Raw genomic sequence first — 57671 nt, 5'->3', positions numbered from 1 at the left:
TGGATGTCGCCCAGCACCGGATGGGCCAGGCCGTGCGCCACCTGCTGGTGGCGCACCTGCGGATCGGCAAACACCTCGTCCATGCGATAGATCGGTCCGCACGGCACTCCGGCCTCGTTCAGCCGCTCGATCCAGTGAGCCGAGGTGTTCGCCGAGAGCGCTCCGTTCAGCAGCTCGCTCAGCCTGGCGCGGTTGCGCGTGCGTTGCGCATCGCCGGCGAAATCGGGATCGTCGACGACCGCATCCAGCCCGACGACGGCGCAGAGCTTGCGCCACATGGCATCCCCGGCCGAGGCGATGTTGATATGGCCGTCGCCGGTGCGGAACGTGCCCATCGGCGCGATCGACGGATGATCGTTGCCGGCCTGGCCGGGCACCACGCCGTCGATCAGCCAGCGGGCGGCCTGGAAATCCATCATGGCGATCTGCGCCTCCAGCAGGGAGGCGCACACCCATTGCCCCTCGCCGGAGGTCTCCCGCTCGATCAGCGCGAGCAGGATGCCGAAAGCGCAGAACAGCCCCGCGCTCAGGTCGGCGACGGGAATCCCCGCCCGGACCGGTCCCTGGCCCTTGAGGCCGGTCACCGACATGATGCCGCCCATGCCTTGCGCCACCTGGTCGAAGCCGGGGCGCAGCGCGTAGGGGCCAGTCTGGCCGAAGCCGGAGATGCTGGCGTAGACGAGGCGCGGGTTGACCGCCCTCAGCGTCTCGTAGCCGATGCCGAGCCGTTCCTTGACGTCCGGCCGGTAGTTCTCGACCAGCACGTCCGCTCGCGCCACCAACTGCTTCAGGATCGCGATGCCGCGCGGGGCCTTGAGGTTCAAGGACAGGCTGCGCTTGCCGCGGTGCAGGTTCTGAAAGTCGGAGCCATGGCGGGGGCCGCCGTAGCCGTCGCCGGGCTCGGGCGTCTCGATCTGGATGACGTCGGCGCCCCAGTCGGCCAGCTGCCGCACCGCGGTGGGGCCGGCGCGCACGCGGGTCAGGTCCAGCACGGTGAAGCGGCCGAGCGGGCCCGCACGCTGCGGCTTGCCGACGCTCAAGGCCGCCAGCCTTTCCACGACTCCCGGACCGACATGCGCATGCGCGGATCCTCCCGATGTCTTGCCTTTCCATGGGCTATAGCATTGTCGCGTTATGCCAGCAAGATGATCTGGTATACTCACATCGAGTTCGACCCACCGGTGCCCTTTGGTCCTTCCCAGCCGAGCTGGCCGCGCTGCGAATGTTGCCGGGCTCGCCTTGTCCGTCGCCTCTGCCTACAACGGACATCATTGGCCGAACGGGCGGGATGCGGGCGATGAACGGACAGGACGAGGCGAGCGCACGCTATGCCGCCTTTCACTGGGGCACCTACCGGTCCCGGCGCGGCACGGACGGTTCCCTTGCGCTGGAGCCCTATGCCGGTGATCCGGAGCCGTCGCCGATCGGCCTCGACCTGGCCGCGAGCCTCGACGCGCCCAGCCGCATCGGCCGGCCGCACGTCCGCGCCGGCTGGCTCGACGGCCGCGGCACCCCTGACGGCCGCGGGGCCGGGCGCGGCCGCGAGCCGTTCGTGCCGGTGAGCTGGGAGGTTGCGCTCGATCTGGTGGCGGGCGAGCTGGAGCGTGTCCGCCGGGATCACGGCAACGCGGCGATCTTCGGCGGCTCCTACGGCTGGGGCAGCGCCGGCCGCTTCCACCATCCCCAGGGACAGCTGCACCGCTTCCTCAACCTGATCGGCGGCTACACGCGTTCGGTCAACGCCTACAGCCATGCCGCCGCCGAGGTGATCGTGCCCTACGTGATCGGGCACGGGCTGCGGCCGCTCCACGCCATGCAGACGCCCTGGCCGCTGCTGGCGGAGCATGCCGAGCTCATCGTCGCCTTCGGCGGCATGAACGCCAAGAACGCCCAGGTCAGCCCCGGCGTCGTCGGGCGGCATATCGTGCGCCGGTCCCTGGCACGATGCGCCGAGCGCGGCGTCCGCTTCGTCAACGTGAGTCCGATCCGGGACGATCTGCCCGAGCTGGTTGCGCCCGAGTGGCTGCCGGTCAGGCCCAACACGGACGTGGCGCTGATGCTGGCGCTCGCCCATGTGCTGATCGCGGAGGGCCTGTGCGATCAGGAGTTCCTCGGGCGCTGCACGGTCGGCTTCGACGAGTTCCGCCGCTACGTCTGCGGTGAGGCGGATGGCATCGCCAAGACGCCGGAGTGGGCCGCCGCCATCGCCGACGTGCCGGCCCCGGCGATCCGCGATCTCGCCCGCCGTATGGCGCGCACCCGCACCTTCATCGCATTGAGCTGGTCGATCCAGCGCGGCGACCACGGCGAACAGCCGATCTGGGCCGGCATCGCGCTCGCCGCCATGCTGGGCCAGATCGGCCTGGCCGGCGGCGGCTTTGGCATCGGCCACGGCTGCTGCAACTACATCGGCAATCCGGCGCCCCTGGTGCCATGGGCGGCGCTGCCGCAGGGGCGCAACCCGGTCGAGGCCTTTATCCCCGTCGCCCGCTTCACCGACATGCTGCTCACGCCCGGTGCGCCGTTCGACTACAACGGCCGCCGCCTGACCTATCCCGACGTCAAGCTGGTCTATTGGGCCGGCGGCAACCCGTTCCACCACCAGCAGGACATCAACCGGCTGCTCGCCGCCTGGCGGCGGCCGCAGACGGTCATCGTCAACGAGGTGTTTTGGAACGCCTGCGCCCGTCACGCCGACATCGTGCTGCCGGTGACGACGCCGCTGGAACGCAACGACTTCGCGGCGATGGCCGGTGAGGCGGTGGCGGTGGCCATGCGGCAGACGATGCCGCCGGTCGGCGAATCCCGTAACGATTTCGATATTTTCGGCGGGCTCGCCGCGCGCCTCGGCGTCGCCGAGGCGTTCACCGACGGTCTCGACGAGATGAGCTGGATCCGCCGTCTTTACGCACAATCGCAGGCCGCCGCGGCGCGCATGGGCATAGCCCTGCCGGACTTTGCCGAATTCTGGGAGCGGGGCCTGATCGAGCTGCCCGAAACGGAGACGAGGCCGCTGCTGTTCGAGGCATTCCGCAGCGACCCCGGCGCCCACCCGCTCCCCACGCCGTCCGGGCGGATCGAGATCGCGTCTGCGACGATCGCCGGCTTCGGCTATGACGACTGCCCCGGGCACCCGACCTGGATCGAGCCGGCAGAGCGGCTCGGCAGCCCGGCGGCCGGGGGCCAGCGGCTCCACCTAATCTCCAGCCAGCCGGCCACGCGCCTGCATTCACAGCACGACCACGCTTCCCTGAGCCGGGGGAGCAAGATCGCTGGCCGCGAGCCGATCGCATTGCACCCGATGGACGCCGCAGCCCGCGGCATCCGCGCCGGGGACATCGTCCGCGTCTTCAATGGACGCGGCGAGTGCCTCGCCGGGGCCGTGCTGAGCGATGCGCTGCGCCCCGGCGTCGTGCAACTCGCTACGGGTGCCTGGTACGACCCGGAGGAGGGCACCGAGGAGGCGCCGCGCGACGTCCACGGCAATCCCAATGTGCTCACCATGGACAAGGGTACGTCCAAGCTGGCGCAAGGGCCGATCGCCATGACGACCCTGGTCGAGGTCGAGCGCTTCGGCGGCAACGCGCCGGAGATCAGCGTGTTCGCGCCGCCGGCCGGGGCTGGGTGAGGGGCCGCGGTTGCCCGGGCGATTGGCCCCATGGCAGTATCGCCCGGGGGGGGCGGGCACGTCCAACGGGAGCCGGGCCGGTGCATTGGCTGAACCGCCGAGGCGTCCTCATCGGTGCAGGAGCGATCTGCATGGCGCAGACCATCCAGCCCTTGTCCGCGGTAGCGGCCGACTACGCGCCGATCGGCGCCGGCGAAGCAGGCTTTGCTCCTGATCTGGAGGCACGGCTCGACAGGGCGGTGGCGGACGGACGCGTGTGGAACCTGCACGGCGTCGTCGTGGTGCGGAACGATCGGCTGGTGCTCGAGCGCTATTTCGAGGGCGAGGACAACCGGCGCGGCCGCCCCCTGGGCAAGGTCCGCTTCGGGCCCGATACGCTGCACGACATGCGCTCGGTCTCGAAGGGCATCGTCGGGCTGCTCTACGGCGTCGCGCTCGAGCAGGGCAGGGTGCCGCCGCCCGAGGCGCCGCTGCTGGCGGCATTTCCGGAGTACGCCGATCTGGCCGGGCAGGCCGGGCGCGAGAAGCTCACCATCCATCACGTGCTGTCGATGACCATGGGGACCGATTGGGACGAGACCAGCGTTCCCTATTCCGATCCCACCAACAGCGAAATCGCCATGGATCTGGCGACGGATCGTTACCGCTACATCCTGGAGCGGCGCGTGGTCGACGAGCCGGGGCGGCGGTGGACCTATTGCGGCGGCGCCACGGCCCTGCTGGCGCGGCTCATCGCCAAGGGCACCGGCCGGCCGCTGCATGCCTTGGCCCGCGAGGTGCTGTTCGATCCCCTGGAGATCGGCCCGACCGAATGGCTTGCCGACGGCCATGATGAGCCCTTCGCCGCGTCGGGGCTGCGCATGAGCCCGCGCGACATGGCCAAGGTCGGCGCCATGATGCTGCGCGGCGGCGTCGCCGGCGGCCGGCAGGTGGTCCCGGCCGCCTGGCTGGCGCGCAGCACGTCGCCGATCGCCAGCGTCGATGAGATACGGCGCTTCGGCTACCAGTGGTACGTGGCCGACTTCGCGTTCGGCAAGCCGAAGGGATGGGCACCGGGGCGCCTGGAGCGCGTCTGGATGGCCTTCGGCGAAGGCGGCCAGCGGATCTTCCTGGTGCCGGCGCTCGAGCTCGTGGTGGCCATCACGGCCGGCAACTACCTCGTCGAGAACCAGTGGATCCCGCCGACGCGGGTGATGCGCGAGGTGATCCTGGGCAGTATTCAGGAGCCGCCCAAACCCTGAGCAACGGACATAGCCCCATGACCGCTCTGGTCCAGATGAGCGCCGACGCCGTGCGCGCCCTCCATGCCGACCTCGTCCGTGAGCACGAGGCGCTCAAAGGCCGCAGCCTCGCCCTCGACATGACGCGCGGCAAGCCATCGCCCGAGCAGCTCGACCTCGCCGAGGGCATGCTGGCGCTGCCCGGCAACCGCGATCATCTGACCGAGGCGGGTGAGGACGCCCGCAACTACGGCGGCAACCAGGGCCTGCCCGAGGTGCGGGCGCTGTTCGCGCCGGTGCTCGGCGCGCCTGCCGGGCAGGTCGTCGTCGGCAACAATTCGAGCCTGGCGCTGATGCACGACGTGCTGGTCTACGCACTGCTGCACGGCGTGCCCGGTAGCGTGCGGCCGTGGGTGAAGGAGGACGAGATCAGCCTGATCTGCCCGGTCCCGGGCTACGACCGGCACTTCGCCCTCAGCCAGATCCTCGGCATCAAGATGCTTCCGGTGCCGCTGACCGGCGAGGGGCCTGACATGGACGAGGTCGAGCGGCTGGCCGCCGATCCGGCCGTCAAGGGCATCTGGTGCGTGCCGCAATACTCCAATCCGAGCGGCGAGACCTATAGCGACGCCACCGTGGCTCGCCTGGCGCGGATGAGCGCCGGGGCGGGCGACTTCCGCATCCTGTGGGACAACGCCTACGCGCTCCACCACCTCACCGATGCGCGGCCGCGGCTGCCCAATATTCTGGACGCCTGTGCCGAGGCCGGCCACGCGGACCGGCCGATCGTCTTCGCCTCGACATCGAAGGTGACGCTGGCCGGCGCCGGGCTCGCCTTGCTCGCCGCGTCGTCCGCCAACGTGCGCTGGTATCTCGACTGTGCCGGCAAGCGCAGCATCGGGCCGGACAAGCTCAACCAGCTGCGCCACGTGCGTTTCCTGCGCGACATGGCCGGCATCACGGCCCACATGGAGAAGCATCGCGCGCTGATCGCGCCGAAGTTCGCGGCGGTCGACGAGGCCCTGGAACGGCGCCTCGGCCCCTACGGCTTTGCGCGGTGGAGCAAGCCGCTCGGCGGCTACTTCATCGTCCTCGACGCGATGGCGGAGACGGCGGCGCGCGTCGTTGCGCTGGCCAAGGCGGTCGGCCTGGCGCTGACGCCGGCCGGCTCGACGCATCCGTACGGCCGGGATCCGGAAGACAAGACACTGCGCATCGCGCCGACCTATCCGAGCCTCGCGGAAGTGCGGCAGGCGGCGGAGGTCATCGCGCTGTGCACGTTGCTCGCCGCCTGCGAGCGGCAGCTCGCGGGGTAAGGGGCCGCGAAGGACGCTGCCGGCGTGGCCTCGGCCGGCTCGGAGGTGCTGTCAGGGCTCAGAGGCCACGTTCATTCAGCCACGCGGTGACGCGCTCGAAAAAGACGTGCGCACCAGGGTCCTTGTTGATCAGGTGGCCCGCGTCAGGAACGATGAATGCAGTGAAGTCGGCTCCGGGCTTGTAATAGCTCGGCTCGTGCAGGAAGGCTGGATCGGTGGCGCAGTCGCCCGTGGTCGAGCACCAGCGTACATCATACTGTCCCAGTGCGAACAGCACCGGGATGTCGATCCTCTGGGTTATGGAATAGTTCTTGGAGTCCGTGCTGATTGCGTTCAACTCGGCAATCATCACCGTATCCTCCAGCATGGACGTGTACCAGTCGGACACGGAGCTCGGCAGGCTCGGAGATAGCCGGCGGACGAAGTATCCAGGTGCCCACCCGGTACCCCGGCCGTACCGCGGGTGGTCTTCGATCGGTACCAGCGCTTTGAATACGGCGCCCATCGCCAGGTCGGAGAGGTTGTGTCCGACGCCGCTGACCACGACCGCATCGATGCCCGGATAGTCGGCCGCAGCATGCCATGCGACCATCCCGCCCATCGAGTGGCCATTCACAACCACGCGCTTGAAGTTGAAGCCCAGCGAGCCCTGCTTGAGATGCTCGACGACCTGGTGAACGACGTAAGCCTGAACCTTGAAGTCGAGCTTTGCGGGATCGGGGCGGTCGCTATGGCCGTAGCCGGGGCGGTCGAGGTTGAGCGTCGCGAAGCCCGCAAGGGTCGCGTGCCGCACATATGAGTGCTTCTCCGGCTCCAATGGCCAATCCCAGTAGGAGCCGTTGTTCGATCCACCGGCGAGGAGGATCTGAATGGTCGTGTCCTCGGTCAGAGGCTGCCGCGTTGCCAGCACGCCGGACACTTCAATCGTCTCGCTGCCGAGCGGATCGAGTTTCACCGGAAAGCGATAGGTCCGACACGATGCGCCGCTGTTCGTCGCATCGGTGGTGTCGCTCATGACGCTCGGTTTGTCGCGCAATGCCGTCACGGCTGTCGGCAGGGGGAGGGACACGAGGCCAGCTTCAGCGATGGTCATCTTGGATCCGTTCCTCTCGGTCTTCATACGGCCGAATGACGTTGCCGGGGGTGTCAAGACGCGTCGTTCGTTCGAGCAGCAGGAGCATCGGATCCATACCGGTAGGGGCCCAGCTGGAGTATGCCGATGGCCGCGCAGCAGAGGGCTATGGCGGCACCCCACAACGGCAGGGCGTAGCTCCCCGTTCGGTCGAAGCTGACGCCGAAGGCAATGGGGCCGATCACCCCGCCGACGCCGAACACGAAGAAGAGCAGCCCGTAAATCGAGCCGAATGCCATCAGCCCGAAATATCGCCGGACAAAGTATGGGATGAAGTCGCCTTCGGCGCCCATGGCGAAGCCGATCAAGAACGCGCAAGCTGCGATCTGGATGGGGCCAAAGGAGGTTCCGATCGCCAGCATCAAGGCTCCGGCGCCGGCCATCAGGAAAGCGACGGCGGCGATGCGCGTAGCGGGGTACAGGTCCAGAAGGACGCCGGCGATGATCCGCCCGAGAACGACGCCCACACCGGCCGTCGCAACGACTTGCGCGGCGGCGGCGGCGGTGAGGCCTCGGTCGGTAATCAGCGACACGAGATGGATCGACGTGCCCAGGCTTGCCGCCGCCACGACGAACACCACGGCCGCCAGAAGCCAGAAGCGACCGCTCCGGACAGCGCTCATTGCCGTCTCGCCTGCCGCGGGCGCCACGTCGCCCCCTCCCGAACGGAGCTCGCGCACCGCGCTGCGGCTTCGGGCGAACAGCAACGCGCAGGCCGCAGCTCCCAGGGCGGCCGCGCCCCCGGCGAGCACGCCGTAGGCATCGCGCCAGCCGTAGCTCGACACCAGCCACTGGGCGATCATCGGCATCGCGACCGTTCCGACACCCATGCCGACGCCCGCCAGGCCGAGGGCCAGGCCGAGCCGGCGGTCGAACCAGAGCGCCAGCACCGACAGATAGCCCGGTGGTGTCGTTGCCGCACCCGCAACGCCGATCGCGAAGCTGAATGCCCCGAAGAGCCACGGGCTGCTCGTGGCCCGCGCCAGCACGAACATCAGAGCCGACATAACGAGCACCGAGGTCGAGATGACCAACGCGGGCCCGAAGCGGTCGATGAGCCGACCGACCAGCACGGCGCCAACGGAGAGGCCGAGCATCGACAGCACGCCGGCCGCGGACGTCTCTGCCCGTCCCCACCCGAGTTCCGTCGCAATCGGCTTCAGGAAGACGGACAGCGTCCCGAAATAGACCGGCGCGAAGCCGGCACCAAGCCCAAGCGCCGCTCCGCCAACGATCGCCACCTGCCTGAGCGGCGCTGCCTCGGTCGCTGCGTGGCCGCTCTGCGCGCGTCCGCTCGACGAAGTATCCGCGTGCATGCTCGTCTCCTTGCTGTGCGACAAATCGAAAATGAGATCAGGTTCGATTGTCCGCGCTGTCCGATTTCTACCGTGCGCCGACGCGAGCGCCCGGAGCGACGGAGCCGCGCCGGTCCTTGCCGCCGGCCCGGCTCCCTGCCGGCGCCGGCGGCGGCTCGATCGCGATGCGCGGCCTCGGGCCGGCCAGGCGGACCGACGGGCGTCGAGGCCGGCTCGTCCTGCCGATCACCCTCAGAAGGCGCGCTCGACGCGGAGACGGGTGATCCAGTTGCTGTCGTAGCTGACGGTCTTTCCGGTGCCTGTCCGACTCGTATCGTAAACGCGGCCGTCCGGATCGAGGCGCTGATAAAGCACTTCGGCGCCGATATCGACGTCCTTTACCGGCGACCACACCAGGTTGGCCCCGGTTACGAACTGCTCATAGCTTTTCAAAGTGACGTTGTAGAGAGGATTGTTGGTTGCGGTGAGCGGAGTTCCGGCGGCAAGCGCAGTGATATTGCCAAGCGGCCCGGAGATGCGTGCCGAGTTCGGGATGTCGACCCGACCATAGCTGAACATGAAGCCCGAACGCCATTGCGGAGCCCAATAATGCAGTAGAATGACATTGAGAGACTTCGACGTGGTCAGCTTGAGGCTGCCGAACGCATCGACATAGCCGTCGACGCCGGTCACCGCCAGCCGGCCGCCCGGCAGCGCCTTGCCCACGCCTTCGGGTCCGATCGGAATATCGTTGCCGGTGTAAGCCATCGCGCCTCGCGCATAGGCGGCCTGGAGCCAGAGGGTATCGCCCGGCGACAGGAACGGGAGGTTGAGCTTCACGCCGGCCTGCACGCCGTAGCCATACTGGGCGTCGGGGCGCCGGCCTTGAAGCCCGTTCGCCGTGGTGTAGCCGCTCGTGTTGGCAAAGCCTGCGTATGTGCCGGTCGTCGCGGGGGCGATCCCCCCGGCGGCCGTCGTCGTTGCGCCCGGAACGGTCGTCGAGATGTACTGGCCGATGCTCAGTTGATGGACGACGCCCGACAGCTGCGCCGAGCCCCAGCCCTGATCGACACGCAGATTGGCGATGAAGTCGGGCAGCTGGCTGCGCTGAACCACGTCGATGTAGGCCTGTCCGGCGATGCCGGCGGCGCCATACAGCGTGACCGGCGAGACGAAGGTCACACCGGAGCTGGGGTTGTTGGTGATCCCCGTCGGGAGCAGCGAGCCGGGCGCCTGGTTGGCGTAGACGCCGCCCGTGTTGAAGAGCGGGTTACGCCGAAGGATGGGATCTTCCACCGAGAGCGTCGCGCTGAACCCGGAGCCGAACTGGGCCGTGTAGGCGGCCAGGGTCGTGGACGAGCGGCTGGACGCGATCGGAAGGCCGATGAGCTCGATGTCCCCGGCGTAGAAGTCGTAGAACGAGGCGGAGCGGCCGGCCGTCAGGCCGGCGAACTGAACAAAGGCCTTGTCTGCGTCGACCTGCTTCTGCTGGCGACCGTAAGTGTCGATGCCGGTCGCGCCGAACGCATAAGCGTAGCGCAGCAGCGGCGGCGTCGCGATATCGGATCCAGTGGCCGAATTGATGTCATAGCGGATGAAGGTGCGAAGCGTGCCCCAGTCCGTCGCGGTGCGCGCATCGACCGAGATGCGTCCTGACCCGCGAAAATTCGACCGGTCAACGTTCATCTGCGGTGCAGAGTAAAACTGATAGTCGAACCTGGCTCGACCGCCGATCTTGATGCAGGTGTCGGCGCCCGGTATCTGGAAGAAGCCTATGCCGTGTGCAGGACAGGTCCGCACGTATTCGGTCGGAGGTGCCTTGCTCGTCGGCAGATCGCCTGCTCGAGCGCTCGTGACGGGGCACGATGCGGCCAAAGTGCCGCTCAGAATACATATGGAGACGCTTGCCGTCCTGTCGAAACGTGTCGGCAAGGCGACCTCGTTCCGAGCGTCGGTCGCTTCTTGCAAACAATCATAGCGCACGTACCTTTGCATAGTTGTCGATCTCCCCCAGTTTGTGATTGGTGAATTTATGCCGTTCAGCCCTCAAGCATGCGTCGGCTAAGAAGAGCGTTTATCTATCGGACGAGACGTGTCTAATTGCTGAAAAATGCTCTAGCGGATGGGAACATCCATCTGTCGAGGCATGATCACGATTTTTTTCTTGAATCCGGAGCGCTGCTGCGCGCTCGTCGAGCGCCCGAGTGGCGGCCGCGTGGATAAGGTCTTGGGCCGTATTCGCGGCAATGATCATGTCCTGCGGGCCGGGCCTCACGGCGGCCCAACTTGCGCCCGCAGGTCCCGGCGCGGGTTACAAAGCCCGGTTGGTTCCGACGACACGCACGACGTCGCGGCCGAACTCGGCGATCTCTCCGTTCAGTCCGCCCGTAAACAGCCCGTACCAAACCGCGGGTTTCATGTTCATGGCTTTTCGGGAGAGGGTGATCTCGGTCGGCGCCTCGATCCTGTGATAGCCCTCGTCCGATTTTGTGATGACGCATTCCGGAATGGCCCGCGCCGCATGGACGACGGGAAGAAACTCCGGAACGTCAAGGACATAGACGATGACCATCTCAGGCGTTCCCGATCAGTGCTTCGACGAGCTTCGCCTTCCTGCGCCAAACCGTGTCGATGTCGCGAAGACGATCGCCGTTCGCATGCAGCTCATCCTCGAGCTGGATCGCCGCTTCGAGCGTCAGCGCAGCATCCTTTGCATCGATGACCTCGAGATCGCGGAGCCGAAGGGTGATCTCGATCGGGTATCCGTTCGGATCCCGAAAATAGATGGATTCGAGGATCTCGTGGCGCGTATAGGCCGATACGGCGAGACCCCTGCGCTCCAGAGTGGTCTTCCAGCGCACCAATTCTTCGGAGCTTGGAACGCTCCAGGCCGTATGCGTGGCGGAATAGAAATGACTGTCTTCGGGCGTGTATTTGTCCGGGCGATCCGTGCCTATGTAGTAGAAGAAGGCAATGGTCGCCGTCTTTCCCGCGTCGAAGAAGAAGTGCAGAAAGTCGGGATGTCCCTCGGGCCCCCAGCCGCGCGCGCTGATCGTATGGACGAGAGGGAGGCCGAGGATGTCCCTGTAGAATTCAATCGTCTCGCGCAGCTTCCAGGTCGGTCTCGCGGTGTGGTCCACCCCGTCGAGGGCCAGGCGCTCTCCGTCCTGGCTGGCCCTTGTCAGGTCCGCCGTCGATACGGCCTTTGTCCGATAGTCTCGCGCCTGTGTATAAGGTGAATCTGTTGCTTGCGCGACTTGCGTGTCGTGCGGCATGTCTCGCCTCCATTTCGTCTGGGCCGTCGATTCGACGGGATTTTTTGAGAAAAGTGTAGGGCAGTTGTCAGTATTAGTGTGAGTTGTCTCGCGATTTAATTTGCAACTGCACACGCGGAGTTTTCGCCAGCAGGCGTTGTCAGGGCTCCCAGCGTCGCCGCAGCCAGATTCTGCGCCGACAGGAAATAGCCGGCGCCCGGCGCGACCGGCTCCAGGCCGAGCGCACTCAGCATCTTGCGGGTGGTGCAGACGGCCGCCGAGGTCACGGGCAGGCCGAGCTTCTGCTCGACCCGCTCGATCGCCTCCAGCGACGGCATCTGGACGCAGGCGGACAGAACGACGGCATCGACGCCGCCGAGGTCCAGGCGGGCAACGTCGTTCAGCAGCAGCTCCGCATCCCGCCGGCCGACGGCGACATTGTCGCTGATCGCGAGGGCGATCGCGTCGGTCACCGCGATCCCCTCGGCCCGAATGTAGCCCACGACGAGATCGGTGAGAGGGCGCATGTAGGGCGTGATGAGAGCCACGGACCGGACCCCGGCGCGCGCGAGCTCATCCACCAGCGCGCCCGCGGAGGTGACCACGGGCACGGCGCGCCCTTCCGACCTCAGCACGCCTTCGAGCTGCGTTTCCGACTGCCTGTGGTAGCCGAGCCCCATCGACATGATCGCGACCAGGCAAGCATAGCCGACGGCTGCCACGGGCGCGTCGGCGAGCTCCGCCGCGCAGCGAAGGCTGTCGCGGTCCATGGCTTCGAGCTCGGTCTTGGTCACATGCTTCATCCGCATGCGGCTGGAGTGGAAGGTGAACCGGTGCTCGCTGATCCCTGCCCGCTCCCGCGCTTGCAGGATCGCCGGGATCTCGGTTTCCATGGTGGTGTTGGAACTGGGAACGATCAGACCCATTCTGACGAGAGGGGCGCCCATGCCTTGTCTCCATTGTCTCGAGATCGCCGGCTGCGGAGCCTCAGGCGAAGCGGTGTGCCTCGAGCCAATCTCGAACGCATTGCCCCGCCTGAAGCTGTCCGCTCGGCGCGCCCTCGGCGATCGGCTGCCCATGGTGATTTCCCTGAATCCGGCGGTGCACCTTGTCGGCACTGCCGAGCCAGCCGAAGATCGCGGCGGCGTCTTGCGGGAACACGCTGTTGTCGCCGGTGTACTCGATCATGAGGCAGGGCTGCCGGATGTCCGGCGCACAGGCTTCCATGGATGCATTCGAGGACAGGCCCGACCAGTTCGACAGCCAGCTCTCGGGCGTGCAGACCCGCCCGAAGCCGATGCTGCCAAAGTTCGAGGCGATCGGGTTCGGGCCCCACAGAGAGCCGTAGGACCGATCCGACGGATCGAGCGACAGATCGAAACATCTCGGGTCCGCGTCGGTGCGCCAGACCTGGAAGATCGGGGCGTAGGCGGCGAGGACAGCGTCGGTCGGACTGGGCGCGGCCTTGAGCCGGTTCCGTGCCTCCGCCCTGCGGGCCAGCAGCTCGCGGGCATGGGCGTCGATGCGAGCGACGCGATCGCGCTGGCCCGCGCGATAGCGCGCGATAAAGGCCGCGGAATAGGATGAGCTCTCGGGAGGCCGGCGGAAGCCGTTCTCGCGGCTGAAGGCCGAAAGGCTGTCATCGCTCGCCAGCGGATCGCGTTCGTCCACGACGGCGGGATCGATGCAGTTCATCATCAGCTGGCCCTGGCCGAGATGGGCAGAGAGCAAGATGACGCCGTCGGCTGGCGGAAGCAGCGCTCCCTCGAGGTCGATCGGTCGTCCCCCAGGCGTGCGCTTGAGGCGGTCTTCAGGGCGTCGGGCCGCCTGCTGGCAGTAGAATGCGGCGAGCGGGCCGCCGCCCGACGTGCCTTGCAATACGCAATGCTCGAAGCCCAATACGTCGCGTAGGAAGCGTTGTCCGGCGGCCAGATCGAGCAGTGCCGTCTCGTGCTCGAGCCGCAGATCGTTGCCCGGCGAGCGTGGCCCGAGGACCCACATCGCGCAGCCTCCCAGGAGAACCTCGGGAACGACATAGTTGGCGACCACGATTTCGCGGGGGTGCATGCTGCATACGACCGTGCGTTCTCCCCCACGGCGGAACAGATAACCGGTGACGGAAGCGCCGTCCGCCGTGCGCAGCGGGTGGACCGTCAACGAGACTCCCGTCGGCAGGCGGTCTTCATCCCATTGGGTCGCGCGCAGGCCCGCAGTCGTTGTCGCCACGCCAGGTTGCGACGACTTGGCCGTTACTGTCCGCATGCCCCGTCTCCTCTTTCGGCGCATGGTCGTGCGGCGCGCCCTTGGCAATTTGATGCGGGAGCAAAATCGACATGTCAAACTAATTTTCGACATACGTGACGAATTCGGTTGACACCTATCCGTCGTTCTGAGATCGAGACATGTCGAGTGCTGACGCTGGGACGCGCGTGCCCCGCGGCCGTAGAACTGGTATCCGCGCCGAAAGCGAACCGGGAGGGATTCAATGGAGAGCGTAGGGCCACGTGACCGGATGCGCGGAGTTGTCTATCAGCCGACGGATCGCCTGAACTATTACGTCGATGCGGGCGTGTTGACACAAGAAACACTTGCCTCTGCATTCCGGGATGCGGTGCGTCGATGGCCGGATCGCATCGCCGTTTCGGAGGTGGACTGCGTTTTATCCTATCGGGACTTGGACGTCCTGACCGACAAGGCGGCCTCGGCGTTGTTGCGTCTCGGCCTGCAGCCGCTGGATCGGGTGCTCTTCCAGCTGCCGAACTCGAAAGAGCTGGTCATCGCCGTCGTGGCATGTCTCAAGGTCGGCCTCATCCCGGTCTGTACCCTGGCCGCTCACCGTGGGCTCGAGATCGGCTACATCGGCCGTCATTCGGGCGCGCGGGCCCACTTCATCCCGGCGACGGATCCTCGCTTCGACTACGTCGCATTCTCGCGGGACATGCGCACCGAGATCCCCTCTCTGGCCTTTACCATCGCTGCGTCCGGTCGGCCCGATCGCCCGGAGGAGGGGCTCCATGCCTTCGACAGTCTGATCGAGCAGGAGGACGCGGCGGATGCGCGAGCTCGGGTGGCTGGCGTAGAGCTTGATCCGTTCCAGGTCGCGCTGTTCCAGCTCTCCGGCGGAACGACCGGGGTGCCCAAGATCATTCCGCGGTTCAACAACGAATATCTCTATACGGTGCGTACCGTCGTGACGTGCCACGGGCTCGACGAGGAGACCGTCGCGTTCACGCCGAACCCGATGATGCACAACGCGCCCATGGCGTGCATCTGGGCTCCGGCGCTGCTGTCGGGAGGCGAGGTGGCGGTTTCGGCGACCCTCGACCCTGCCGTGGTCGGCGCTCTCCTGGCCCAGCGCAAGCCGAACTGGATGATCCTGCCGCCGGCCGTTCTGTTCCGGCTGCTGGAGGCCGGCTGGCGCGATCGCATCGACTTTTCGAACGTGCGGGGATTCTCGATCACGGGCGGCGTTGCGAGGTACAGCTCCTTCGTGGGCGGCGCACCGACCTGGCCGATCTTCGGTATGACCGAAGGGCTGCTCAGCTACTGCAATGCGTCCGATCCGCCGGAGGCGGTGCACACCACCGTCGGCCGCCCGCTGTCGCCCTTCGACGAGGTCAAGCTGCTGCAGCCGGAGAGCGAGGACGAGGTGGCGGCGGAGGACGTCGGCGAGCTCGTTGTTCGCGGCCCCTGCACGACACGCGGATATTTCGACGCGGAGGAGCGCAACCAGGTCGCCTTCACGACGGACGGCTTCTACCGCTCCGGCGATCTGATGCGGTTTCGCGAGATCGGCGGGCGACGCTATCTCGTCTTCGAGGGGCGCATCAAGGATGTCGTCGACCGCGGCGGCGAAAAGATCAATTGCGAGGAAGTTGAGCGGGTCGCCATCGAGCATCCGTCCATCGGCGCCATCGCGGTCGTCGGCATGCCCGATGCGACCTACGGGGAGCGCGCCTGCGCCTATGTCATCCCCACGGCCGCGAACGCGCTGATTACCGCACAAGAGCTCGGCTCGTTTCTGTCATCGAAAGGTCTCGCCAAGTTCAAGTGGCCCGAGCGGATCGAAATCGTCTCCGATTTTCCGATGACCTCCGCCGGCAAGCTGTCCAAGCCGAGGCTGAAGGAAATGATCAGGGAACAGATTCGCGAGGAAACCGCCAATGTGACGTCCGATGTCCAGCGGCCGGGAATCTGAAGCTATCTAGAACAAGAACGTGGAGATTCATATGCGAATTGCAGTCGTCGGTGGCGGGCCGGCCGGCCTCTACTTTGCCCGCCTGCTCAAGCGGCACTCTCCAGGCCATGACGTCACCGTGTTCGAGCAGAACGCGCCCGGCGCGACCTTCGGGTTCGGCGTCGGGCTTGGCGGCAAGGCGCGGGAGCGGATCCGCAGCATGGACCCGGAGGTTCACGACCACATCACAAAGAGCATGGTGTTCGGCAACGAGCAGCGAATTCACATCAACGGGGCCGACATTCTTCTCGAGTACGCCCAGATCGGCGGGGCGATCGGCCGCCTGGATCTGCTGCAAATCCTTCAGGGAGCCTGCTCCGCCGTCGGTGTCGATCTGCGTCACGATATTCGCATCGAGAGCCTGGACCAGCTCTCCGGCTACGACCTCGTCGTGGGCGCCGACGGAGCCAACTCGGTCATTCGTCGCCTGCATGGCGACGGCTTCGGGACCAGCGTCCATTACCTCACCAATCATTTCGCCTGGTATGGGGTGGAGCGGGCCATGACGCCCGGAAGCCTGATCTTCCGCGAAACGCCGCTTGGCCGGTTCGTCGGGCATTGCTATCCGTACACTCCGTCCATGAGCACCTTCGTCGCCGAATGCGACGCGACCACCTGGGAGCAGGCCGGCTTCGCCGGCATGAGCGATGACCAGCGGCGGGCCATCATGGAGGCCGTTTTCGCTCCGGAGCTCGACGGCGACTCCCTGATGGACAATCGCTCCGTCTGGCGTCGCTTCCCGGTGATCACGAACGCGCACTGGTCCGCCGGCAATGCGGTTCTGCTGGGAGACGCCTTGCTCACCGCCCATTACTCGATCGGCTCGGGAACGCGGCTCGCCATGGATGACGCCGCAGCCCTGTTCGAGGCGATCGATCAGACCGAGAGCGTGCCGCTCGCGCTTGGAAAATTCGAAGAGCTGAGACGGCCGATGCGGGAACGCTTCCGTGTGGCCGCGGAGAAAAGCTTCACCTGGTATGAAAATCTGGCCCAGGTGGTGCAACAGGAGCCGCTCGATTTCGTCTATAGCTTCCTGACCCGGACGGGCCGCGTCGACGCGGAGCGCCTGCCGGAATACTGCCCGGGATTCTATGAACTCTATACGCGGTCGCGTTCGCCGCAAGGGCTCGCTGCGCACTGAAGCTGTCACGTCACGGCTGCGGAATGTGCCGACAGCAACGCCACCGTCGCGGCGCTGGGCGGGCTCTCACCGATCGAATATGAAGAAGGGCCTGAAGAGTCGCGCATTTCGGCGCAACCCGCCCACGCAAGTGGGGCAACTATCGTTGGGCACTATGAGCACCAAAATCGACCCACCGAGCCCGCGCAGAGAATTGATCCGTGAAGAGCTTCTCACGAAGGCGGCGGAAGTCTTCGAGGCAAAGGGCTACGCGCAGACACGGATCCACGACGTGGCCCAGGCATTGGACCTCAGCCGCTCTGCGCTCTACCATTATTTCAAGAGCAAGGACGAAATCCTCGCCGCGTTGGTCGAGGAGCATACGACGTCGGCAGCCGATAGGCTCGAACGGACGGCGGCGAGCCAGGAGGGATCCGCCCTGGATCGGCTGCGGGAGCTGCTCTCGACGTTCGTCGATGGACGTTTGTCCGGGGGCGCGCGTCTGCGTGTGCTCGACCAGCTTGCGGCGGAAATGCCCCCGGACATAAAGGAAAAGTTCGAGCACGGGCGTCGCCGGATTCTTGCGATCTATTCCAGGTTGATCGAGGACGGAATCGCCGCCGGCGAGATACGGCCGATGGATTCCAGGACGGCGGCACTGGCCGTGCTCGGGATCGCGAGCTGGACGTCCTGGTGGTACTCGCCGGGCGGCCGAAGGAGCCCCCAGGAATTGTCGGACCAGCTGGTCGACATCGCCTTTCATGGGCTGACGCGATCGGACGGCGGGCGATCGCTCAAGAAGGATCCCAAGGCGATGATCCGGTCGATAACGGCTGATCTGAGAGAGCTCGAGAGAGAACTTGATTCCGCTCTGCCCGCTCGGACGGGCAAGACTAAGTAGGAGACCTTCGATGGCCAGTAGCGATCCCGTGGTTCCGACCGTTCAATCGACGCGGCAAGCGCAAGCCGAAAGGCTGACGGAACTGGCCCGCACGGCGCAGTATGCGATTTACGATGCCAACCGAGCGTTGATCAATCACCTTCCACTCTCGGATGTATACGCTCGGGAGCGGGGCAACATTGATCTGGCTGTGCTTTTCTGCAGCAAGGCCAAATGGCACGCCGGAAGGTATGGCGGTACGTATATGTACTTTGCCGAATATACCGCAGATCGCCGAGATGCGGTCGAGGCAGAGAGATTGTTTAATATTGCGACACATATCGCCAACGAGTCGAGCTCTATATTGTCTCAGCCCGAATCACGCCGCTCGAACGTTGCGGCGGGTAAGTATCGAGATGAGATCCTGATCCATAAGAAAGAGGCCGAGATCAAGTTTGCGGACGATGTTCCGGTGGTGCCGTCGGTATGTCCCATCATAGTCATATCCGGATCATCTTACGAGATGGGGCGCCAGTACGTCGAGCAGGTTATAGATATTTTTGGAAAATGGGCCTTCGTGCAAATTTCACAGCGGGAATTTGCGGACGACGAAATCGAGATCATTAAGAAATGGCTTGCTCAGCTTGAGACGTATGCGCCGGAGATCCCTGAGATGGCCCGCGGCTGGGTCGATGCGGCCGCACAGGCCGGCCTTCAGCTGAATTTTCTGAACGTCATTCAACTATGGACGGGGCATTTCGAGCCGGTGAAGGCCGGCATCCTCGGCCATGGGGTTCGTGACCTTGCCGACGGCAGCGCTGGCGACGCAGAAGAGCAGGCGGACGCGTCCTACTTCGGAGGGCAGAGCGTCGCCGAGAATATGGCTGACAGCAATGTCGACCTCTGCAGCGGCGCCTGCGCCTGGGGAGCTGCGACCCGGGATCGGCGATTGATCGCCGGCTCGTCGACGGATCACGATTGCACGTTCCAGGCGACTGTCGTCGCATTTCCCGATGAAGGTAACGCCTTCATTTACACGCCGTTCTCGATCGTCGGCTTTATCCCGGGCCTGGGACAGTACTTTTTTGCCGGGCATCCCGGAATGAACAACAAAGGTCTTGCCTATATCCATCATGGCGGGGGGCTGCACGGTATCGAAGGCGGCAGCGATCGCGGTTACGGTCTCAGGCGTGGAGCGTCGGTGTTCCATAATCTTCGATTCGCGAGCTCGGCAAAGGAAGCGCTGCGCAACGAGCTGAGCTGGCCGATCGGTGACGTGGGCAGTATCCTCGGCTCCGTGGGCGGATTCTACGCTGACGCTTCGTATGGTTATGTTTGCGAGGCACGCCCGTCGCTCGCGGTCGGCGTAGATCCCATTATCCGGGAGGTTTCATTCGATGACGCCGGCCGAAGCTATGACTTCCTGTATGCCAACAACAACTCGGTTCATCCGAGGTCCTCAGGCGGATTTGCCCCCGCCAGACACGGCTACCAGTTCAATGTCGTAGAGGGATGGATCGAGGATAAGCCGGCGTCGGTCGCGCATCTGGGCGAGCGGCAACTTGCGTCAGCGCTGTCGACGAAGAGCTCGCAGGGCCGGAACCGCTATTTGTTCGAGGCCCTGCGTGCAAGTTACGGCCATATCGATCTCGACGGAATTGTCGAAATTTATTCGACCAGCGCGCCGGAACGATACCGGGACGACGGCCAGCGAATGTCGCACCGGGAGCGTGAGATAGCTTGGGCGACCGGAGCTCCCTGGCCAAGCTCTGTCTGCCATCGTGTCAATGCGTTTACGGCGGTCATGCAGCCGGACGACGGCGATCAAGGCATCTACATGGGGTGCATCGGCCCTGCCAACCGCAATGCAATCATGCATATACCCGGACATGGTTATTATTATTACGATGAGACGAATGAGTTCTGGGAGATCCGGCTCCGACGCACGCCTGAAGAGCTGCTTGGCGACGCGAGAGCGTCGGCCGCACAAATTCTCGAGCGTGCGGACAGCAGATGCGCCGAGATCCGCATCCATCAGCCTGAGGTCCTCGCGTCCGGCTATTTCGACCGGTTGCTCGAGGGGGCACGCGATGCCTTCGCCCTGGGTGAGGACATGCCGCAAGCGAGCAGTGGCTCGGACGCCATGAGGCATTTGTCGCGCGCCCTGCGGCGGTTTACCGAATGTCAGGTCCGGGCCAAGCAATGTCTGACGGAGCTGGCGCGTTGCACCGTCGTCGATGAGTCGCCAAGGCCGTCGGCCCAGCACTGACCCCGGCCGGCTCGACGTACGCCCATGGCCGGGCTCGCGAGGCCGGGACCCTTCGCGTCGCCCCGAGGCGCCTCAAGCCTTGGGAGATCAAACAGGCGGCGGCGGGCATGCGCTCTGCGCGCTGCTTGCCGTCTTGCGAGACGCGGTTCGTGGAGCAGAGGGGCGACGGCATGAGGCATGGTTGACGCGTCGTCATCGGCTGCCGGCTGGAGCATTTTGCGCAGGCGGATGCCGAGGGCTCGCCGTTGGGCCATTCGGCCGGAGACGGGAGGACCTTGAGCAGACCGGTCCTGGCCACCTTGCGGATCATCCCAAAGTAGGGGGCGTCGAATCCCGGCAATCGCGCGATGCTCACGGCCGCGACATCGGCGGCTGTATTGCCGATGTTCGCAGTTGTAACCGCACAGAAAATCGGCACGTCCTGCCGTTGCGGAAATTGGGTTGAATGACCCCCGGTTGCTCATCTCACGCTTCCTCATGTTGCGTGCTCGTGAGGTCAGTCCATGTTGACCGGATTGCCGATACTCAGCGGTTTTGCGGGCTATCGAGCGGATTGGCTGCGTTTTGACATCACCGCGGGGCTCGCGGTCGCAGCCGTCGCCATCCCCAGCGCGATCGCCTACCCGGCCATCGCGGGTCTGCCCGTCGAAGTGGGCATCTATTCCAGCATCCTGCCGCTGGTCGGCTATGCCCTGTTCGGGCCCTCCCGCCAGCTCATGGTCGGCCCCGATGCGGCGACCATGACTGTGCTCGCGGCCGTTCTCGCCGGCATGACCGCCGCGACGCCGGCCGATCGGGTCGTCGCCGCTGCGGCACTGGCTCTCGCCGTCGGTGTTCTTTGCCTGGCAGCGAGCAAGCTGGGGCTCGGTGCGATTGCCGCCTTTCTGTCCCGGCCGATCCTGATCGGCTTCATCAGCGGGATATCGATCTCCATCCTCGTCGGGCAGATCGGGCGGTTTACGGGCGTCAAGATCGAGTCCGACGGCCTGTTCCCGCCATTCATCGAGCTCCTTCGGAAGGCGGACCTGATCCACTGGCCATCGGTCATGCTCGGGGCAGCGATATTCGCGCTCCTGATGGTCTTGGCGCGCGTCCGCTCGCCCATCCCCGGGCCGTTGGTCGCGGTCGTGCTGGCTGGCGTCGCTTCGGCGCTGTTCGATTTCGAAGGCAAAGGCATCAAGGTCGTCGGAAGCCTGCCGGAGGCGCTCCCTGCCTTGTCCTTCCCCGTCGACATCAAGCTGTCGATCAGGGAGCTGCTGCTGGGTGCCGGAGCGGTCTGGCTGGTCGGCTTCAGCTCCGGCCTCGTCGCAGCACGCAGCTTTGGCGCGCGGGGCAATTTCGAGGTCGATACCAACAAGGAGCTCGTCGGCTTCGGGGCGGCCAACATCGCGTCGGGTCTGTTCAGCGGCTTCCCCGTCACCGTGTCGGACTCGCGCACCGCCATCAACATGTCGGCCGGCGGTCGTTCGCAGATGTCGGCGCTGGTGGCGGCTCTCGCGCTGACGATCATGCTGCTCTACCTCAACAGCGCTCTTCGGCTGCTTCCGGTCCCCGCGCTGGGCGCGGTTCTCGCCGCTGCCGCATTGAGCCTCATCGACGTGGCCGGCTTGCGGACGGTCTGGCGCGTCAGCCGCATGGAGTTCGTCTTTGCATTGATCGGCATGTGGGGCGCCGTCAGTCTCGGCGTGCTGAGCGGCGTCGTGATCGCCGTTGCGGCGACGCTTCTCTACGTGCTGCTCAAGGAAATGCGTCCCCGTGATGCGATGCTCGGGCGCATTCCCGGACAATCCGGCTTCTACAAGCTGCATCGGTCGAAGGCGGCGCGACCGGTCCCCGGTGTGGCTGTCTGCCTGATCGAGGGCAGCATCCTGTTCTTCAATGTGGACTACGTCAGAGCCCGGCTCGAAAGCCACGCGAGGGAGCTGGCTGACGGCACGCGGTGGTTCATCCTCGACGCCAGCGCCGTCGCACAGCTGGATTCGACGGCGGCCGCCATGCTCGAGGAGGTGCACGCCGCGTTCGCCCAGCGTGGGCTCGCCCTTGGAATCGCCGAGCTCCACAATGAGCCGATGGAGATCCTGAACCGCGCCGGCGTCCTCGAGAAGATCGGCGCGCCGATGATATTCGACGATCTTGAGGATGTGACGCTCGCGCTCGAGCAACGACGCGGTGGATGAGCATCCCATTCAAGACGTTGGGGCGTTTCACCCGATCAGACGGTCTCGTCTGATCGGGCGATGCTCGAGCAGGGCAGGATCATCGGTGTCCAGGGCGACGCCGACGTCCGGTCGTCACTCGCCGCTGACGATCGGGCCGAACAGCTCCCAGCGTTCGCCGTTGAAGCGTTGCAGCTGCTCCTTCTCCACTGGGAAGTAGTCGGTCGGGCTGGTGTTGACGGTGACGCCCGGCAGCAGCATGCCGACCTCCACGTCCTTCAAATTGGCCGCCTGCTTCATCACGTTGGCGCGGGTGAGGTTGTCGCCGGCCTGCTCGAGCACGCGCACCAGGGTGCGCGCCGTGCAGAAGCCCAGCACGGTGAAGGAGTTGTTGCGATCGCCCTCGGGAAAGTAGGTGTCCATGAAGGCGGACCACTCCTTGAAGCCCGGGTCGTCCTTCCACTGCGGATCGGTGGCGTCCTTGAGGTAGGCCACCGAGATGATGCCCTTGGCGTTCTCGAAGCCGGCGGGCTTCAGCACCGATCCCACCGAGTTCGACACGCTGTTCAGCAGGTGCACCGGCTTCCAGTTGACCTCGGCCATCTTCTTGATCGACTGGGCGGCAAACTTGGCCGTCGTGACGTTGAAGAAGACGTCGGCACCGGATGCCTGTAGCCGCAGGATCTGGCTGTCGATCGTCGGGTCGTTGCCCTCGTAGGTCGCCTCGGCGACGACCAGCTTGGCATATTTGTCGCCGACGACGTCCTTGAAGCCGTTGAGGTAATCTTTGCCGTAGTCGTCGTTCTGGTAGAGGATCGCGACCTTGGCATTCGGATGGTTGGCCAGGATATAGCGGGCGTAGATGCGGCCCTCGCCGCGATAGGTCGGCGTATAGCCCATGGTCCAGGGGAACTGCTTGGGATTGCCCCACTGGCTGCCGCCGGTCGAGATGAACAGCTGCGGCACGCCTTTGCCGTTCAGGTATTTCTGCACCGCCGTGTTGGTCGGTGTGCCCAGCGCGCTGAAGACCAGCAGCACTTCGTCGCTCTCCACCAGCTTGCGTGTCTGCTCGACGGTCTTCGGCGGACTGTAGGCGTCGTCGTAGGAGATATGCTTGATCTTGCGTCCGTTGATCCCGCCCTTGTCATTGATCATGCGGAAATAGGCCGCCTCGGTCTTGGCGATGAGGCTGTAGGGCGAGACGGGCCCGCTATAGGGCGTGGTGTTGCCGATCTTGATCTCGGTATCGCTCGCGCCGGGATCGTATGTCTTCTGCGCCAGGGCGGAGCTCGCCGACGCAGCGAGCGCCAGGCCCGTGAGCGCAAAGAGCCGCAAAGCCGCCATGCGGGGCTGTTCCATGCCGTTCCTCCCGTTGCCGCCTTCGGACGGCTTTTCGTTCACGGCGGTAGCATCGAGCTTGTCCTTGGCCTCGTCAATGCTCCAACCTCTTGGCTCTCGAGCGCTTACGGGGCGGAGGGAACGATGGCCAGCTCGATACCACGACGTCTCGCCGGCCCGACTCGGCGGCTCGTAGCGCTGGCGCCGCTGCTCGCCGGCCTGCCGGCGATGCGAGGCGCGATCGGTGCGGCGCTCGCCCGCTCTGCGGACTTCGCGGCGCGGGCGTTGCCGGCGCGCTCGCTGCCGGTGCCGGGGACGGTCAGCCCCGAGTTGCAGGCCCGCATCGCCGCGCCGTATCCCGCCGGCTGGGACGTCGTGCCGGGCACGCCCGCGGCGTGGAACGAGCTGGCGCGCCGCAGCGCCGAGGCGGTGACGCCGCGCCTGGCAGAGATCAAGGAGCGGCTCAAGGTCCGCGTCGAGCCGGGCCGGATCGCCGGCGTTCCCATCTTCGCAGTCACACCGGAGGACTTGCCGGCGGCAAATCGCGACCGCCTGCTGGTGCATGTGCACGGCGGCGGCTATGTGCTCTATCCCGGCGAGGCGGGGGCCGGCGAAGCCATGCTCATGGCCGGCTACGGCGGCTTCCGCAGCATCTCCATCGACTACCGCATGGCGCCGGACTTTCCTTATCCGGCGGCGCTGGACGACGCCATGGCGGTATGGCGGGCGCTGACGGCCGAGCACGACCCGCGCCGGATGGGCATCTACGGCAGCTCCGCCGGCGGCGGGCTCGCCCTCGCCATGGTGCTGCGTGCCAGGGCTGAGGGCCTTCCGCTGCCTGCCGCGATCGCTCCCGGAACGCCCTGGGCCGATCTCACCGGGGCAGGGGATTCGGTCATGGCGAATGCCTACGTCGACAACGTCCTGGTGGCGGACACCGGCTGGGTCGGCGCGGCGGCCGGGCTCTACGCCGGGAGCCATGACCTGCGCGATCCCATGATCTCGCCGATCTTCGGCGACCTCCAAGGCTTCCCGCCGGCGATCCTGACGTCGGGCACGCGCGATCTCCTGCTGAGCGACACGGTGCGCACCCACCGCAAGCTGCGACGGGCCGGCGTCGACGCCGCGCTTCAGGTGTTCGAAGGCCAGAGCCACGCCCAGTTTCTCGCCTCCTTCGTCCCGGAGACGGAAGAGGCCTTCGGCGAGATCGCGCGGTTCCTGTCATCCCGTCTCGCGTGATCCGCCCAGGCGGCGCTGAGCTTTTCGCCGTGGCGGCGTCCGCTCCCGCTTCACGGCGACCCGACGCGCGGCTCCCAGCGCCAACCGTGCCCATGCGACGAGCTCGTCGGGCTCGTCGAACATGCGCTCCGGCACACGCCAAAACGCGAGGTCTATGGTGCTGCCCTGCTTCTCGTAGTTGAGGGGAGGAAGCGCCTCCGCTTCCTTGAAAGCTGCCCGGTTGTCGTCATCGACCCGGACGTAGAGCGTGTTGTCCCTCACCATTCCGAGCATGAACCCGTCGCAGAACACCCCTGTCTTGCCGAACATGCGCCGCATGGTGATGCGCCCGAGGGGCGCGAGCTGCTCGCGCAGGAACTCGGCAAAGCTGTCGCTGGCCACCATCGTCGATCCTCGGCGGGTCCGACTCGCGATGCGACGCCGTCGCCGACCTGGGCGTCGAGCGCGGCCGCTTCCCATCATGCCACGGGAACCCTCGCGGCGGCACGCGGGCTGTTCGAGGAGCGGGGCCGAGCCTAGAGCGCTTTGCGATTGGGTGGACTCACCCAATCGCGAGAAAGCGCTCCGGATTCAAAAGACTATGAGCATTTCTCTGCCATTGGATGGGTCCATCCAATGGCGAAATGCTCTAGGCGTCGGCGCCGCGTCGCAGCCTGCGCGGTCAGCCATGAAGGGTGCTGGGATCGATCGATACGGCAAGACGTTGGACAGGGACCCCGCCGAGCACATGCGAGCGAAGGATCTCCTCCACGTCGGCCTCCGTCTCGTAGCGGTACCAGATCCCGTCGGGATAGATCACCATGACAGGACCATGTTCGCAGACGTTGAGGCATCCGGCGTGATTGATGCGGATGCGTTTGGCGCCGAGAACCATGCCGAGCCGGCACATATAGTCACATAGCTGCCGGCTGCCGCGCCCGCCGCAGGAGCCGCGCCAATGTGTTTTCGGCCTTTCGTTGGTGCAACAAAAGACATGAACGCGGTAGAGGAGCTCACGCGCGTTGGCCTGGAACGGCGGCGGGGCATCCATCGGGTTGGCGGCCCTACGCCACGCGGGTCATCGGAACGACGCAGCGCGCCAGGCCTTCCGCGAATTCGGCTCGATCGAGGTTGCGACCGATCACGACAAACTGAGACACCCGGTTCTCGCCCTCGGTCCAAGGGCGGTCTGGCCTCATCGTGGTCAGCATGCGCACGCTCTGGAATACGAGCCGTTCCCTGAACCCTTGGGCGTTGAAGATGCCCTTCGTCCGATAGAGATCGTCACCGCGCTCCTGGGCCAGCTGGTTCATCCAGAGCGCGAACCGGTTGATGTCGACGAGCCCGGCCTCCTCGATCACGAACGAGGTCACATTGGCGTCGTGCTCATGCTCGTGATCATCGAGAAACTGGGGGTCGACCTCGAGCTTCTGCACCAGATCGAACGCGCCGACGCCGATGACCTTGCCGACATCGATGTCGGCGTTCGCCGTGTGATGGATGATGGCGAGCGGGTTGAGCTTGCGGACGCGGGCCTCGACCTCCCGGATCTTGTCCGGCCCGACGAGGTCGGTCTTGTTGATCAGGACGATATCGCTGAAGGCGACCTGCTCCACCGCCTCGGCGCTCTGATCGAGGTTGGTGTCGAGATTGACGGCGTCGACGACGGTGACGAAGGCGTCCAGCTTGATACCCGCCTTGACCTCGTCCGCGACGAAGAACGTCGACGCGACCGGAGCCGGATCCGCCAGCCCGGTCGTCTCGATGAGAATGCCGTCGAGCTCCCCCGCACGTTCCTGCAGCTTCGCCAGCGTTTCCACAAGATCGCCGCGCACCGTGCAGCATAGGCAGCCGTTATTGAACTCGACGAGCTCGGCCTGATCGTCCTGCACGACCAGCTGTCCGTCGATGCTGATCTCGCCGAACTCGTTGACGATCACGGCAATCCTCTTGCCGTGCTGGTCCCGCAGAATCCGGTTGATCAACGTCGTCTTTCCCGACCCGAGAAAGCCTGTCACGACGGTGGCAGGAATGCGCCCGCTCCGTCTTGCGGCTGTTTCGCTGATGGGCATGGCCTGGCCTTTCCCGTGCAAATCTGGAGGCGCCCTCGGCGAGGATCGTGCACTCTCCAGTGAAGGTTCCTTTCGCACCGGGCCGGTGGTTTGCACCCTCGGCCCGGGCGTGTCCCTGCCGGGCCTTACGCCGGGGCCAGTTCGCCGGGAGCCGGCGCCTTCTTCGGCTTGGCCGGCGCGCCGCCGGGTGTGGGCACCACGGTCTTCGTCATGGCCGCGATGCCGGCCTCCATGATGACCTTCCGGTTGGGCGGCGGTAGCTTGTCGCCACGCAACTCGTCATAGGGGACGACAACCCAGCAGGCGCAACCCCAGATGCACTCACCGGCCATGCCCTCGAAGCGGATGGCCGGCTCCGAGAGCATCGGCCCGATGTCGACCAGCCATGAATGCTCGTTGAGCTTTTCTTCCCAGGGCAGCTTGTCGTAGACCGCCTGGCTGTCCCAGAAGGCGGTGAGATCGGTCTTGGCCACGCCGGGCAGGATGACGTTGGCGTAAGAGGTCAGGGCGTCGAAGAATTCGTGCGTGGAGACGTGCAGAGAGGAGTCGGAGTCCAGCATGTACGTCTTCGTGGCCATCTTCTTGAACGCCTTGGCGATATCATCCATCGGCATATTGCGTGAGCCGTAGATGAGCACCTCGCCGTAGTCGGTCTTGAAGCCGTCCTTCAGGCCGGCATACTTGGGAACGAAGTCGATCCATTGATTGACGACCGCCTCCCACTTCGAGGGTGCTTCGCCGGGCAGAACCTGCACGCCCGGATGGGTCAGCTTGGCGACGTCGAACAGCGTCCAGCTGCGTGCCTTCGCGCTGACCGTTTCGTGAGGCGCTCCGGTCAAGCCCGATGGGCGCAGGGCGCGGAAGAGGTCGCGGCCATTGTCGGCGACGACGAAGCGCATGAAGGAATCGGCCACGAAGCGGTTGGTGACCATCTCCTTGAAGCCTTGCCGGATCGCGGCCTCGCCCGTCTTGGTGTAGGCGGTCAACCGCTGCCAGCTCTGCTCCGGGTTGACGACGAAGAACCCGCCCGTGAACGGGCTGCGATACAGATCTCCCCATACCGCCGTCACGCCGGCGTTCTTGTCCTCGTCGAGCATGCAGTCGAGATCGTTCAGCGTGGTGTAGAGCGCCGGGCTGTTCCGATAGGTGTCCGGGTCGCCGGAATGGGGAAGCTGACCGACGCCGATGACCGGAATGCGGCGCCCCAGCTTGATGTTCGACAGATGGCGGGCGAGGTCGACGACCATGCCGCTGCCGGTTCCGCCCGCGAGGCTGAAACAGACGGTGACCATGGACGGCAGGCCGGCCTTCTCGATCTGCGCGACGAAGTTGCGCAGCGCGACGTCCATGGGGCGTTCGCCGGAGTAGTAAGCGTTCGCGTAGATGCCCTTGGCGACGGCGCGGGGAAAGTGCTCTCCGGCGGACGGCATGACGTAGGATTTCGGGACGTAGGATTCGAAGTTGGGATTCCAGTAGTAGCGCGGGTATTCGAGCTTCAGGAATTCACGCGTCCGGTTCATGCCCTCGAAGAATTCCTCCTTCGACGGCACCGGCAGCGCCACCGCCTGGAAGAGGAAGCGGTCGGTCGGAATGCCTCTCGATTCCAGGCGTTTGCTGAAGGCCGCCGCATAGTCCTGGGCCACACCCATGTCCTGATCGCCGATATCGACGACGAGCGCCGAGAACGTCGCTCGCGGATCGGCCAGCTGATCCTCGATCTCGCCGGTGCGCAGCAGGGCCTCGACATAGGCCGCACCGGTCCGGCCTATGCCGACGACGTGCATGCAGTGCGGGGCCTGCACGCCGGTGGCGCTATGGTAGAGGGAGGCGGTCATGATGTTCTCCTTTCACGAATGTTGCGGCATCTGCGTCAGATGACGTTCGTATAAGATGAGCTTCAGCGGCTAGAGCATTTCGCAATTGGATGAGATCATCCAATTGCAGAGAAATGCTCGTAGCTTTTTGAGTCTGGAGCGCTTCTTTGCGATTGGGTGGTTCCACCCAATCGCAAGGCGCTCTAGCATCGCACGGAAAATGTTTCCGTTTGATCGAGAAATCCAAGATCTCGTAAGATATGTGCAGTCGATGTCGCTCTGTTCCGTGTAACATAAAGCATGTAATCTTCAACAAAAAGGCCCGGATCCGGCGAAATGGTTCCGTCTTCGATGAGCAGGACGCCCTTCTCCAGGTCGGCACGTGCGAGCTCCGCGGTCCATATCGGGGTCTCGATATGAATGGCCTCGTCCGTCACGCGGGCGACCTGCAGGAACTTGCCGCCCGTGATCGTCGGAACGCGAGCGCCGCCACCGTATTTTTTCTGCACGTCGGACCAGACCAGGGGCATGTCGGCTTTCCTCGGGACGGAGATGACAACGGGCGCGGCGCGCCAGCGGCTGCCTCGGCCTCAACGCGCCGAAAGCTCTGGCCGGTCTCCCAGCAACTCGTTCAACGGCACGGCGACCCAGCCGTCGCCGCCGTTCAGGCTGGCGCCGGCCATGCCGTCGATGCGCGTCGACGGCTCGCTGAGCAGGATGCCCTGCTCGAGCAGCAGAGAGTGATCGAGAACGCGCTGGTCGCGCGTCTTGCGCTCATAATCGCCGCGGGCCGCGAAGAAGATGCGCAGGTCGTGCTTGCTGATCGAGGGCAGTACGAACTGGACGGATCCCTCACGCCCGCCGCCGGCGATCTGGGGCGGGACGGCCGGCGCGAAGGCCGCCTCGATCTGGCTCGCGACCGACGCGCCGGCTAGGTCCGGTGACGGCACGCGAAACTCGATGAACTCCGGGACGTAGGTGTCGAGGATGCCGAGGCTGCTGCGCAGGCCGGCGCCGAGGCTGAGCTGGCCTTCGCCGAGATCGGCAAACCCGAACATGTGAATCCACTTCGGTCCCCACGGCGTGCGCGCGGCCGAGTGCTGCGTGGACGGCGCCGCGACCCAGTTCAGCATCCGCAACGTCTCCCACAGGTTGGCGCCGCCTCGCGCCGTCAGCAGCGAGCCGATCTCCTGGCTCGTCCGCCGCTGGGTCGCGGCGAGGTCCCGGGTGGCGCTCCAGACGTGCTCCTGGGGCACGAGGAGCAGTCCGGCCGTGAACGGGTTGCGAAACAGCTCTCCGCACGATGTCACGATGCCCTTGTTCTTGCCCTCGTCGCCCAGACAATCGAATTCGTTCAGCGCGGCAAACAGGGCGCCCCCACGGTTCTCGGGCGCGTCTCCGGAGCATGGCAGGACGCCGATGCCGACGACGAGCGCCCGCCGTCCGAGGACGACATTGGTCAGATGGCGGGCCATGTCGACGACGATGCCGCTGCCGGTGCCGCCGCCCATCCCGAAGACGACGCAGACGATGGACTGGGCGCGCGTGGCTTCGACCCGCTCGCCGAAGCGGCGCAGAGCCGCTGCCAGGGGACGCCCGCCGTCGTAGTAGGCCCGGCCATACACGGCCTTGGCGTAGGCGCGCGGTGCACTGGGGCCGGGCTCCGGCATCTCGCCGGCGGCTGGAAGCCAGCCTTCTCGGCACGGCTTCCACGGAAAAAGCGGATACTCGAGCCTCAGGAAATCGTCGTAGTGCTCGAGCGTCTCGTGAAGCTCGTCCGCATGCGGAGGCGGGAGCGCGACGATCTCGACGTCGGCCCGCTCGGGCGACAAGGCGGCGGCCGCGGCACGAACATGCGTGAGGTCCTGATCGCCGAGGTCGACGACGAGGGCGGACATTCTTGGCCCGGCCGACGGCAGGGCGTTCAGTGCCTCGGTGACGGCATCGGCCCCGGCCTTGCCGATTCCGACAATGTTCACATTGAACGGCAGGCCGGCTTCTTCATCCTCCACGCGATGAATGCCGCGACGCAGGGCGTCGATTTTTCTCTTCTTCAGTTTTTCTTCAAGAGTCAAAGCCATATAGCGTCCCTTTTACGAAGCGTTAAGAGGGACTTGCAGGGCGAAATGTGGACAGCCCCCGCACGTCCTCTTCGCCGAAGCGAAAGACATGGGAAGGCTTTGCTGCCAAATTATTTGAGGAGGCCCTATTGCCGTTGTCGAACGTAGCGGCGATCGGCTCGCCATGTCAACTCGTTTGGGGCCTCTTCTGACGGCAGGCATGAGGAATGGACAGAGTGCGCGGTGCAAAGCGCGCCGTGCCGTGCCCAGCGGCCCGCGCCAGCGCATCCGCCAGCCGGTCCAACACACCCAGGCGCCGGCGCGACCGTTCGGCGAGGGCCGCCATCGCGAGCCCGCGACGCTTGCCGCTCATTCGTGAGCCAGGTCGTTTAGCAGGCCGAATGACGAGACGATGGTCTCCGCGACGCTGCTGACAGACGTCCGCCGTGCCATCGCCTGGGAGCGGATGAAGCTGTATGCGTCATCTCCCCCGATGTTTCGCGACGTCATGATGATCGACTTGGCCCGCTCGATGGTACGCATTGCGCGGAGGTTTTCCTCGAGCTTTGCAACTTTGCCGCGGAGGCGCTGTTCGTAGCGAAACTGAGACAACGCCATGACCAGGCTGGCCTTGATCGCATTGGCGGTGAACGGCCGCGCGAGCACCGCGTCCGGCGTCGTAGCCTCCAGGGCGGCGGGCGACACAGGCTCGCTCTGAGGCAGAATCACGACGAGCGCTGCCGTCGCCTCGCCAATGGCCCAGGGAATGTGACGCGAGAGATCCGGAGCGTAGTCGCAGTAGATGAGATCTGCCTCGGCCGGCAGGCCTCCGCCCTGCAGATAGGCATGCCGCAGATCGACGCGTGACCGCTGCAGCTCTCTGATCAGGAAACTGCCCTGCTCGTCCATGCTGGTCTGAACGGCAACGACCAGGCCGCTGATCTTTCGCGAATAATCATCGACGGCGGATGTGCTTTTCGGATAACGCTCGTGCGTGTCGCCGGACTTCATGAAACAAAGCCTTCTGAGATGTGGTCAGCGCAGCCCGGGATCAGCCGACGGCGCTGCAAAGCAGGAAGGGGTCGGCTGGCACCGGCGCCTGCGACTCGAACAGAAGATCGAACTGTCCTGTTCGGTTCGCCCGTCCGATCCTGGTCCAGAGGTCGGCATGGCCCGTCGAGCCTATCCTGACGCGTCCCTGCGGGGCCTCGATCGAAGACCCGAGGACGAACGGCCGCAGGTCGTCCGTATCGGCCGAATCCGACTTTTCCAGAGCGCGGGCAAAAATATAGACTTGGAAGTATGCGGTCTCCGCGCAGACGTTTGGCGGCAGTTCATCTCCGAACCGCCGCTTGAAGCGGGACGCGAAGGCCGAATTTGCGCGGTCCTCGACGCCCTCGAAATAACATGCCGCGGTAATATGTGCCTCGCCGACATCGCCGCCCATGGCGCGGATCTCGGCCTCCGTGGTCGTCAGGCTCGCGATCGGCATGTGCTTGGGGTCGAGACCGGCGTCCGCGTAGGCCTGATAGAGAAAGCTGGTGCTTCGTCCGACGACCGTCGAGAAGATCACGTCGGCGCCGGCCTCCTTGATCTCACGCATGATAGGGCGGAATTCCCGCTGGGGGGCGTCGATCGCGACATAGCGTTCGGCGACGGCGACGCCGCCGTGTGCGACAAGATAGTCACGCAGAAATCGGTTGGTATGTCTTGGATATACGTAATCGGAGCCGATGAGGTAGACTCTCTTGCCATATTTTTCGAGCAAGTATGAGCAAAGCATGGTTATTGTCTGATTGAGCGCAGCTCCCGTATAAATAATATTTGGCGAGAATTCGAAGCCCTCGTATGGGGTCGGATACCAGAGCAGGCCGTTCAGGCGCTCGACGACCGGCATGACGGCTTTGCGGCTGGCGGACGTGTAGCAGCCGAAGATCGACGTGACGCCATCCTCCACGATCAGCTTCTTCGCCAGGTAGGAGTAGGGCACTGCGCCCGATCCCGGATCGCAGACGACGGGCAGGATTTCACGCCCGTTGACCCCGCCCGCCGCGTTGATTTCCTCTATGGCGAGGAGCGTGCCGGACAGCTGGGTCTTTTCGATGTCGGATGTGCAGCCGCTTTGGGCAAACAATACGCCTACCCGCCACGGCGCGCTCGTCCTCTTGCGTGCACGTCTCATGGTCAGACCGCCTCTATGCAATTACCAAATGGCTATAAGGGTTTAGCCTTCCGGTATATTGAACGGAGGTTCCGGTTGGGCCGCTCGGCTCCCCAGCAAGTCGAGGCTCATCCAGATGCCTCTACGGAACCTATGCAAGCGCCGGGCCAAGCGGCGCGCCGGCTCAGCTCACGTCGGCTCAGCTCACGTCGGCGGCCCTGCGGACCGTCATCCATCCGGCTCCGATCCCTGTCAGCAGGAGACTGACCGCGAGGGCCAGCGTCTGCGGCCGTCCGGCCAGATCGGCCCAGTCGGGCGCAACGACGTCACCGGTGTAGAAGGATTGGCCACTGTACTGGCACAGGGCCACATTCGGCGATTGAAGACGGTCGCGGTCGATGGCCGCCGCTATCGCCGCGGCGTCGCGCTGCGCGCCCGGCATCGCCTGCAGGTGATCGAGAAGCGCCCCTGCCGCGGCCAGATAGGCGTGGGAGCATTCGTTGAAGGAGCTGTCTTCATCGGTGACCGCGCCGGGGACGAGGCCCCAAAGGCAATAGACGTGCTGTATGCGGGCGTAGTTCAGCAACCGTCGAAAGGATTCGTCGGTTCGGACCTGCCTGTCGGCGAGCGCCATGATACGCGGCCTGTGCGCCGCGAAAATAGCCATGTCGCCGTGGGCGAGCGGGGCGATGGCAAGGCCCTTTCCAGGATTGCCACCGCTATCGCGGCGGTGGGCCGAGGCCGGCGTTGCCCAGGCTGCGACCATCAGCAGGCAACCCAGCAGCGGGATCAGAATGGCACGGCGCGTGGCCCCGGGCCGCCAGCTGCCGGCCTCGATGTGGGAGGGTATGGCTTGCCTCCTGCCCAGTGGCCGATCGCTCATGGCCTCACCGGGCCGGCCGCGAGACGTACCGGCTGTTTGAGGCCGTCTGCGAGCGCTGCTCGCAAAGCGCCCCGAAGACGAGGCCCAGAGCCGTCCAGAACACCGCCTGAAGTCCGAGCCCGGCCATCCGGAAGTTCCACAGGAGGAGAGCAGAGAACTGTTCCGGTACCTCGTCGATCGTCGGAAGGGCGGCGGCCGCCGCCGCCACGGCCACGACATAGATTGCGCCGGCGAGGATCGCGGCGTTCCAGGGGCCGAGCGACGCCCACAGGCGTCGCGCCAGCACCACGGCGACGATCAGTGCAGCCAGGGAAATCGCCAGCATGACGAAGTACAACTCCGTCCGTGTGGCGATCGTGTCGGAAGCCCCAACGCCCGGAGGATTGGCTGGGTACTTCAGCCCTGGGACCAGCACGAGCGAGACGCCGCCCGCGAGCGCGAGCAGCGCCGCGGTGCCGCGCGGGCCGATGCCGCCGAGCCGGCCATTGGCGAAAGCGAAGGCAAGCGCCAGCAGGCCCCCGATCGCCGCGCCATAGACGACGATGCCGGCAAGCAGGCCAATTCCTGCCTGCGTCTCGCGACTGACCATCTCGGGTTCAGGCGCCTCTCCGGCGGCCGCGCTCGCGCGTTGCTCGAAGGCGATCGCCCGGTCCAGCCAAGGCTCGCCGAACGTTCTGGCGAAGCCGAAGGCGAGAAGGCCGGCGAGCACGCCGGCCATCATTCCCCTCAGCAGGAGGCCGCCGACCATCTCCGGCCTCCTCAGTGACACGGGAAGCCGAGAAGGTGGCGCGCGTCGTGAACGGTCTCGTGGACATAGGCGCCCGGCACGATCGACGTGGCTCCTTCCTCGGCGCCAATGAAATAGAGGGCGAGGATCAGCAGAATGCCGCCGAAGATCGCCCACGGCAGGACGTCGCGGACAGGGATGGCCGCCGGGGCCGCATTGGGCCTGAGTGTCGCTGTGGTCATTGGATCTCTCCCGAGAGCATGGATTAAACGCAAAAAAGCCCCATCCAATCCGCCGGAAGGCGGTTGCGATGAGGCTCTTGTGCCGTGATTTTCAGGTAGCTCTATTGCCGATGTCGAACCTACTAATGCGCGGCTGCGCCAGTCAAGAGGGGCTCGGCATCTATCGCTTCGATGACACCGAGCGACGGGCATTTGCCCAAGGAACGGTCAACCTGGTCGGAAATTGGCGTGCAATGCCGCATCACGGCCGCACGGCCGTTACTGGCCCTTGAGCAGCTCGCCGAAGGGCACCCATTCGCTGCCCTTGAACTGCGCCAGATAGCCGTCGCGTAGCGGGCGGAAGTCGCTCGGGCTCGTGTTCAGGCGGATGCCCGGCAGCAGCAGCGGCAGCTCCACGTCCTTCAGGTTGGCGGCCTGCCGCATGATGTTCTCGCGTGTCAGGTCGTCGCCTGCCTGCTTGAGCACCTGCACGAGCGCGCCCGATACCGTATAGGCATAGGATGCGTTGCCGTTGAGGGGATCGATCTCCGGCGAATACTTTTTCATGAAGTCGAAGTAGGAGATGATCGCCGGATCGGTCTGCGGCCCGGTTGTGATCGGCTTGAAGGCGATGACGCTGATCAGCCCTGCCGCGTTCTCGATCCCGGCCGGCTTCATGACCGTCTCCAGGTTGGCGCAGCCTCCCGCCAGGAAGCGGAGCCCCTTCCAGCCGATCTCGGCGGTCTTGCGGATGGCCTGGGAGCAGGCGCGCGGTGTCACCGCGTAGATCATCAGCGCGTCGGCCTTGGTGGCGGCGAGCGCCAGGATCTGCGAGTCGACGGTCGGGTCGGCCACCTCGAAGGGCAGCGCCGCGGCGATGACCTTGTCGGCGTCGGCACCCAGCCCGTCTCGCGTCCCCTTGAGGTATTCCTTGCCGGCGTCGTCGTTCTGGTAGAGCAGCGCGACCGTGGCGTCCGGCTTCTGCTTGCGGACATAGCTCAGGTAGATCGCCGCCTCGTTCGCATAGGGCGGCTGCCAGGGGAGGGCGATCGACCAGGGCTGGTTCTTCGGATCGTTCCACTTGGAGGCCGAGCTGATCAGGAAGATCTGCGGCACCTTCGCGCCGTTGAGATATTTGGCGATGGCCGAGCTCGGCGCCGTCCCCATGGTCGCGAACATGAAGGCGACGCCGTCGTTCTCGACGAGCTTGCGCGTCTGCTCGACGGTCTTGGGCGGCGCGAAGCCGTCGTCGAGGCTGAGCAGGGTGATCTTGCGGCCGTTGATGCCGCCCTGCTCGTTGATCATGCGGAAGTAGGCCGTGGCGACCCGGCCGACCGCGCCCAGCGACGAGGCCGGCCCGCTGTAGGGCATGGTGTTGCCGATCTTGATCTCGCCGTCGCTGACGCCCGGCCCGTAGGCCTTCTCCGCCATCGCCGGGTGCGCAACGGCGGACAGGACGATAGCCGCGGCGGCGCAGGCGCCCGCCGCAAGGTGCAGCCTCTTCACGCTTTTTCCTCCCACATTCGTTCAGGCGTCCTTGCTGGGCGCCTCTTCGTCGGTCGCTGGGCCGTTGGGCCCAACGCCTCCGTAGGATCATTCAATCGTGCCGGCGCCCGTCCATCAAGCCGCGAGTCGAAGGCGGACGTGGCGGCGTCACGCCATCTGGAAGCGGATCGGCAGCGACTTGAGGCCGGACACGAATACTGCCTCGGTCAACTTCGGCTCGCCCGCGAGCTCAACCGATTTGAGGCGCGGCAGCAGCTCCTCGAACAGGATGCGCATCTCCATCTTGGCCAGGTGCTGACCGAGGCAGAGGTGGGCGCCGTAGCCGAAGGCGAGCTGCTTGTTGGGCTTGCGGTCAGCGCGGAAGACGTTCGGAGCGTCGAATACCTCCTCGTCGCGGTTGCCGGAGGCGTAGCACAGCATGAGCCAGTCGTCCTTGGCGATGGTGCGGCCCCTGAGCTCGTAGTCCGCCGTCGCCGAGCGCATGAACGTCTTCACCGGCGTGGCCCAGCGGATGCCTTCGTCCACCAGGCTCGGGATGAGCGACGGGTCGGCCTTGACCTTGGCGAGCTCCGCCGGGTTCTGCGCCAGGGCCCACAGGATGGTGGACGTGGTCGCCGACGTGGTGTCGTGGCCCGCGGTCGCGACGATGATGTAATAGCTCATCGCCTCGAAGTCCGAGATCGGCTTGCCGTTGACGGTGGCGTTGGCAATGACGCTTGCCAGGTCCTCCCGTGGATGGGCTCGCCGGTCGGCGCTCATGGCGCTGAAATAGGTGCCGAAATCGGCGATCGAGAGCTGTATCAGCTCGGCCAGCTGCGAGGGGCTGAGCTCGGCCGCCTTGCGCGCCTTGTCAGGATCGCGGGCGCCGAACAGCTCCTGGGTCAGTTTCAGCATGCGCGACTCATCCTCTTCCGGCACGCCGAGGATCTCCATGATCACGTGCAGGGGATAGCCGAGCGCCAGATCGGAAACGAAGTCGCAGCGGCCGTCGAAGGCGGCCATGTGGTCGACGGCCTTGCGCGCGATGTCGCGAATCCGCTCCTCGAGCTTGCGCAGGTTGGTCGGCATGAACCACGCCTGGGTCAGGGCGCGGTATTTGGGATGATCGGGCGCGTCCATCTGGACGAGCGAGCGCACCAGATGCGGGCTGCCGCCGGTCATGGCGCGGACCTTGGCATCGGAGGCCTGGTCCGTCAGCGTCGTCGGGCGGGCGCCGCTCAGGAACAGGGCGTTCTGACGGCTGATTTCCAGGATGTCGGCGTGCTTGGTGACCACCCAGAAGGGGTCGAAGCCCTCCAGCTCGGCCATGCCGAGCGGATTGTTGGCGCGCAGCCAGGTGTAGGTCTCCTGCAGCCGCGGCGAAGCGTAGGCCGTGGGGTCGACCAGGACCTGGGCTTTGTCCTGGGGAATCAGAATGTCGCTTGTCGTCACGATGGCTTCCTCCCGAGCGCATCGCGTCACGGCGGCCGCCGTCGCGCGATCGCTCGAATACGTGGCCGGCGTCGTCGCGCCGCTCTCTTGTTTGGTCGCAGACCAAGTGGGGCCTACGATACAGCGCATAATAGCACGGTGCCGTGCCATTATGGAGACCTTTCGCGCCCGGATCATGGGCGCCCGTATGGACCGGCGCCGCGGACATGACGATAGTCCTCGGCATGTCTGCCTCCCGCGGTCATGTAGAGGAACTCCGTGACGATGAACGCGGTCGCGAACAGCTTGGGTTTCCCGTCCCGCAGAAGCGGCCGGCCGTCGGTCAAGGCGGCGGAAGACCTGACCCACCGGGTGCTCGACGCCGCCACCACCCTGTTCCTGCGGTCGGGCTTCGAGGCCACCAGCATGGAGGCCATCGCGGCCGCGGCCGGGGTGACCAAGCGTACCGTCTACAGCCGCTTTGCGACCAAGGCGCAGGTCTTCGACGCGGTGATCCATCGGGTGGTCGAGCGCAACCTCGGCCCGCTGGAACGGGCGCCGGCCCTGGAGGGGCCGCTGGAGGAGCGCCTGAGCCAGCTCGTCTGCCATCTGCTCGAATGGATTCTCACGCCCGAGATCATCGCCCTCGATCGCATCACCACGTCGGAGGCCGAGCGCTTCCCCGAGCTGGCGCGCTCGGTGTTCGATGGGCCGGTGGCGGGCTCGGTGCGGCTCGTCGAGGAGGTCCTCGAGGAGGCGGTGGGGCGCGGCGAGGCCGAGATCGAGGACATCACCTTCGCGGCCCAGCAGCTCATGCAGGCCGCCACCGGGCCCGCCTTCTATCTCGCCGTGCATGGCCTGGAAGCCGCCGACTTCACCGAGCCGAAGCGCGAGCGCGCCGTGCGCGCGGTCAGGCTGTTCGTGCGCGGTTGCCTGCCGCCCAAGGCACCGTGACGGCCGCGCTCAGGCGGCTTCGTCCCGCAGATGGTACCAGCGGTAGAGCATACGCTGGCCGAGGCGGCGGAACGGCGCGAACATGTGCCCGGGCAGGGGCGAGGTGAAGATCGGCAGCGCGTGCGCCTCGCTGTGCCGGCCGGCGAGCATCTCCGCCATGCGGCGCCCGGCCTGGGCCGAATAGGCCACGCCGTTCCCGCCGTAGCCCAGCGCATAGACCAGACCCTGCGCGTCGGCGCGGAAGATGCGGGGCATCATGTCGTGGCTGACGTCGACCCAGCCCCACCAGGAATAGTCGATGTCGATGCCCTTGAGTGCCGGGAACTTGCGGCCGAGCCCGTCGACGAGGAGCTGGAGATGCGAGGGCTCCGAGGCGTCGGCGCCGGTGATGGCGCTGCGACTGCCGATCTGCACGCGGTTGTCCGGCAGGAGGCGGTAATAGAAGCGCAGGGTCCGTGTATCGGTGATGACCAGCTTTGTCTTGAAGTTGCAGGCCTCCAGCTCCGCCTCGGTGAGGGGGCGGGTCACCATGGAATTCGACAGGATCGGCATGCACCGCCCCGCCAGCACCGGCGTCAGGCCGAGGCTGGTGTAGGCGCCGGTGGCGACGCCCACGGCGCGGGCGCGGACGACACCACCGGGCGTGCGCAGGCGGTAGCCCCCGGCGTCGCGCTCGATGTGCATGACCGGGCTCGCCGGATGCACCGCGACGCCGAGCGCGCGGGCCAGGCGCAGATAGCCGTAGGCGAGCTTGGCCGGGTGGATGCCGGTGCCGTGCGGCTCCAGCACTGCGCCCACCGCCTCCGCCTCGTCGACGAAATCGCGCCGCAGCTCGTCCTTGCCGATGACGCGGGTCGGGTACCCGAAGACCTCGTTGGCCACCTTCGCTTCGGCGGCGATCTTGTCGAGGTTGCGCTGCCTGTGGGCGATATAGAGATGCCCGCCCGGCTGCGGCTCGCAATCGATCTCGCCGACCAGCGCCTCGAAGGTCTCGAAGCCGCGCAGGATCTCGGCGTGCAGGGCCAGCGCGGTGTCGCGTCCCCAGCGCTCTATCCACTGCGAGCGCGACAGGCGTCCCGCCGCGTTCTGGCCCTGGCCGCCGTTGCGGGTGCTGCATCCCCAGGCGACCCGGTTCGCCTCCAGCACGGTCGCCTTGATGCCGAACTCGCGCGCGAGGAAGATGGCGCAGGCGAGCCCGGTATAGCCGGATCCGACGATGGCGACGTCGACGTCCAGGTCGCGGCCGACCGGCCCGTCGTCCGGCGGCGGCGGCCCGGCGGACGCGGCCCAATAGGTCGGTGCGTAGTCGCGGTTGCGGCCCGGCCCCGGCGACACCAGCGGGTCGTAGTGCGGATCGTAGGCGTCGAACTGCGGCATCGAGCCGGGGTCGAAGCGGCTGTTCATGGCGGTCTCCGTCGTCGCGGTCAAAGGCTCGCGCTCACAGCGCCGCGAGCGGCGGCCGGTCCTTGCGGAAGGCGCGCTTGCGGGCGATGGCGGCGCCGGCGAAGGTGAAGAGGTCGCAGCCCTCCGCCTCGATGCGGCGGCCGTCCGCCAAGGTCGCGCGGAAGGTCCATTCGGACAGGCCGTGATCGCCGAAGACGCGGTGGCTGGTCGTCTGCCAGCTCACGTCGGGCATATCCGTCCAGGTCTTCTCGAAGGCGGCGCGCACCGCATCGGCCCCGGCGATGCGGCGGCCGCAGGCCTCCGGCCCGGCCGCCGCATCGAAGACCACGTCCGGCGTCATGCAGGCCATGACGCCGGAGGCGTCGTGGCGGTTGAATGCGGCAAACAGCTCCTCCAGCAGCGCAAGGCGCTGCGCATCGAGGTCGGACATCGGTGCTCCCGTGCGTCGAGCGGCCGAGTGGGCGGCCGTGTGCTCCTTGGTCGACGCACCATCGCAGCGGCTCCGGCCGCGGCTTAGGGCCAGTTGGCGGCAAATCCCCGGCCAGGGTGGTTCGCACCATCGTTAGGCGTCCATGTGGCCCAACGATTGGCCGTGATCTGGACCTTCGCGCGTGGATGGCAGCGCGCATGGTGCGCCGCATGACCCAGCTCGCCGCCCGCACCACGCCCGCCAACGCCGTCGCCGTCGAGGCGATGCTCTCCCGGCTCGCCAGCCGCCACCTGATCGATGGCGGCCTGGTCGCCGCCGCCGCCACCCTGGAGGTGCTCGATCCCGCCACGCTTGCATCCGTTGCGGCGGCGGCGGCCGGCGATGCGGCCGAGGTCGAGGAGGCCGTGGCTGCGGCCAAGGCGGCCCTGCCGGCCTGGGCGGCGACGCCGGCCCGCGAGCGCGGGCGGCTGATCGGGGAGGGCGCCCGCCGGCTGAGTGCAGCGGCCGAGCCTCTGGCCGCCTTGCTGGCGCTCGAGACCGGCAAGGCGATCCGCACCGAATGCCGCGGCGAACTGGCCGCGGCCATCGACATCCTCACCCTGTACGCGGGCCTGGCGTCCGAGCTGAAGGGCGAGACGCTGCCGTTCCACCCGTCGATGCTGTCCTTCACCACCCGCGAGCCGCTCGGCGTCGTCGCCGCCATCCTGCCGTGGAACGTGCCGCTGGTGCTGATGATGCTCAAGATCGGCCCGGCGCTGGTGGCCGGCAACACCGTCGTGGTGAAGGCCTCGGAGGAGGCGCCGTTCGCCACCCTGGAGGCGGCGCGGATCGTCGCCGAGCTGCTGCCGCCCGGCGTCCTCAACGTCGTCTGCGGCACCGGCGCGGCCTGCGGTGCTCCCCTGGTCGCCCACCCCGACGTGGCCAAGGTGACCTTCACCGGCTCGCAGGCGGTCGGCGAAGCCATCTACACCGCGGCGGCGCGCAAGATCATCCCGGTCAGCCTCGAGCTTGGCGGCAAGAGCCCGATGCTGGTCTATCCCGATGCCGATCTGCCGCGCGCCGTTGCCGGCGCCGTCGCCGGCATGCGCTTCACCCGCCAGGGCCAGAGCTGCACCGCGGCGAGCCGCATCTACGTCCACGCCGATCTGGTCGAGCCATTCGTCGCCGGCCTCGGCCAGGCGCTCGAGGCCCTGCGCATGGGCGATCCGCTCGACGAGGCGACCGACATCGGCACCATCGTCTCGGCGCGCCAGAAGGCGAAGATCGAAGCCTATATCGAGGAGGGCCGGGCGACTCCCGGTGCTCGGGCCATGGTCTGCGGCCGGCTGCCGGAGCAGCCGCATCTGGCGCGCGGGCTGTTCGTGCAGCCCGTGATCTTCACCGGCCTGCCGGAGGACAGCCGGTTGATGCGTGAGGAGATCTTCGGCCCCGTCGTCTGCATCCAGGCCTGGCGGGACGAGGGGGCCGTGATCGCCGCCGCCAACGACAGCGCCTTCGGCCTCGCCGCCTCGGTGTGGACAGCGGATCTCCGGGCCGCGCTGCGGGCCACGCAGCGGCTCGACGCGGGCTACGTGCAAGTCAACCAGAACCTCACCATCCAGCCGAACCTGAGCTACGGCGGGTTCAAGAAATCGGGCCTGGGCAAGGAGGCCTCGCTCGAGGCCATGCTCGAACACTTCACGCGCAAGAAGACGGTCGTCATCGACATGCGCTGACGGGGCTGCGGTGCAGGACGTCGTTGCCCACGTTGGCCAGTCGGCTGTCGGCCTGCTGCACGAGCCCGGGCTGCTCGCGTTGCTCACCGCCGCCGTCTTCGCTGCCGCCGTCGTGCGCGGCTTCACCGGCTTCGGCTTCATGCTGGCGGCGGTGCCGCTGATGAGCCTGTTCATGGCGCCGGCGCGCGCCGTGCCGGTGGCCGTGGCGCTCCAGCTGCTCGGCAGCATCGTCGATTTTCCGCAGGTCTCGAGACGCTGCCACTGGTCGTCGATCCGCTGGCTGGCGCTCGGCGCCGTCGTCGGCTCGCCCCTCGGCGCCATGGTGCTGAGCGTCGTCTCGCCGCCGCTCGCCCGCATCCTCATCTCGGCGCTGGCCCTGGCGGCGGTGCTCGCGCTCGGCCGCGGCTTCACGCTGGCTGCGGTCCCCGGCGCGGTGCCGACCACGCTGGTCGGCTTCGCCGCTGGCCTCAGCAACGGCCTGGCCGGCATGCCGGGGCCGGCCGCCGTCGCCTATTACACCTCGGTGCCGCTCGGCCGCGCCATGGCCCGCGCCTCGCTGCTGGTCTTCTTCTTCGCCACCTCGATCGCGGCCACGGCCAGCGTGATCTGGCTCGGGCTGGCGAGCATCGAGGCGATCCTCCTGGCTGCCGCCTCGCTGCCGACCATGTGGCTGGGCACGTGGATCGGCGAGCGCCTGTTCGCCCGCGGCACGGAGCAAACCTATCGCTGGGTGTCGATTGCCGCCCTGGCCATCATCGCGCTGGGCAGTGCGGCCAAGGGTTTCGGCGAGCTGCTCTGACGTGAGGGGCCCCTCAGCCGCGGCGGCCGACCAGGCGTCCGAGGCGCTTGATCCCCGCTTCGATGCGGTGCGTCGGGATCGAGGAGAAGCCAAGCCGCACGAAGCGGCCACGGTTGCGCTGGTCCATGAAGAAGACGTCGCCGGGCTCGATCAGGACGCCTTCGGCCCTCGCGGCGCCCACCAGCCAGTTGGCGTCGCAACCCGAGGGGCATTCGATCCAATAGCTGGTGCTGCCGGGGCCGCGCGCGAAGCTGCAATCGGGCAGATGCTGCGGCAGGATCTCGTCGAGGAGGCTGGCACGCTCGCGCAGCACCTGGGAGGTCCGCCGCAGATGCGTGCGGTAGTGGCCAAGGCCGACGAACAGGGCGGCGACGCGCTGGTTGTTGAGCGGCGGATGGCGCAGCATCAGCCGCCGCAGCGCCCGCAGCTCGCGGATGACCGGAGCCGGCGCGACGACGTAGCCGAGGCGCAGGCCCGGCGCCAGCGCCTTCGACAGGCTGCCGACGTAGAGGACGCGGCCGTCGGTATCGAGGCTCTTGAGCGGCGGCAGCTCCTCCTGCTCCGGCATCAGCTCGGCCTCGTAGTCGTCCTCGATCAGCACGACGTCATGCGCCCGCGCCGCGGCCAGCAGCTCCTTGCGGCGGGCGAGCGGCATGACGGAGGTGGTCGGGCACTGGTGGCCGACGGTGACGTAGGCCACGTTGCAGCGATGGAAGCGCTCGTCGGCGACGACGCCGTCCCCGTCGAGGCGCAAGGGCACGACGTCGTCGGTCATCAGACGGAAGATGTTGCGTGCGTCGGGATAGCCCGGCTCCTCGACGCCGACGCGAGTCGTGCGGCCGGTGAACAGCTGGGCGAGCAGAAACAGGGCCTGCTGGGCGCCGATGGTCATCATGATCTCGTCGGCCCGCACCCGGATGCCGCGGCGCGGCAGCACCTGCATGCGCAGCTGCTCGACCAGGGCGGGATCGTCCTCATCGATCATGTCGCGTGCCCAATTGTTGATCTCGGGCACGCTGAGCGCGGCGCGGGCGCTCTCCCGCCAATCGTTGGTCGGAAACAGGCCCGGGTCGAACTGGCCGTAAATGAAGGCGTAAGGATAGTCCTGCCAGTCCAGCGGCTTGACGATGTTCCGGAAGGCCGACGGGCGCAGGGCGAAGCGGGTGGACCAGATGCCGTCACCGACGGGCTCGCCCGTCGTGCGCAGGGGCGCCGCTTCAGGCGCGTCCACCTCGAGCGCCGAGCTGCTGACGAAGAAGCCGCTGCGCTCGCGTGAGACCAGCACCCCCTGGTCCACGAGTTGCTCGTAGGCGATGACGATGGTGTTGCGCGAGACCTTGAGCAGCGCGGCCAGATCGCGGCTCGACGGCATGCGCGTGCCCCGCAGCAGGCGCTCCGCCTCCACGGCCGTGACGATCGCCTGGCGGATCTGCAATTGCAGCGACGCGCCCGACCGGTCGAGGTCGGGGAACAGAGCGCCCCAGAACAGGGCCTCGTTGCTGTCGTGGGGCCGGCCGATGCGGCTGGGTTCGTCGTCGGGCCGTGAGCGATCCACCACGTCGGCGGGTTGATGCATCAAGAAGCGATCCATGGGCGGGACGTGCTCCGGGCGGCCGTCCGCATCTTATCTCAGTCTCACGAAACGCAAGAAGCGCGCCAGCATCGTGGCGTCGTGGTCGCGCTGGCTCCATGCGTCCGCCCGATCTGGCGCTAGTTCGCTCTGCCGCTCCGCATCACGCTGCTGGTCACCGGGATCTGTGCCGCAGCGGCGCGGAGGCGACGGCGGCGAGATGCCGGTGCATTGAGCGGGGGACCAGGTGAGCGCGCGAACCGTGATCTATTCGGCCCGGAGCATCGTGACGATGAATCCGTCGCGTCCGGTGGCAAGCCATGTGGCGGTTCGCGACGGGCGCATCCTTGCCGTCGGCAGCGAGGACGAGCTGCGCGGCATCGCCGGCGCGGAGCTCGACGCGCGCTTCCAGGACAAGGTGCTGCTGCCGGGGTTCGTCGAAGGCCACAGCCACATCATGGAAGGCATGTTGTGGTCGCTGCCCTATGTCGGGGCCGGAGACCGCCGCTCGCCCGAGGGCCGGCTGGTGGAGGGCGCGCGCAGCGTCGAGGCGATCATCGAGCGCCTGGCGGCCGCCGAGGCCGCCATGAGCGATCCAGCGGCGCCGCTGTTCGCCTGGGGCTTCGACCCGTTGCATATCGGCGGCCGGCAGCTCACCTGCCACGATCTCGACCGGGTCTCGACGGTGCGCCCGATCATGGTGGTGCACGCTAGCTTCCACATTTCCAACGTCAATTCGATCGTCCTGGAGCGGGCCGGCTTCGACCGCACGACCAACATCGACGGCGTCGTCAAGGACGAGGCGGGGGACCTGACCGGCGAGGTTCAGGGCATCGCTGCGCGCTTCCGCGTCTTCCGCGTGCTCGGCGTCAATCCGCTCGCCGGCGACCTTAAGGAGGCCGACGCGATGCGGTACGCGGCTTCCGCCTGCGTGCAGGGGGTGACGACGATCACCGACCTGCACAACGAGCTCGCCGCGCAGACGCTCGACGTCTATCGCCGCGCGGCCGATCGGGCCGATTTCAGCGTGCGCCTGGTGCCGGCGCTCGCCTCCGCCTTCGTTGCGCCGGAGGAGGGCGTGGCCAAGGTAGCAGCGCTCAAGGCGACGAACAGCGACAAGCTGCATTTCGGCATCGTCAAGATCGTCGTCGACGGCTCCATTCAGGGCTTCACCGCACGCCTGCGCTGGCCGGGCTACCACAATGGCGCGTCCAACGGCCTCTGGTACGTGGCGCCCGACGAGCTGCCGCGCATCGTCGACGCCTACCATCGCGCCGGGGTCCAGCTCCATATCCACACCAACGGCGACGAGGCCACGGAGGTGGCGCTGGACGCCATCGAGGCGGCGCTGATCGCGACGCCGCGGCCGGATCACCGGCATACGCTGCAGCACTGCCAGATGGCCGATGCGGCGCTGTTCCGTCGCATGAAGGCGCTCGGCGTGTGCGTCAACCTGTTCGCCAACCACGTCTATTACTGGGGCGATGCCCACTACGAGCTGACCATGGGCCCGGAGCGGGCGGCGCGCCTCGACGCGACGGGCACGGCCGAGCGCGTCGGGGTGCCCTACGCCATCCATTCGGATGCGCCGGTGACGCCACTGTCGCCGCTGTTCACCGCCTGGTGCGCCGTCAACCGCCGCACCTCGGGCGGCCGCATCCTCGGCAAGGACACCGAGGGGCTGACGGTGCAGCAGGCGCTGGCCGCCGTCACCATCGGGGCCGCCTATACGCTCAAGCTGGACCATCTGGTCGGCTCGATCGAAGCCGGCAAGTTCGCCGATTTCGCCGTCCTCGACGAGGACCCGCTCGCCGTCGATCCCGCCACGCTGAAGGACGTCGGCGTGTGGGGAACGGTGGTCGGCGGCGAGGTCCATCAGGCGCCCCGCGCGTGACCACGCCGGCGCCGCGCAAGCTCCCTCTCACGGTCGTCGGCGGCTTCCTCGGCGCCGGCAAGACGACCCTGCTGAACCGCCTGCTCGCCCGCGGCGGAGGGCGCTACGCGGTGCTGGTCAACGATTTCGGCGCCATCAACATCGACGCGGGGCTCATCGCCGCCCACGACGGCGCCACCATGACGCTGACCAACGGCTGCGTCTGCTGCAGCATCGGCACGGCCTTCATCGAGACGCTCGGTCGGGTGCTCGACCGCGCCGGCGACTTCGACCACATGCTGATCGAGGCGAGCGGGGTCGGCGATCCCTGGCGCATCGCCGAGATCGCACTGGTCGATCCAACCCTGGCGCTGAACGCCGTCGTGGTCGTGGCCGATGCGGTGCGCATCGCCGGCCTGGTCGACGATGCCAAGGTCGGCGAAACCGTGCGCCGGCAGTTCGCCCAGGCGGACGTGGTGCTGCTGAACAAGGTCGACCTGGCCGCGGCCGCCGCGCTCGCCGAGGCCCGGGCCGCCGTCGCCGCCCTGCGTCCGGGCGTCGCCATCGTGCCGGCCGTGTATGGCGACGCGGGCCTCGAGCTGCTCGCTGCGCGGGCTAACGGCTCGACGTTCCGCGCCCAGGCGTCCGCCGCCGATCACGAGGAAGCGTTCCGGCGCTGGTGCTACAGCCGCGACGGCGCTTTCGACGCGACCGCCCTCCCGTCGGCCCTGGCGGCGCTGCCGCCGCAACTGCTGCGCTTGAAGGGCGCGTGCGCCATCGCGGGCCAGGCCGGCTCCCGCCTGCTGCAGCTGGTCGATCGCCGCTGGTCGCTCAGCGAGGGCGGGACCGCCCCGGCGGCGTCGGCGATCACACTGGTCGGCATCGGCACCCGCGATTTGCCGCCGGCGGCCGAGCTGGACCGCATCCTCGACGGCGCCCTGGCGGCGGCTGTCCCGGCCGGCGGTAATCAACCTGAACGGCAGCGCAGACTGCCGACCTCAAATTGCGACCTTCCAGAACAGGGAATGCGACGATGCTCCTGAGGACCACAGTTTTCGCCGGCGTGGCGGCGTCGATGCTGGCGGCGACGGCGGTCGCGCCGGCGCCTGCGTGGGCGGCCGGCGGCGGCACGGTGGTGATCGGCACCACCCAGCAGCCGCGCCACTTCAACGGCGCGGTCCAATCGGGCCTGGCGACGGCGATGCCGAGCACGCAGATCTTTGCCAGCCCGCTGCGCTACGACGACAACTGGAACCCGCAGCCCTACCTCGCCCAGTCATGGGAGGTCGCGCCCGACGGGCTGTCGATCACCCTGAAGCTGGTGCCCAACGCGGTCTTCCACGACGGCAAGCCGATCACCTCCGAGGACGTCGCCTTCTCGATCATGACGATCAAGGCGAACCATCCGTTCCAGTCCATGCTGGCGGCGGTCGACAAGATCGACACGCCCGATCCGCTGACCGCGGTGATCCGCCTCTCGCATCCGCATCCGGCGCTGCTGCTGGCCATGTCGCCGGCGCTGATGCCGATCCTGCCCAAGCACGTCTATGGCGACGGCGCCGACATCAAGACCCATCCGGCCAACGTCAAGCCGGTCGGCTCGGGCCCGTTCAAGCTGACCGACTACAAGCAGGGCGAATACTTCACGCTGGAGAAGTTCGACCGCTTCTTCATTGCGGACCGGCCGAAGCTCGACAAGATCGTGGTGCGCATCATCGCTGATCCGAACGCGGCGATCGTGTCGCTGGAGCGCGGCGACGTGAATATCCTGCCGTTCGTCACCGGCGTCCGCGACATCGAGCGACTGCAGAAGGCGCCCGGCATCACCTTGACGGACAAGGGGTTTGCCGGGGTCGGGCCGATCAACTGGCTGGCCTTCAACACCAGGAAGAAGCCGCTCGACGACGTGCGCGTGCGCCAGGCCATCGCCTACGCGGCCAACCGCGACTTCATCACGTCCAAGCTGATGGGCGGCAAGGCGCAGGCGGCCACCGGCCCGATCACGCCCGGCACGCCCCTCTACAGCGGCGACGTCGAGACCTACAAGTTCAACCTGGCCAAGGCGCAGGAGCTGCTCGACGCGGCGGGCTATCCGAAGGGCGCCGACGGCAGCCGCTTCACCCTGACCATCGACTGTATCCCCGGCGGCGACGAGCAGCAGCGCAACGTCGCCGAATACCTGCGCTCGGCGCTGAAGCGGGCCGGCATTACCCTCGAGGTGCGCGCCGCGCCCGATTTTCCCACCTGGGCCCAGCGCGTCTCCTCGTTCGATTTCGACCTGACCATGGACACCGTGTTCAACTGGGGCGATCCCGTGATCGGCGTCGACCGCACCTACCTCAGCTCCAATATCCGCAAAGGCGTGATCTGGTCCAACACGCAGCAGTACGCCAATCCCAAGGTCGATGAGTTGCTGAAGGCGGCGGCGCAGGAGCGCTCGCCGGACAAGCGCAAGGCGCTCTACGCCGAGTTCCAGAAGATCGTTGTCGACGATGCGCCGATCTTCTTCGTCAACGTTGCGCCCTACTACAATGCCTTCAGCAAGGGGCTGGCCGGGCTGCCCACCTCGATCTGGGGCATCATGTCGCCGCTCGACGAGCTGTATTGGGCCGAGCCGCCCAAGAACTGACGCAGGCCGCACCGCCGCCAGGGCGGCAGGTGCGGGACCGGGTCTTGCTTCCTCGGGCCCGCACGTCCGAACTCAATCCCGCCGCAACGCACGGTCTCCGCCCATGGCGCTCGCCTCGACCCTCCTGCGACAGCTCGCCAACGCCTTGGGCCTGCTGCTCGCCGTCGTCGTCCTGAACTTTTTGCTGATCCAGGCGGCACCGGGCGACCCGGCGCAGGTCATCGCCGGCGAGATGGGCGGGGCCTCGGCAGAAGTCCTCGCCCAGATCCGGGCGAGCTACGGGCTCGACCGCAGTGTCGGCGAACAATTGGTGACCTACCTGGCCAAGGTCGCCCGCGGCGACTTCGGCTACTCGTTCTACTTCAACCAGCCGGTCGTTCATCTGATCATGCAGCGGCTGCCGGCGACGCTGCTGCTGGTCATGTCGGCGCTGCTGCTGGCGGTGGTGGTCGGCACCACGCTCGGCGTGATCAGCGCCCGCCGGCCGAACGGCTGGTTCAGCCAGCTCGTCACCGTGCTCTCGCTCGCCGGCTACGCCGCGCCGGTGTTCTGGACCGGGCTCATGCTGTTGCTGCTGTTCGGCTCGATCTGGCCGGTCCTGCCGGTCTCGGGCATGGCCGACGTGGTGCATCCCAAGACGGGTCTCGCCTATGCGCTCGACGTGGCGCGCCACTTGGTGCTGCCGGCGACGACGCTCGGGCTCATCTACGTGGCCCAGTACAGCCGGCTCGCCCGCGTCAACATGATCGACGTGATGCACGCGGACTATATCCGCACCGCGCGGGCCAAGGGCCTGCCGGAGCGCACCGTCGTCGGCAAGCACGCGCTGCGCAATGTCCTGATCCCGATCGTCACCGTCGTCGGCCTGCAGTTCGGCCAGTTGCTCGCCGGCGCGGTGCTGGTCGAGACCGTGTTCAGCTGGCCGGGCATGGGCCGGTTGGTGTTCGACTCCATCCTGCGCCGCGACTACCCGACGCTGCTCGCCGTGCTGTTCTTCTCCGCCGTCATCGTCATGGCCGCCAACATCGTGACCGACCTGGTCTATCGCCTGATCGATCCGCGCATCCGGGGGGCGGCGCGATGAGCGCGGTCGAGGTGTCGCCGGTGGCCGCCGCGCCGGCCGAAGCGGCCGCGGCGTCGCCGTCGCCCGCCCGGGTGGCGCTGCGCCAGTTCGCCAGGAGCCCGTCGGGCGTCGTCGGCGCCGTGCTGCTCCTGATCATCGTCGTGGCCGCAGCGATCGGCCCGCGCCTCTACGGCGTGGATCCCATGGACATCGTCGGGCTGCCGTTCACGGCTCCCGAGCCCGATGCGCCGCTCGGCACCGACTATCTCGGCCGCGACGTGCTCGCCGGACTGCTGCAAGGCGGTCGGGCCACGCTCGCGGTCGGCGGCGTGGCCGCGCTGATCACCATCCTGATCGGCGTTACGGTCGGCGCGCTCAGCGGCTACTTCGGCGGCGCCGTCGACAAGGCCCTCATCAAGATCACCGAGTTCTTCCAGATCCTGCCGGCGCTGCTGTTCGCCATGGTGCTGGTCACCCTGTTCGGCCAGAAGCTGGCGACCATCACCGTCGCCATCGGCATCGTGGGCTGGACGGCACCGGCGCGGCTCACCCGCGCCGAATTCCTGCGCCTGCGCAACCTCGACTTCATCAAGGCCTCGCGCGCGGCCGGGGCGGGCCACGCCTACCTGATCCTGAGGGTGCTGCTGCCCAACGCCCTGCCGCCGATCATCGTCTCGGCGACCCATGCGATCGGCGTCACCATCCTGTTCGAGGGCGGCCTGAGCTTCCTGGGCCTGGGCGATCCCAACACCATGAGCTGGGGCCTCATGCTCGGCCAGAACCGCAACTACGTGCTCGACGCGTGGTGGGCGGTGATGTTTCCGGGGGCGGCGATCTTCCTGGCCGTGCTCGCCGTCAGCCTGATCGGCGACGGCATCAACGACGCGATCAACCCGCGTCTGCGGCGACGGAGCTGAGCCATGGCGCATCCCATCCTTGAGGTCGACCGGCTCAACGTCGCCCTGCAGGGCGCCCGCGGCCCGGTGCCCGTGCTGGAGAACCTGTCGTTCGCGGTGGAGCAGGGCCGCACCATTGCGCTGGTGGGGGAATCCGGCTGCGGCAAGAGCATGACGGCGCTGGCCATTCTGGGCCTGCTGCCCGGCGGCTTCTCGGTGACGGGCGGGCGCATCCTGCTGGAGGGTGAGGACGTGCTCGCCGCGGCGCCGGCGCGGCTGCGGGCGCTGCGCGGCAACCGCATGTCGATGATCTTCCAGGAGCCGATGACCGCGCTCAACCCGCTCTACACGGTGGGGGACCAGATCGCCGAGGTGCTGCGCCGCCATCGCGGCGCAACGCGCGCCGATGCCTGGGCGCAGACGGTCGGGCTGCTCAGGGCGGTGCAGATCCCGGCCCCCGAGCGGCGGGCCGCGAGCTTCCCGCACGAGATGTCGGGCGGCATGCGCCAGCGTGTCATGATCGCCATGGCCCTGGCGTGCCGGCCCAGGCTGCTCATCGCCGACGAGCCGACGACGGCGCTCGACGTGACGGTGCAGGCGCAGGTGTTCGATCTCCTGAGCACGCTGCAGGACGAGACCGAGACGGCCATCGTGCTGATCACCCACGACCTCGCCGCGGTGGCGGAGCTCGCCGACGACGTCGCCGTGCTCTACGCCGGCCGCTGCGTCGAGGCGGGCAGGACGCCGGACATCATCGGCCGGCCCGCCCATCCCTATACGCGCGGGCTCATGGCGTGCGTGCCGCGCCTGCACCTGGGAGCCGACGAGGCGACCGTCGCGGACGAGCTGGACGAGATCCCGGGCATGGTGCCGCCGCTCGGCGCGCGCGGCAGCGATTGTGCTTTTCTGCCGCGCTGCGCCCAGGCCGCCCCGGTGTGCCGGGCGCGGCCGCAGCCGCCGCTGGCCCCGCACGGCGCCCACACGGCCGTATCCTGCTGGCGGCACGAGGAGATCGGCCGGTGACGACCTTGCTCGATGTCAACGACCTCGTGGTGCACTTTGCCGCCGGCCGGAGCGGCCGGTGGGGCAAGCCGCCCATGGTCCACGCCGTCGACGGCGTCAGCTTCCGCGTCGAGCGCGGCACCACGTTCGGCATCGTCGGCGAGTCGGGCTCCGGCAAGTCCACCACCGCCCAGGCGATCCTGCGCCTGGTGCCGGCCACGGCGGGACAGGTGGTGATCGGCGGGCAGAACGTGCTGGAGCTGCGCGGCGAGGGGCTGCGCCGGGCGCGGCGGCATGTGCAGATGGTGTTCCAGGATCCGTTCTCCTCGCTCGATCCGCGCCGCCGGGCCGGCGACCTCGTGCGCGAGCCGCTCGATCTGCTGCGCATCGGCACCCGCCGGGAGCGGGAGCAGCGCGTTGCGGCGCTGTTTAGCGAGGTGGGCCTGCCGCCGCAGGCCGCCGATCTGTTTCCGCATCAGTTTTCCGGTGGCCAGCGGCAGCGGCTCTGCATCGCCCGCGCGCTGGCGCCCGAGCCGGATCTGATCGTCTGCGACGAGGCGGTCTCCGCCCTCGACGTCGCCATCCAGGCGCAGATCCTCAACCTGCTGCGTCGCTTGCAGCGTGAGCGCGGGCTGACCTACGTGTTCATCTCGCACGACCTCGGCGTCGTGCAGCACATCTGCGACCAGATCGCGGTGATGTATCTCGGCAAGATCGTCGAGCAGGCGCCGAAGCGGACGCTGTTCGCCGCGCCTCGCCATCCCTACACGTGGTCGCTCATCGCGGCTGCGGTGCCGCCGGGGCCGCTGCGCGACCAGCTCAAGCGCGACTACCTGGTCAAGGGCGAGCCGCCGAGCCCGGTCGATCCGCCGCCGGGCTGCCGCTTCGCCATGCGCTGCCCCTTCGCCGCCGACGTCTGCCGCAGCGAGACACCAATCCCGACCGCGCTCGGGCCCGAGCACTATGTCGCCTGTCATCGGGCCGGGGAGATCGCGCCGCCGCGCCTCGCCGCAGCCGCCTAGACCTGACTCGGCAAGCGGCTGCGTCGCGCGCGAAAAGAGCAAGCCGGGCAGTTGCGCGCAATTAGATGATATGTCATCTATTGATACATCATCAAATGTGCGCTCCATGACATCATCCGACGAGATCATCCGGCGCGGCTTCGGCTCGCTGCTGGCGCTGACGGCGCGCCTGTGGCGTCGTGCCGTCGATCGCGGCTTGCAGCCATTCGGGCTGACCGAGGCCACCTGGCTGCCCCTCATCCGCCTGGCACGTGCGCCCGCCGCCATGCGCCAGAAGGAGCTGGCGGAGTCCCTGTCGCTCGACAGCTCCGCCGTGGTGCGGCTGCTGGATTCCCTGCAGGAGGCCGGCCTCGTCGAGCGCCGCGAGGGGACGGATCGGCGCACCAAGGCGATCGTGCTGACGCCGGCCGGCCAGGCCATGGTGGATCACGTCGAGGACAGCTCGCGCCGCGTCCGTGACGACGCCTTCGTCGGCGTGTCGGCGGAGGACCTGGCGACCACCTGGCGCGTGCTCCAGCACATCTGCCGCACGCTCACGGCTGCCGAGGAGGGGAAAGCGTGAGGGACCCCGACGAGGCGATGGCCATCGCCGCCCGCGTGCGCGCGCTGCACGTGCCTCTCTGGCTCCTGGCGCTGGTGACCTTCACCGGCACGCTCGCCATGCACATCTTCGTGCCGGCGCTACCCGCCGCGGCGAGGGATCTGGGCGTTGGCGCGCCGTCGATGCAGCTCACCATCAGCCTCTACATTCTGGGGCTGGCGGTGGGGCAGCTCATCTACGGACCGGTCTCCGACCGCTTCGGCCGCCGGCCGACGCTGATGGCCGGCCTCACCATCTATACCGTCGCGAGCCTCGGCGTGGCGGCGGCCGACAACATCCATGTGCTCGTCGCCCTGCGCCTGCTGCAGGCGCTCGGCGGCTGCGCCGGCCTGGTGCTGGCGCGGGCGATCGTGCGGGACCTGGCGGCGCCGACCGAGGCGGTCAGGCGGCTGGCCTTGCTGAACCTGATGGTGACGGTCGGGCCGGGGCTTGCGCCGCTGCTCGGCGGGGCGCTGGCGAGCTCGCTGGGGTGGCGGTCGATCTTCATCCTGCTCACCGGCCTCGGCGTCGCCGGCCTGGTGCTCGCCTGGCGGCTGCTGCCGGAGACGACGACGCCCTCCGCGGCCGCCGGCGCTGGGCTGATGCGGAGCTACGGACGGTTGCTGCGCTCGCCGGCGTTCCTCGGGTTTGCCGTGGGCGGCGGCTGCGCCACCACGTCCATGTACGCCTTCATCGCCGCGGCGCCCTTCATTTTCGTGCAGGACCTGCACCAGCCGATCGAGCGGGTGGGGATCTACGTCGCCGTCCTCGTCCTCGGGGTCTGGGTCGGCAGCATGCTGGCGACCAGGCTGGTCGGCCGCGTGCCGACCAAGCGCCTGATGATCGGCGCCAACGCCATGAGCGCGGTCGCGGCGCTGGTGCTGCTCGCCGCCGTGCTGTCGGGACAGCTGTCGGTCGCCCTGACGATCGCCTCGATGTTCGTCTTCACGCTCGGCGGCGGCACGGCCTCACCGGCCGCGCTGGCGGAGGCGGTGAGCGTCGATCCGCGCATCATCGGCTCGGCGTCGGGCCTCTACGGCTTCATCCAGATGGCTGTGGGAGCGGTCTGCACGGCGCTCGTCGGCCTCGGCAAGGATCCGGCGTTGTCTGCGGCCATCGTGCTGGCGGGCGCCGGCATCATCGCGCAGCTCTCGTTCTGGGGCGCTGCCCGTTACCAGAGGGCAGGGCGGAGCCGGTCCGGCGGCTGACGGCGAGGCTGGCCACGCGCGAAGGACCGGCCGCGGACCCTTACGTCTGCGGCAGCACGTGCACTCGGTCGGCCGCGAACGACAGCTGCACCGTGCCCTCGTGCAGGGCGCCGTAGACGGCCGGATCGTCCACCATAAGCTCGCCGAGCGCCGTCTGCACCCAGTAGCGCGCCATGCTGCCGTGGAACGAGCGGCGCTGGATCTCGCCGAGCAGGCGGGCGCCGAAGGCGGTGCCCCCGGTGCTCAGGCTGATCGCCTCGGGGCGGACCACGAGCGTCGCCTTGCCGCGCTGGCGCGCCGCCGGCAGGTCGAGCAGGCTCTGCCCGAGGCGAATCTTGCCGGGCTCGACGACCTCCGTCTCCAGGAAGTTCGCCTGCCCGATGAACTCGGCGACGTAGCGGCTGTTGGGCCGGAAGTAGATGTCGGACGGCGAGCCCCGTTGCGCCACCTTGCCGTCGCGCATGATGGCGATCTCGTCGGAGATGGAGAGCGCCTCCTCCTGGTCGTGGGTGACGAAGACCATGGTCTTGCCGAGCACCTTCTGCAGCCGCACGATCTCCTCGCGCAGCCGCACGCGCAGCTTGGCGTCGAGGTTCGACAGCGGCTCGTCGAGCAGCAGCACCTCCGGATCGACGGCGAGCGCACGCGCCAGCGCCACCCGCTGCTGCTGGCCGCCGGAGAGCTGGTGCGGATACTTGTCACCGCCGCCGGCCAAGCCCACCAGCTCGAGCATCTCGCCGACGCGCGTCTTGATCGCGGCGGCCGCATCCCGCCGCATCCTGAGGCCGTAGCCGACGTTCTCCGCCACGGTCAGATGCGGGAACAGGGCATATTCCTGGAACACCATCGTCATGCGCCGGCGGTTCGGCGGCAGGCGGGTGATCGCCTCCTGGCCGAGATAGATCTCGCCCTGCGTCGGCTGGTAGAAGCCGGCGAGCAGCCGCAGCGTCGTTGACTTCCCGCAGCCCGACGGGCCGAGCAGCGTCAGCATGCTGCCGCGGGGGATATCGAGGGAGACGTCGTCCACCGCAGTGAAGCCGCCGCCGAGGGTCTTCGTCACGCCGACGAGGCGGACGTGCGGCTCGGCCTGGGTGGGATAGGGCACGACGTCGGCCGTTCGTTCGGTGGCGGGCTCGATCGCGGATTGGCTCATGGCTGCAGGCTCCTGAACGGGGACGAGCGCCGATCGGCCACGGCGATCGCGAGCCCGACGCAGATGAAGGTGATGAGGAGGAGGAACGTCGTCAGCGCGGCAGCGCCACTCCAATTGCCGCCGCCGATCATCTGCAGGATGACGAAGGTGACGACGACGTTGCCGGGAGCGACGAGGAACACCACCACGCTGATGTTGCTCACCGAGCGCACGAAGGACTGGAGGAAGGAGGCGACCAGGCTGCGCGAGAGCAGCGGGGCGTAGACGTCGCGGATCAGCCTGACCTCGCTGGCGCCGAGGTCGCGGGCCGCGTCCTCGATGCTGCGGTGGATCTGGGCGAGCGCCGCCGTGGTCGCCTCGTAGGCTAGCGGCAGGTGCCAGAAGCCGAGCGCCAGCACGATGATCCAGAGGCCACCGGCGAGCTCGATGGGCGGCGCGTTGAAGGCGAGGACGAAGCCCACGCCCACGAACACGCCGGGAAGGGCGCCGGGCAGCACGGCCAGAAAGTCGAGGACGCCGCGCAGCGGCATGGTCCGCGACGTCAGGAAGGCGGCGATCTGGCCGAACACCGCCGTCAGCAGCCCCGCCGCCACGCCGATGACGATGCTGTTCCACAGGGCGTTCCAATGGCTCAGCGCCTCGGCCCAGTGCCGCGTCGTGAGCGCCCAGTTGCTGCCCCACGTCTCGGTGAGGCCCGCCAGGATGATGCCGAGGTAGAGCAGAATGACGAAGACGGAGGTCAGCGCGCAGACGGCGACGACGGCCCACTTGACGAGCGGCGGCGTCGCGATCTGGTCCATGCCGCCGCCCTTGCCGGAGACGGTGACGAACGAGCGCCGGCGCATCAGCATGCGGCTCGCCACGAACAGGCCGATGGTCGGCACCAGCAGCACGGCCACGACGACGGCGGCGCTCTTCAGGTCGGCGAGGCCTTCCATCATGAACCACGCCTCGGTGGCGAGCAGCGGGTAGTTGCCGGCGATGACGACGGCGTTGCCGAAGTCGGCCAGCACCGTGATGGCGACCACCAGCATCGCCCCGATGATGCCGGGGCGCGCCAGCGGCAGGGTGACGGTGCGGAGCGCGCCGGCTTCCGTCGCGCCCAGCGTCAGCGCCGCCTGCTCGGCGCTGGGATGAATGCCCTGGAGCACGCCGCGGATGATCATCATCGACAGCGGGAAGAACGCGATCGTCTGCGACAGCCACAGGCCGTGCCAGCCGAAGATGTTCAGGTTCAGGCCGAGGAAATGGCTGCTGATCAGGCCTTGCCGGCCGAACATGAGGATGTAGGAGAACGCCACCATGAACGGCGGCGCAAACAGCGGCAGCATGCCGATGGTGTTGAACAGCCGTGATCCCGGGATGTCGCGCCGAGTCGCCGCGAAGGCGAAGACGAAGCCGATCGCCGTCGAGGAGGCGGTGGACAGCAGGGTGATGACGACGGTGTTGCGCGCCG

At 67.2% G+C, this 57671-nt stretch carries 48 protein-coding genes (2 of these 48 only partly in view); 21 read left to right on the top strand and 27 right to left on the bottom strand.

Features of this window, described 5'->3' with window-relative positions:
- A protein-coding gene (locus ACZ5PO_RS37185; RefSeq protein WP_464187996.1) for a CaiB/BaiF CoA transferase family protein crosses the window boundary here: on the bottom strand, window positions 1-1040 show its 5' portion. The gene continues 151 nt to the left of window position 1, outside the view; only the first 1040 of its 1191 coding nucleotides appear in the window; the start codon lies at window positions 1038-1040; its stop codon lies beyond the left edge, outside the window.
- A gap of 257 nt (window positions 1041-1297) precedes the next feature.
- On the opposite strand from ACZ5PO_RS37185, the gene ACZ5PO_RS37180 reads away from it, so the two are divergent.
- The 3 genes from ACZ5PO_RS37180 (at window position 1298) to ACZ5PO_RS37170 (ending at window position 6164) form a co-directional block, all read left to right on the top strand.
- The gene (locus ACZ5PO_RS37180; protein ID WP_464187994.1) at window positions 1298-3628 is read left to right on the top strand and encodes a molybdopterin-dependent oxidoreductase; all 2331 of its coding nucleotides are present in this window, start codon (window positions 1298-1300) and stop codon (window positions 3626-3628) included.
- 131 nt (window positions 3629-3759) lie between these two features.
- The gene (locus ACZ5PO_RS37175) at window positions 3760-4869 is read left to right on the top strand and encodes a serine hydrolase domain-containing protein (RefSeq protein ID WP_464187992.1); all 1110 of its coding nucleotides are present in this window, start codon (window positions 3760-3762) and stop codon (window positions 4867-4869) included.
- Between the two features lie 17 nt (window positions 4870-4886).
- The gene (locus tag ACZ5PO_RS37170; RefSeq protein ID WP_464187990.1) at window positions 4887-6164 is read left to right on the top strand and encodes an aspartate aminotransferase type Ic; all 1278 of its coding nucleotides are present in this window, start codon (window positions 4887-4889) and stop codon (window positions 6162-6164) included.
- A 58-nt stretch (window positions 6165-6222) separates the two neighbouring features.
- Here ACZ5PO_RS37170 and ACZ5PO_RS37165 read toward each other — a convergent pair whose 3' ends face one another.
- From ACZ5PO_RS37165 to ACZ5PO_RS37135, 7 genes are all read right to left on the bottom strand, one after another.
- Entirely contained in the window at window positions 6223-7257 is a 1035-nt protein-coding gene (locus ACZ5PO_RS37165) for an alpha/beta hydrolase (RefSeq protein ID WP_464187988.1), read from the bottom strand.
- A gap of 53 nt (window positions 7258-7310) precedes the next feature.
- Window positions 7311-8612, bottom strand: a complete 1302-nt coding sequence (locus ACZ5PO_RS37160) for an MFS transporter (RefSeq protein ID WP_464187985.1) — start codon at window positions 8610-8612, stop codon at window positions 7311-7313.
- 231 nt (window positions 8613-8843) lie between these two features.
- Complete coding sequence (locus ACZ5PO_RS37155) at window positions 8844-10523, bottom strand: porin (RefSeq protein WP_464187983.1); 1680 nt, start codon at window positions 10521-10523, stop codon at window positions 8844-8846.
- Between the two features lie 379 nt (window positions 10524-10902).
- Complete coding sequence (locus ACZ5PO_RS37150; protein ID WP_464187981.1) at window positions 10903-11163, bottom strand: hypothetical protein; 261 nt, start codon at window positions 11161-11163, stop codon at window positions 10903-10905.
- Between the two features lies 1 nt (window position 11164).
- Complete coding sequence (locus tag ACZ5PO_RS37145) at window positions 11165-11866, bottom strand: VOC family protein (protein WP_464187979.1); 702 nt, start codon at window positions 11864-11866, stop codon at window positions 11165-11167.
- Window positions 11867-11961: 95 nt separating this feature from the next.
- On the bottom strand, window positions 11962-12771 hold the full coding sequence (locus ACZ5PO_RS37140; protein WP_464187977.1) for a maleate cis-trans isomerase family protein: 810 nt from the start codon (window positions 12769-12771) through the stop codon (window positions 11962-11964).
- Window positions 12772-12832: 61 nt separating this feature from the next.
- Window positions 12833-14002 carry a hypothetical protein gene (locus tag ACZ5PO_RS37135; RefSeq protein ID WP_464187975.1) on the bottom strand — a complete coding sequence of 390 codons (1170 nt, stop codon included), beginning with the start codon at window positions 14000-14002 and terminating at the stop codon, window positions 12833-12835.
- 328 nt (window positions 14003-14330) lie between these two features.
- On the opposite strand from ACZ5PO_RS37135, the gene ACZ5PO_RS37130 reads away from it, so the two are divergent.
- From ACZ5PO_RS37130 to ACZ5PO_RS37110, 5 genes are all read left to right on the top strand, one after another.
- On the top strand, window positions 14331-16043 hold the full coding sequence (locus tag ACZ5PO_RS37130) for an AMP-binding protein (RefSeq protein ID WP_464187973.1): 1713 nt from the start codon (window positions 14331-14333) through the stop codon (window positions 16041-16043).
- Between the two features lie 31 nt (window positions 16044-16074).
- Window positions 16075-17223: an FAD-dependent monooxygenase gene (locus ACZ5PO_RS37125; RefSeq protein ID WP_464187971.1), complete on the top strand. Its 1149-nt coding sequence runs from the start codon at window positions 16075-16077 to the stop codon at window positions 17221-17223.
- 154 nt (window positions 17224-17377) lie between these two features.
- Window positions 17378-18103 carry a TetR/AcrR family transcriptional regulator gene (locus ACZ5PO_RS37120; protein ID WP_464187969.1) on the top strand — a complete coding sequence of 242 codons (726 nt, stop codon included), beginning with the start codon at window positions 17378-17380 and terminating at the stop codon, window positions 18101-18103.
- A 10-nt stretch (window positions 18104-18113) separates the two neighbouring features.
- Window positions 18114-20351: a hypothetical protein gene (locus ACZ5PO_RS37115; protein WP_464187966.1), complete on the top strand. Its 2238-nt coding sequence runs from the start codon at window positions 18114-18116 to the stop codon at window positions 20349-20351.
- A 503-nt stretch (window positions 20352-20854) separates the two neighbouring features.
- The gene (locus tag ACZ5PO_RS37110) at window positions 20855-22528 is read left to right on the top strand and encodes a SulP family inorganic anion transporter (RefSeq protein ID WP_464187964.1); all 1674 of its coding nucleotides are present in this window, start codon (window positions 20855-20857) and stop codon (window positions 22526-22528) included.
- 114 nt (window positions 22529-22642) lie between these two features.
- Here ACZ5PO_RS37110 and ACZ5PO_RS37105 read toward each other — a convergent pair whose 3' ends face one another.
- A complete protein-coding gene (locus ACZ5PO_RS37105; protein ID WP_464187962.1) occupies window positions 22643-23866 on the bottom strand; it encodes an ABC transporter substrate-binding protein in 1224 nt (407 codons plus the stop codon).
- A 123-nt stretch (window positions 23867-23989) separates the two neighbouring features.
- Here ACZ5PO_RS37105 and ACZ5PO_RS37100 point away from each other — a divergent pair, with 123 nt between their 5' ends.
- Window positions 23990-25084: an alpha/beta hydrolase gene (locus ACZ5PO_RS37100; RefSeq protein WP_464187960.1), complete on the top strand. Its 1095-nt coding sequence runs from the start codon at window positions 23990-23992 to the stop codon at window positions 25082-25084.
- Here ACZ5PO_RS37100 and ACZ5PO_RS37095 read toward each other — a convergent pair.
- The 13 genes from ACZ5PO_RS37095 to ACZ5PO_RS37035 form a co-directional block, all read right to left on the bottom strand.
- Entirely contained in the window at window positions 25067-25468 is a 402-nt protein-coding gene (locus ACZ5PO_RS37095) for a TfoX/Sxy family protein (protein WP_464187958.1), read from the bottom strand. The two genes, ACZ5PO_RS37100 and ACZ5PO_RS37095, sit on opposite strands and share 18 nt — an antisense overlap.
- Before the next feature lie 277 nt (window positions 25469-25745).
- Window positions 25746-26114, bottom strand: a complete 369-nt coding sequence (locus ACZ5PO_RS37090; RefSeq protein WP_464187956.1) for a (2Fe-2S) ferredoxin domain-containing protein — start codon at window positions 26112-26114, stop codon at window positions 25746-25748.
- 13 nt (window positions 26115-26127) lie between these two features.
- Window positions 26128-27135 (bottom strand): CobW family GTP-binding protein, encoded by a 1008-nt coding sequence (locus ACZ5PO_RS37085; protein WP_464187954.1) that lies wholly within the window; start codon window positions 27133-27135, stop codon window positions 26128-26130.
- A gap of 125 nt (window positions 27136-27260) precedes the next feature.
- Window positions 27261-28970: an FtsZ/tubulin family protein gene (locus ACZ5PO_RS37080; RefSeq protein WP_464187952.1), complete on the bottom strand. Its 1710-nt coding sequence runs from the start codon at window positions 28968-28970 to the stop codon at window positions 27261-27263.
- A gap of 182 nt (window positions 28971-29152) precedes the next feature.
- Window positions 29153-29479 (bottom strand): hypothetical protein, encoded by a 327-nt coding sequence (locus ACZ5PO_RS37075; RefSeq protein WP_464187950.1) that lies wholly within the window; start codon window positions 29477-29479, stop codon window positions 29153-29155.
- A 60-nt stretch (window positions 29480-29539) separates the two neighbouring features.
- Entirely contained in the window at window positions 29540-31030 is a 1491-nt protein-coding gene (locus ACZ5PO_RS37070; protein WP_464187948.1) for a hypothetical protein, read from the bottom strand.
- Window positions 31031-31378: 348 nt separating this feature from the next.
- On the bottom strand, window positions 31379-32020 hold the full coding sequence (locus ACZ5PO_RS37065) for an ANTAR domain-containing response regulator (RefSeq protein WP_464187946.1): 642 nt from the start codon (window positions 32018-32020) through the stop codon (window positions 31379-31381).
- 40 nt (window positions 32021-32060) lie between these two features.
- On the bottom strand, window positions 32061-33191 hold the full coding sequence (locus ACZ5PO_RS37060; RefSeq protein WP_464187944.1) for a transporter substrate-binding domain-containing protein: 1131 nt from the start codon (window positions 33189-33191) through the stop codon (window positions 32061-32063).
- A gap of 178 nt (window positions 33192-33369) precedes the next feature.
- Window positions 33370-33936, bottom strand: coding sequence for a hypothetical protein (locus ACZ5PO_RS37055; protein WP_464187942.1), 567 nt, complete (start codon window positions 33934-33936; stop codon window positions 33370-33372).
- 121 nt (window positions 33937-34057) lie between these two features.
- Window positions 34058-34801, bottom strand: a complete 744-nt coding sequence (locus tag ACZ5PO_RS37050; RefSeq protein WP_464187940.1) for a CbtA family protein — start codon at window positions 34799-34801, stop codon at window positions 34058-34060.
- An 11-nt stretch (window positions 34802-34812) separates the two neighbouring features.
- Window positions 34813-35022: a CbtB domain-containing protein gene (locus ACZ5PO_RS37045; RefSeq protein ID WP_464187938.1), complete on the bottom strand. Its 210-nt coding sequence runs from the start codon at window positions 35020-35022 to the stop codon at window positions 34813-34815.
- 258 nt (window positions 35023-35280) lie between these two features.
- Window positions 35281-36507: an ABC transporter substrate-binding protein gene (locus ACZ5PO_RS37040; protein WP_464187936.1), complete on the bottom strand. Its 1227-nt coding sequence runs from the start codon at window positions 36505-36507 to the stop codon at window positions 35281-35283.
- Window positions 36508-36654: 147 nt separating this feature from the next.
- A complete protein-coding gene (locus ACZ5PO_RS37035; protein WP_464187934.1) occupies window positions 36655-37938 on the bottom strand; it encodes a cytochrome P450 in 1284 nt (427 codons plus the stop codon).
- Between the two features lie 264 nt (window positions 37939-38202).
- Between ACZ5PO_RS37035 and ACZ5PO_RS37030 the strand changes: the two genes are divergently transcribed.
- Window positions 38203-38871, top strand: a complete 669-nt coding sequence (locus ACZ5PO_RS37030) for a TetR/AcrR family transcriptional regulator (RefSeq protein ID WP_464187932.1) — start codon at window positions 38203-38205, stop codon at window positions 38869-38871.
- A 9-nt stretch (window positions 38872-38880) separates the two neighbouring features.
- On the opposite strand, the gene ACZ5PO_RS37025 is transcribed toward ACZ5PO_RS37030, so the two are convergent.
- Window positions 38881-40275: an NAD(P)/FAD-dependent oxidoreductase gene (locus tag ACZ5PO_RS37025; RefSeq protein ID WP_464187929.1), complete on the bottom strand. Its 1395-nt coding sequence runs from the start codon at window positions 40273-40275 to the stop codon at window positions 38881-38883.
- 34 nt (window positions 40276-40309) lie between these two features.
- Window positions 40310-40705, bottom strand: coding sequence for a nuclear transport factor 2 family protein (locus ACZ5PO_RS37020; protein WP_464187927.1), 396 nt, complete (start codon window positions 40703-40705; stop codon window positions 40310-40312).
- 209 nt (window positions 40706-40914) lie between these two features.
- Between ACZ5PO_RS37020 and ACZ5PO_RS37015 the strand changes: the two genes are divergently transcribed.
- Together ACZ5PO_RS37015 and ACZ5PO_RS37010 are read left to right on the top strand one after the other, a co-directional pair.
- Window positions 40915-42420 carry an aldehyde dehydrogenase family protein gene (locus ACZ5PO_RS37015; protein WP_464187925.1) on the top strand — a complete coding sequence of 502 codons (1506 nt, stop codon included), beginning with the start codon at window positions 40915-40917 and terminating at the stop codon, window positions 42418-42420.
- A gap of 10 nt (window positions 42421-42430) precedes the next feature.
- Window positions 42431-43219, top strand: a complete 789-nt coding sequence (locus tag ACZ5PO_RS37010; protein WP_464187923.1) for a TSUP family transporter — start codon at window positions 42431-42433, stop codon at window positions 43217-43219.
- 13 nt (window positions 43220-43232) lie between these two features.
- On the opposite strand, the gene pdxR is transcribed toward ACZ5PO_RS37010, so the two are convergent.
- Window positions 43233-44795, bottom strand: coding sequence for a MocR-like pyridoxine biosynthesis transcription factor PdxR (gene pdxR / locus ACZ5PO_RS37005; protein WP_464187921.1), 1563 nt, complete (start codon window positions 44793-44795; stop codon window positions 43233-43235).
- Window positions 44796-45081: 286 nt separating this feature from the next.
- Here pdxR and ACZ5PO_RS37000 point away from each other — a divergent pair, with 286 nt between their 5' ends.
- The 9 genes from ACZ5PO_RS37000 to ACZ5PO_RS36960 all read left to right on the top strand — a co-directional run bounded on the left by ACZ5PO_RS37000 (window position 45082) and on the right by ACZ5PO_RS36960 (window position 55062).
- Window positions 45082-46683: an amidohydrolase gene (locus ACZ5PO_RS37000; protein ID WP_464197194.1), complete on the top strand. Its 1602-nt coding sequence runs from the start codon at window positions 45082-45084 to the stop codon at window positions 46681-46683.
- Window positions 46680-47705: a CobW family GTP-binding protein gene (locus ACZ5PO_RS36995; protein ID WP_464187919.1), complete on the top strand. Its 1026-nt coding sequence runs from the start codon at window positions 46680-46682 to the stop codon at window positions 47703-47705. Before ACZ5PO_RS37000 ends, ACZ5PO_RS36995 begins: the two co-directional genes overlap by 4 nt.
- A complete protein-coding gene (locus ACZ5PO_RS36990) occupies window positions 47696-49291 on the top strand; it encodes an ABC transporter substrate-binding protein (protein WP_464187917.1) in 1596 nt (531 codons plus the stop codon). The genes ACZ5PO_RS36995 and ACZ5PO_RS36990 overlap by 10 nt, the downstream gene beginning before the upstream one ends.
- A 103-nt stretch (window positions 49292-49394) precedes the next feature.
- Window positions 49395-50375: an ABC transporter permease gene (locus ACZ5PO_RS36985; protein WP_464187915.1), complete on the top strand. Its 981-nt coding sequence runs from the start codon at window positions 49395-49397 to the stop codon at window positions 50373-50375.
- Window positions 50372-51271 carry an ABC transporter permease gene (locus tag ACZ5PO_RS36980; RefSeq protein WP_464187913.1) on the top strand — a complete coding sequence of 300 codons (900 nt, stop codon included), beginning with the start codon at window positions 50372-50374 and terminating at the stop codon, window positions 51269-51271. The genes ACZ5PO_RS36985 and ACZ5PO_RS36980 overlap by 4 nt, the downstream gene beginning before the upstream one ends.
- Before the next feature lie 3 nt (window positions 51272-51274).
- Entirely contained in the window at window positions 51275-52273 is a 999-nt protein-coding gene (locus ACZ5PO_RS36975; RefSeq protein WP_464187911.1) for an ABC transporter ATP-binding protein, read from the top strand.
- A complete protein-coding gene (locus ACZ5PO_RS36970) occupies window positions 52270-53274 on the top strand; it encodes an ABC transporter ATP-binding protein (protein WP_464187909.1) in 1005 nt (334 codons plus the stop codon). The genes ACZ5PO_RS36975 and ACZ5PO_RS36970 overlap by 4 nt, the downstream gene beginning before the upstream one ends.
- 106 nt (window positions 53275-53380) lie before the next feature.
- Complete coding sequence (locus tag ACZ5PO_RS36965; RefSeq protein ID WP_464187907.1) at window positions 53381-53836, top strand: MarR family winged helix-turn-helix transcriptional regulator; 456 nt, start codon at window positions 53381-53383, stop codon at window positions 53834-53836.
- Window positions 53833-55062, top strand: a complete 1230-nt coding sequence (locus tag ACZ5PO_RS36960) for a multidrug effflux MFS transporter (protein ID WP_464187905.1) — start codon at window positions 53833-53835, stop codon at window positions 55060-55062. Before ACZ5PO_RS36965 ends, ACZ5PO_RS36960 begins: the two co-directional genes overlap by 4 nt.
- A gap of 40 nt (window positions 55063-55102) precedes the next feature.
- Here the strand turns inward: ACZ5PO_RS36960 and ACZ5PO_RS36955 are convergent, their stop codons facing one another.
- Together ACZ5PO_RS36955 and ACZ5PO_RS36950 are read right to left on the bottom strand one after the other, a co-directional pair.
- On the bottom strand, window positions 55103-56215 hold the full coding sequence (locus ACZ5PO_RS36955; protein WP_464187903.1) for an ABC transporter ATP-binding protein: 1113 nt from the start codon (window positions 56213-56215) through the stop codon (window positions 55103-55105).
- Window positions 56212-57671 carry the 3' portion of an ABC transporter permease gene (locus ACZ5PO_RS36950; protein WP_464187901.1) on the bottom strand. It continues 199 nt past the right edge of the window, so the window shows 1460 of its 1659 coding nt (coding positions 200-1659); its start codon lies beyond the right edge, outside the window; it ends in the stop codon at window positions 56212-56214. Before ACZ5PO_RS36950 ends, ACZ5PO_RS36955 begins: the two co-directional genes overlap by 4 nt.

The sequence above is a fragment of the Chelatococcus sp. KU-N122 genome (genome assembly GCF_055391085.1).
Note: the sequence above shows the minus strand (reverse complement) of the source record. Positions and strands in the feature narration are given on the sequence as shown.

Excerpts from the sequence above, each read along its gene's own strand:
- ACZ5PO_RS37020 (WP_464187927.1), bottom strand. The coding sequence starts at position 40,705 with ATGTCCGACCTCGATGCGCAGCGCCTTGCGCTGCTGGAGGAGCTGTTT.
- ACZ5PO_RS37015 (WP_464187925.1), top strand. The coding sequence starts at position 40,915 with ATGACCCAGCTCGCCGCCCGCACCACGCCCGCCAACGCCGTCGCCGTC.
- ACZ5PO_RS37070 (WP_464187948.1), bottom strand. The coding sequence starts at position 31,030 with ATGGCTTTGACTCTTGAAGAAAAACTGAAGAAGAGAAAAATCGACGCC.
- ACZ5PO_RS37160 (WP_464187985.1), bottom strand. The coding sequence starts at position 8,612 with ATGCACGCGGATACTTCGTCGAGCGGACGCGCGCAGAGCGGCCACGCA.
- ACZ5PO_RS37095 (WP_464187958.1), bottom strand. The coding sequence starts at position 25,468 with ATGGTGGCCAGCGACAGCTTTGCCGAGTTCCTGCGCGAGCAGCTCGCG.
- ACZ5PO_RS37050 (WP_464187940.1), bottom strand. The coding sequence starts at position 34,801 with ATGGTCGGCGGCCTCCTGCTGAGGGGAATGATGGCCGGCGTGCTCGCC.
- ACZ5PO_RS37090 (WP_464187956.1), bottom strand. The coding sequence starts at position 26,114 with ATGGATGCCCCGCCGCCGTTCCAGGCCAACGCGCGTGAGCTCCTCTAC.
- ACZ5PO_RS37130 (WP_464187973.1), top strand. The coding sequence starts at position 14,331 with ATGGAGAGCGTAGGGCCACGTGACCGGATGCGCGGAGTTGTCTATCAG.
- ACZ5PO_RS37175 (WP_464187992.1), top strand. The coding sequence starts at position 3,760 with ATGGCGCAGACCATCCAGCCCTTGTCCGCGGTAGCGGCCGACTACGCG.
- ACZ5PO_RS36980 (WP_464187913.1), top strand. The coding sequence starts at position 50,372 with ATGAGCGCGGTCGAGGTGTCGCCGGTGGCCGCCGCGCCGGCCGAAGCG.
- ACZ5PO_RS37080 (WP_464187952.1), bottom strand. The coding sequence starts at position 28,970 with ATGACCGCCTCCCTCTACCATAGCGCCACCGGCGTGCAGGCCCCGCAC.
- ACZ5PO_RS37075 (WP_464187950.1), bottom strand. The coding sequence starts at position 29,479 with ATGCCCCTGGTCTGGTCCGACGTGCAGAAAAAATACGGTGGCGGCGCT.
- ACZ5PO_RS37025 (WP_464187929.1), bottom strand. The coding sequence starts at position 40,275 with ATGAACAGCCGCTTCGACCCCGGCTCGATGCCGCAGTTCGACGCCTAC.
- ACZ5PO_RS37085 (WP_464187954.1), bottom strand. The coding sequence starts at position 27,135 with ATGCCCATCAGCGAAACAGCCGCAAGACGGAGCGGGCGCATTCCTGCC.
- ACZ5PO_RS37170 (WP_464187990.1), top strand. The coding sequence starts at position 4,887 with ATGACCGCTCTGGTCCAGATGAGCGCCGACGCCGTGCGCGCCCTCCAT.
- ACZ5PO_RS37165 (WP_464187988.1), bottom strand. The coding sequence starts at position 7,257 with ATGACCATCGCTGAAGCTGGCCTCGTGTCCCTCCCCCTGCCGACAGCC.
- ACZ5PO_RS37145 (WP_464187979.1), bottom strand. The coding sequence starts at position 11,866 with ATGCCGCACGACACGCAAGTCGCGCAAGCAACAGATTCACCTTATACA.
- ACZ5PO_RS37105 (WP_464187962.1), bottom strand. The coding sequence starts at position 23,866 with ATGGAACAGCCCCGCATGGCGGCTTTGCGGCTCTTTGCGCTCACGGGC.
- ACZ5PO_RS36985 (WP_464187915.1), top strand. The coding sequence starts at position 49,395 with ATGGCGCTCGCCTCGACCCTCCTGCGACAGCTCGCCAACGCCTTGGGC.
- ACZ5PO_RS36990 (WP_464187917.1), top strand. The coding sequence starts at position 47,696 with ATGCTCCTGAGGACCACAGTTTTCGCCGGCGTGGCGGCGTCGATGCTG.
- ACZ5PO_RS37030 (WP_464187932.1), top strand. The coding sequence starts at position 38,203 with ATGAACGCGGTCGCGAACAGCTTGGGTTTCCCGTCCCGCAGAAGCGGC.
- ACZ5PO_RS37110 (WP_464187964.1), top strand. The coding sequence starts at position 20,855 with ATGTTGACCGGATTGCCGATACTCAGCGGTTTTGCGGGCTATCGAGCG.
- ACZ5PO_RS37000 (WP_464197194.1), top strand. The coding sequence starts at position 45,082 with ATGAATCCGTCGCGTCCGGTGGCAAGCCATGTGGCGGTTCGCGACGGG.
- ACZ5PO_RS37120 (WP_464187969.1), top strand. The coding sequence starts at position 17,378 with ATGAGCACCAAAATCGACCCACCGAGCCCGCGCAGAGAATTGATCCGT.
- ACZ5PO_RS36965 (WP_464187907.1), top strand. The coding sequence starts at position 53,381 with ATGACATCATCCGACGAGATCATCCGGCGCGGCTTCGGCTCGCTGCTG.
- ACZ5PO_RS37140 (WP_464187977.1), bottom strand. The coding sequence starts at position 12,771 with ATGGGTCTGATCGTTCCCAGTTCCAACACCACCATGGAAACCGAGATC.
- ACZ5PO_RS37180 (WP_464187994.1), top strand. The coding sequence starts at position 1,298 with ATGAACGGACAGGACGAGGCGAGCGCACGCTATGCCGCCTTTCACTGG.
- ACZ5PO_RS36955 (WP_464187903.1), bottom strand. The coding sequence starts at position 56,215 with ATGAGCCAATCCGCGATCGAGCCCGCCACCGAACGAACGGCCGACGTC.
- ACZ5PO_RS37065 (WP_464187946.1), bottom strand. The coding sequence starts at position 32,020 with ATGAAGTCCGGCGACACGCACGAGCGTTATCCGAAAAGCACATCCGCC.
- ACZ5PO_RS37125 (WP_464187971.1), top strand. The coding sequence starts at position 16,075 with ATGCGAATTGCAGTCGTCGGTGGCGGGCCGGCCGGCCTCTACTTTGCC.
- ACZ5PO_RS37045 (WP_464187938.1), bottom strand. The coding sequence starts at position 35,022 with ATGACCACAGCGACACTCAGGCCCAATGCGGCCCCGGCGGCCATCCCT.
- ACZ5PO_RS37150 (WP_464187981.1), bottom strand. The coding sequence starts at position 11,163 with ATGGTCATCGTCTATGTCCTTGACGTTCCGGAGTTTCTTCCCGTCGTC.
- ACZ5PO_RS37055 (WP_464187942.1), bottom strand. The coding sequence starts at position 33,936 with ATGGTCGCAGCCTGGGCAACGCCGGCCTCGGCCCACCGCCGCGATAGC.
- ACZ5PO_RS37115 (WP_464187966.1), top strand. The coding sequence starts at position 18,114 with ATGGCCAGTAGCGATCCCGTGGTTCCGACCGTTCAATCGACGCGGCAA.
- ACZ5PO_RS36975 (WP_464187911.1), top strand. The coding sequence starts at position 51,275 with ATGGCGCATCCCATCCTTGAGGTCGACCGGCTCAACGTCGCCCTGCAG.
- ACZ5PO_RS37060 (WP_464187944.1), bottom strand. The coding sequence starts at position 33,191 with ATGAGACGTGCACGCAAGAGGACGAGCGCGCCGTGGCGGGTAGGCGTA.
- pdxR (WP_464187921.1), bottom strand. The coding sequence starts at position 44,795 with ATGCATCAACCCGCCGACGTGGTGGATCGCTCACGGCCCGACGACGAA.
- ACZ5PO_RS37100 (WP_464187960.1), top strand. The coding sequence starts at position 23,990 with ATGGCCAGCTCGATACCACGACGTCTCGCCGGCCCGACTCGGCGGCTC.